Annotated in this window: 39 protein-coding genes; 13 read left to right on the top strand and 26 right to left on the bottom strand. The window is 72.3% G+C overall.

Annotation, left to right across the window (positions count from 1 at the left end):
- Positions 1-104 precede the first annotated feature (104 nt).
- From ACPYOM_RS05170 to ACPYOM_RS05150, 5 genes are all read right to left on the bottom strand, one after another.
- Positions 105-2,228: an ABC transporter ATP-binding protein gene (locus ACPYOM_RS05170; protein ID WP_481345151.1), complete on the bottom strand. Its 2,124-nt coding sequence runs from the start codon at positions 2,226-2,228 to the stop codon at positions 105-107.
- On the bottom strand, positions 2,228-3,961 hold the full coding sequence (locus ACPYOM_RS05165) for an ABC transporter ATP-binding protein (protein WP_481345150.1): 1,734 nt from the start codon (positions 3,959-3,961) through the stop codon (positions 2,228-2,230). The genes ACPYOM_RS05170 and ACPYOM_RS05165 overlap by 1 nt, the downstream gene beginning before the upstream one ends.
- A 193-nt stretch (positions 3,962-4,154) precedes the next feature.
- Entirely contained in the window at positions 4,155-4,892 is a 738-nt protein-coding gene (locus tag ACPYOM_RS05160) for a TetR/AcrR family transcriptional regulator (RefSeq protein WP_481345149.1), read from the bottom strand.
- A 293-nt stretch (positions 4,893-5,185) separates the two neighbouring features.
- Positions 5,186-6,853 (bottom strand): DUF7059 domain-containing protein, encoded by a 1,668-nt coding sequence (locus tag ACPYOM_RS05155; protein ID WP_481345148.1) that lies wholly within the window; start codon positions 6,851-6,853, stop codon positions 5,186-5,188.
- Between the two features lie 17 nt (positions 6,854-6,870).
- Positions 6,871-7,236, bottom strand: coding sequence for an anti-sigma factor antagonist (locus ACPYOM_RS05150; protein ID WP_481342161.1), 366 nt, complete (start codon positions 7,234-7,236; stop codon positions 6,871-6,873).
- 126 nt (positions 7,237-7,362) lie between these two features.
- Here ACPYOM_RS05150 and ACPYOM_RS05145 point away from each other — a divergent pair, with 126 nt between their 5' ends.
- From ACPYOM_RS05145 to ACPYOM_RS05115, 7 genes are all read left to right on the top strand, one after another.
- Positions 7,363-9,726 carry a DEAD/DEAH box helicase gene (locus ACPYOM_RS05145; protein WP_481345147.1) on the top strand — a complete coding sequence of 788 codons (2,364 nt, stop codon included), beginning with the start codon at positions 7,363-7,365 and terminating at the stop codon, positions 9,724-9,726.
- Between the two features lie 104 nt (positions 9,727-9,830).
- Entirely contained in the window at positions 9,831-10,139 is a 309-nt protein-coding gene (locus ACPYOM_RS05140; protein WP_481345146.1) for a hypothetical protein, read from the top strand.
- A gap of 193 nt (positions 10,140-10,332) precedes the next feature.
- Positions 10,333-11,367, top strand: a complete 1,035-nt coding sequence (locus tag ACPYOM_RS05135; protein WP_481345145.1) for a sulfate ABC transporter substrate-binding protein — start codon at positions 10,333-10,335, stop codon at positions 11,365-11,367.
- A complete protein-coding gene (gene cysT, locus ACPYOM_RS05130) occupies positions 11,364-12,278 on the top strand; it encodes a sulfate ABC transporter permease subunit CysT (protein ID WP_481345144.1) in 915 nt (304 codons plus the stop codon). The genes ACPYOM_RS05135 and cysT overlap by 4 nt, the downstream gene beginning before the upstream one ends.
- Positions 12,275-13,081, top strand: coding sequence for a sulfate ABC transporter permease subunit CysW (gene cysW / locus ACPYOM_RS05125; RefSeq protein ID WP_481342375.1), 807 nt, complete (start codon positions 12,275-12,277; stop codon positions 13,079-13,081). The genes cysT and cysW overlap by 4 nt, the downstream gene beginning before the upstream one ends.
- Positions 13,078-14,088, top strand: a complete 1,011-nt coding sequence (locus ACPYOM_RS05120) for a sulfate/molybdate ABC transporter ATP-binding protein (protein ID WP_481345143.1) — start codon at positions 13,078-13,080, stop codon at positions 14,086-14,088. The genes cysW and ACPYOM_RS05120 overlap by 4 nt, the downstream gene beginning before the upstream one ends.
- Positions 14,089-14,245: 157 nt before the next feature.
- Positions 14,246-14,710 (top strand): RrF2 family transcriptional regulator, encoded by a 465-nt coding sequence (locus tag ACPYOM_RS05115; RefSeq protein ID WP_481342373.1) that lies wholly within the window; start codon positions 14,246-14,248, stop codon positions 14,708-14,710.
- A gap of 103 nt (positions 14,711-14,813) precedes the next feature.
- Here the strand turns inward: ACPYOM_RS05115 and ACPYOM_RS05110 are convergent, their stop codons facing one another.
- The 8 genes from ACPYOM_RS05110 to ACPYOM_RS05075 all read right to left on the bottom strand — a co-directional run bounded on the left by ACPYOM_RS05110 (position 14,814) and on the right by ACPYOM_RS05075 (position 21,239).
- Entirely contained in the window at positions 14,814-15,224 is a 411-nt protein-coding gene (locus ACPYOM_RS05110; RefSeq protein WP_481345141.1) for an Rv3654c family TadE-like protein, read from the bottom strand.
- The gene (locus ACPYOM_RS05105; protein ID WP_481345140.1) at positions 15,221-15,556 is read right to left on the bottom strand and encodes a TadE family type IV pilus minor pilin; all 336 of its coding nucleotides are present in this window, start codon (positions 15,554-15,556) and stop codon (positions 15,221-15,223) included. The genes ACPYOM_RS05110 and ACPYOM_RS05105 overlap by 4 nt, the downstream gene beginning before the upstream one ends.
- A 95-nt stretch (positions 15,557-15,651) precedes the next feature.
- Entirely contained in the window at positions 15,652-15,861 is a 210-nt protein-coding gene (locus ACPYOM_RS05100) for a DUF4244 domain-containing protein (protein WP_481342369.1), read from the bottom strand.
- A 49-nt stretch (positions 15,862-15,910) separates the two neighbouring features.
- Positions 15,911-16,606 (bottom strand): type II secretion system F family protein, encoded by a 696-nt coding sequence (locus ACPYOM_RS05095; RefSeq protein ID WP_481345139.1) that lies wholly within the window; start codon positions 16,604-16,606, stop codon positions 15,911-15,913.
- Positions 16,603-17,586 carry a type II secretion system F family protein gene (locus ACPYOM_RS05090; protein WP_481345138.1) on the bottom strand — a complete coding sequence of 328 codons (984 nt, stop codon included), beginning with the start codon at positions 17,584-17,586 and terminating at the stop codon, positions 16,603-16,605. The genes ACPYOM_RS05095 and ACPYOM_RS05090 overlap by 4 nt, the downstream gene beginning before the upstream one ends.
- On the bottom strand, positions 17,583-18,848 hold the full coding sequence (locus ACPYOM_RS05085) for a TadA family conjugal transfer-associated ATPase (RefSeq protein ID WP_481345137.1): 1,266 nt from the start codon (positions 18,846-18,848) through the stop codon (positions 17,583-17,585). Before ACPYOM_RS05085 ends, ACPYOM_RS05090 begins: the two co-directional genes overlap by 4 nt.
- Positions 18,845-19,621: a CpaE-like family protein gene (locus ACPYOM_RS05080; RefSeq protein WP_481345136.1), complete on the bottom strand. Its 777-nt coding sequence runs from the start codon at positions 19,619-19,621 to the stop codon at positions 18,845-18,847. The genes ACPYOM_RS05085 and ACPYOM_RS05080 overlap by 4 nt, the downstream gene beginning before the upstream one ends.
- A gap of 736 nt (positions 19,622-20,357) precedes the next feature.
- A complete protein-coding gene (locus ACPYOM_RS05075) occupies positions 20,358-21,239 on the bottom strand; it encodes a Fic family protein (protein ID WP_481345135.1) in 882 nt (293 codons plus the stop codon).
- A gap of 136 nt (positions 21,240-21,375) precedes the next feature.
- On the opposite strand from ACPYOM_RS05075, the gene ACPYOM_RS05070 reads away from it, so the two are divergent.
- Complete coding sequence (locus ACPYOM_RS05070) at positions 21,376-22,488, top strand: acyltransferase family protein (RefSeq protein ID WP_481345133.1); 1,113 nt, start codon at positions 21,376-21,378, stop codon at positions 22,486-22,488.
- A gap of 113 nt (positions 22,489-22,601) precedes the next feature.
- Positions 22,602-23,732, top strand: a complete 1,131-nt coding sequence (trpS, locus tag ACPYOM_RS05065) for a tryptophan--tRNA ligase (RefSeq protein WP_481345132.1) — start codon at positions 22,602-22,604, stop codon at positions 23,730-23,732.
- 265 nt (positions 23,733-23,997) lie between these two features.
- Here trpS and ACPYOM_RS05060 read toward each other — a convergent pair whose 3' ends face one another.
- On the bottom strand, positions 23,998-24,480 hold the full coding sequence (locus ACPYOM_RS05060; RefSeq protein ID WP_481342361.1) for an N-acetyltransferase family protein: 483 nt from the start codon (positions 24,478-24,480) through the stop codon (positions 23,998-24,000).
- A 233-nt stretch (positions 24,481-24,713) separates the two neighbouring features.
- Here ACPYOM_RS05060 and acs point away from each other — a divergent pair, with 233 nt between their 5' ends.
- The 3 genes from acs to ACPYOM_RS05045 all read left to right on the top strand — a co-directional run bounded on the left by acs (position 24,714) and on the right by ACPYOM_RS05045 (position 27,987).
- Positions 24,714-26,723 (top strand): acetate--CoA ligase, encoded by a 2,010-nt coding sequence (gene acs / locus ACPYOM_RS05055; protein ID WP_481345131.1) that lies wholly within the window; start codon positions 24,714-24,716, stop codon positions 26,721-26,723.
- Positions 26,724-26,891: 168 nt separating this feature from the next.
- Complete coding sequence (locus tag ACPYOM_RS05050) at positions 26,892-27,245, top strand: META domain-containing protein (RefSeq protein WP_481342359.1); 354 nt, start codon at positions 26,892-26,894, stop codon at positions 27,243-27,245.
- A 184-nt stretch (positions 27,246-27,429) separates the two neighbouring features.
- Positions 27,430-27,987, top strand: coding sequence for an NADPH-dependent FMN reductase (locus ACPYOM_RS05045; RefSeq protein ID WP_481345130.1), 558 nt, complete (start codon positions 27,430-27,432; stop codon positions 27,985-27,987).
- A 14-nt stretch (positions 27,988-28,001) separates the two neighbouring features.
- On the opposite strand, the gene ACPYOM_RS05040 is transcribed toward ACPYOM_RS05045, so the two are convergent.
- From ACPYOM_RS05040 to ACPYOM_RS04990, 11 genes are all read right to left on the bottom strand, one after another.
- On the bottom strand, positions 28,002-28,940 hold the full coding sequence (locus ACPYOM_RS05040; protein ID WP_481345129.1) for a glycosyltransferase family 87 protein: 939 nt from the start codon (positions 28,938-28,940) through the stop codon (positions 28,002-28,004).
- Positions 28,937-30,379: a hypothetical protein gene (locus ACPYOM_RS05035; protein ID WP_481345128.1), complete on the bottom strand. Its 1,443-nt coding sequence runs from the start codon at positions 30,377-30,379 to the stop codon at positions 28,937-28,939. Before ACPYOM_RS05035 ends, ACPYOM_RS05040 begins: the two co-directional genes overlap by 4 nt.
- Positions 30,380-30,387: 8 nt before the next feature.
- The gene (locus ACPYOM_RS05030) at positions 30,388-31,299 is read right to left on the bottom strand and encodes a type II secretion system F family protein (protein ID WP_481342355.1); all 912 of its coding nucleotides are present in this window, start codon (positions 31,297-31,299) and stop codon (positions 30,388-30,390) included.
- Between the two features lies 1 nt (position 31,300).
- The gene (locus ACPYOM_RS05025; RefSeq protein ID WP_481345127.1) at positions 31,301-33,289 is read right to left on the bottom strand and encodes a type II secretion system F family protein; all 1,989 of its coding nucleotides are present in this window, start codon (positions 33,287-33,289) and stop codon (positions 31,301-31,303) included.
- A complete protein-coding gene (locus ACPYOM_RS05020; RefSeq protein ID WP_481345126.1) occupies positions 33,286-34,671 on the bottom strand; it encodes a TadA family conjugal transfer-associated ATPase in 1,386 nt (461 codons plus the stop codon). Before ACPYOM_RS05020 ends, ACPYOM_RS05025 begins: the two co-directional genes overlap by 4 nt.
- Complete coding sequence (locus ACPYOM_RS05015; protein ID WP_481342053.1) at positions 34,668-35,843, bottom strand: CpaE/TadZ family protein; 1,176 nt, start codon at positions 35,841-35,843, stop codon at positions 34,668-34,670. Before ACPYOM_RS05015 ends, ACPYOM_RS05020 begins: the two co-directional genes overlap by 4 nt.
- Complete coding sequence (gene cpaB / locus ACPYOM_RS05010) at positions 35,840-36,637, bottom strand: Flp pilus assembly protein CpaB (RefSeq protein WP_481342054.1); 798 nt, start codon at positions 36,635-36,637, stop codon at positions 35,840-35,842. Before cpaB ends, ACPYOM_RS05015 begins: the two co-directional genes overlap by 4 nt.
- Positions 36,638-36,687: 50 nt before the next feature.
- Positions 36,688-37,896 (bottom strand): pilus assembly protein TadG-related protein, encoded by a 1,209-nt coding sequence (locus ACPYOM_RS05005; RefSeq protein WP_481345125.1) that lies wholly within the window; start codon positions 37,894-37,896, stop codon positions 36,688-36,690.
- Positions 37,893-38,300, bottom strand: a complete 408-nt coding sequence (locus tag ACPYOM_RS05000; RefSeq protein ID WP_481342056.1) for a TadE/TadG family type IV pilus assembly protein — start codon at positions 38,298-38,300, stop codon at positions 37,893-37,895. The genes ACPYOM_RS05005 and ACPYOM_RS05000 overlap by 4 nt, the downstream gene beginning before the upstream one ends.
- A 71-nt stretch (positions 38,301-38,371) precedes the next feature.
- Positions 38,372-38,542, bottom strand: coding sequence for a Flp family type IVb pilin (locus ACPYOM_RS04995; RefSeq protein WP_481342057.1), 171 nt, complete (start codon positions 38,540-38,542; stop codon positions 38,372-38,374).
- Between the two features lie 123 nt (positions 38,543-38,665).
- Entirely contained in the window at positions 38,666-38,848 is a 183-nt protein-coding gene (locus tag ACPYOM_RS04990; RefSeq protein WP_481342058.1) for a Flp family type IVb pilin, read from the bottom strand.
- Between the two features lie 213 nt (positions 38,849-39,061).
- On the opposite strand from ACPYOM_RS04990, the gene ACPYOM_RS04985 reads away from it, so the two are divergent.
- On the top strand, positions 39,062-40,501 hold the full coding sequence (locus ACPYOM_RS04985; RefSeq protein ID WP_481345124.1) for a hypothetical protein: 1,440 nt from the start codon (positions 39,062-39,064) through the stop codon (positions 40,499-40,501).
- 63 nt (positions 40,502-40,564) lie between these two features.
- Here the strand turns inward: ACPYOM_RS04985 and ACPYOM_RS04980 are convergent, their stop codons facing one another.
- Entirely contained in the window at positions 40,565-41,815 is a 1,251-nt protein-coding gene (locus ACPYOM_RS04980; RefSeq protein ID WP_481345123.1) for a hypothetical protein, read from the bottom strand.
- Positions 41,816-42,270: the final 455 nt, after the last annotated feature.

The raw sequence follows: 42,270 nt of genomic DNA, 5'->3' as shown, positions 1-42,270 counted from the left end.
GGGGGTAGCGAGGAACTACCTGTTCGGTGGGTCTCCCCCGCCTATTTCCCTCCCCCCCCTCTCTTCCCCCCCCCCCCCGCGCCCGTCGGCTACTCGCCCGTCGGCTACTTGCCCGTCGCGTCCGCCGGGACGGCGTCGTCCGGAGCGGGCACACCCGGGCCCCCGCCCGGACCGGGCACCGCGGCTCCCACCCCGGCCAGCTGGGGCACTCCGGCTGCTCCCGCGACACCGTCGACGTCGAGGTCGGCCGCCGCGCCTGCGAACTGCGCCTGGTAGAGGCGCGCGTACGCGCCGTCGCGGGCAAGCAGCTCGCTGTGCGAACCCTGCTCGACGATGCGCCCCTCCTCCATGACGAGGATGAGGTCGGCATCGCGGATCGTCGAGAGGCGGTGCGCGATGACGAAGCTCGTGCGGTCCGACCGCAGCGCCGCCATGGCCTGCTGCACGAGCAGCTCGGTGCGGGTGTCGACCGAGCTGGTCGCCTCGTCGAGGATGAGCAGCGCCGGGTCGGACAGGAACGCCCGGGCGATGGTGACGAGCTGCTTCTCGCCGGCCGAGATGTTGCTCGCCTCGTCGTCGAGGACCGTGTCGTAGCCGTCCGGCAGGGAGTGCACGAACCGGTCGACGTAGGTGGCCCGAGCGGCCGCGAGGACCTCCTCGTCGGAGGCGCCGGGACGGCCGTAGGCGATGTTGTCGCGGATCGTGCCACCGAAGAGCCAGGTGTCCTGCAGCACCATGCCGATGCGCGAGCGCAGGTCGTGACGCGTCAGGTCGCGGATGTCGACGCCGTCGAGGGTGATGCGGCCACCGTCGAGCTCGTAGAACCGCATGACGAGGTTGACGAGGGTCGTCTTGCCCGCGCCGGTGGGGCCGACGATCGCGACGGTCTGGCCGGGGCGCACCGACAGGTCGAGGTGCTCGATGAGCGGCGCGTCGGGGAGGTACGAGAATGAGACGTCCTCGAAGGCCACCGCACCGTGCGGGTCCGCGATCGTCACCGGGCTGCCGGCGTCGGGCTCCTGCTCCTCGGCGTCGAGCACCTCGAAGACGCGCTCGGCCGACGCGACGCCGGACTGGAGCACGTTGGCCATCGAGGCCACCTGCGTCAGCGGCTGGGTGAACTGGCGGGAGTACTGGATGAACGCCTGGACGTCGCCGAGGCTCATCGAGCCGGACGCGACCCTCAGGCCACCGACGACGGCGACGAGGACGTAGTTGAGGTTCCCGATGAACATCATCGTCGGCATGATGATGCCGCTGATGAACTGCGCACCGAAGGCGGCCCCGAACAGCTCGTCGTTCTTGGTCGTGAAGGCCTCCCGGGCCTCCTTCTGACGGCCGAAGACCTTGACGACGCCGTGACCGGTGAAGGTCTCCTCGATGATGCCGTTGAGCTCGCCGGTGTTGCGCCACTGCTGGATGAACAGCTTCTGCGAGCGCTTGCCGATGGCGGCCGTGACCATGACCGAGACGGGGATCGTCACGAGCGCGATGAGGGCGAGCAGCCACGAGATCCAGAACATCATCGCGAGCACCGCGACGACCGTCAGCAGCGACGTCAGCAGCTGGGAGAGCGTCTGCTGCAGCGACATCCCGATGTTGTCGATGTCGTTGGTGACGCGCGAGAGGACCTCGCCGCGCGGCTGCCGGTCGAAGTAGGGCAGCGGCAGGCGGTTGAGCTTGGCCTCGACGTCCTGGCGCAGCCGGAACATCGTGCGCTGCAGCAGCCCCTGCAGGATCCAGCCCTGGACCCACATGAGCAGCGAGGCCACCGCGAAGAGCCCGACGACGAGCAGCAGCACGCCCCTGAGTGCCTCGAAGTCGATGCCGACGCCCGGGGTGAAGTCGACGTTGGCCAGCAGGTCGGCCTGGGTCGTGTTGCCCGCCGCCCGGGTGGCCGCGACCGCCTCCTCCTTCGTCGTGCCCGGTGGGAGCTTCGAGCCGATCGTCGAACCGATGAACCCGGCGAAGATGATGTCGGTGGCCCGGCCGAGGATCTTCGGGCCGATCGAGCTGAGCACGACGCTGACGACAGCCAGCGTGATGACGACGACGAGCTTCGCCCGCTCCGGTGCGAGCCGCCCGAGCAGGCGCTTGGCCGACGGGCCGAAGTTCAGCGACTTCTCGGTCGGCTGGCCCACCTGCATGTGCGGCGGCCCACCGCGTCGCACCGGTCCCCGACGCGCCTCGGCGGCCTTCTCCTCGGCACTCTTGACTCCCTCGGCCATCAGGCCGCCTCCTCCGCGCTGCGCTGGGACTCGACGATCTCCTGGTAGGTCTCGCAGGAGGCGACGAGCTGGTCGTGGGTGCCCTGGCCGACGACGCGGCCGTCCTCGAGCACGATGATGTGGTCGGCGTCGACGATCGTCGAGACGCGCTGGGCCACGATGACGACCGCGCTCTCGCGGGTCACCGGCCGCAGCGCCTGCCGCAGCCGCGCGTCCGTGGCGAGGTCGAGGGCCGAGAACGAGTCGTCGAACAGGTAGATGTCCGGCCGCTTGACGACGGCCCGGGCGATGGCCAGACGCTGCCGCTGCCCGCCCGAGACGTTGGTGCCGCCCTGGGCGATCGGCGCGTCGAGGCCGCCCTCCATCCGCTCGACGAAGTCGGCGGCCTGCGCGATGCGCAGCGCATCCCACAGCTGCTCGTCGGTGGCGTCGGGGTTGCCGTAGCGCAGGTTCGTGGCCACCGTGCCGGTGAACAGGTACGGCTTCTGCGGCACGAGCCCGATGCGGGCCCACAGGTCGTCGAGGGCGAGGTCGCGCACGTCGACCCCGCCGACCTTGACGCGCCCGCCGGACACGTCGAACAGACGCGGGACGAGGCCGATGAGGGTCGTCTTGCCGGCACCGGTCGAGCCGATGATCGCCGTGGTGCGGCCCGGTTCGGCGGTGAAGGTCACGTCGTGGAGCACGGCGTTCTCGGCGCCCGGGTAGTGGAAGTCGACACCGACGAGCTCGACGCCGGCCGTCGACGCCTTGATCGGCAGCGGCTGGACCGACTCGCCGACCGAGGAGCTCGTGTCGAGGACCTCCATGATCCGACCGGACGACACCGAGGCGCGCGGGATCATCGTGGCCATGAACGTCGCCATCATGACGCCCATGAGGATCTGGATGAGGTAGGACAGGAACGCCGTCAGGGCCCCGACCTGCATGTCTCCCGAGGCGATCCGGTGCGCGCCGAACCACAGCACGGCCACCGACGAGAGGTTGAAGATGAACATGACGATCGGGAAGACGAGCGCCATCAGACGCCCGACACGCAGGCCGGCCTCCGTCAGCGCCGCGTTGGCTCCGGAGAAGCGCTCCTCCTCGTGGTTCTCGCGGACGAACGCCCGCACGACGCGGATGCCGGTGATCTGCTCACGCAGGACCCGGTTGACCCCGTCGAGCGAGGTCTGCATCCGGCCGAACCACGGCACCATCCGCCAGATGACGAGGCCGACGCACAGGCCGAGCAGCGGCACGGCCACGGCGACGAGCCACGACAGGCCGACGTCCTCGCGCAGCGCCATGATGACGCCCCCGACCATGAGGATCGGCGTCGTGGCGAGCAGGGCGAACGCCATGAACGTCACCATCTGCACCTGCGTCACGTCGTTCGTGTTGCGCGAGATGAGCGTCGGGGCGCCGAACCTGGCGACCTCCTGGGCCGAGTAGTCGACGACCCGGCCGAACACGGTGGCGCGCAGGTCGCGACCCATCCCCATGGCGACCTTCGCCGCGAGGTAGGTCGCCCCGACCGCGGCCGCGATCTGCACGAGGCTGACGCCGAGCATGAGGCTGCCGTGGCGCAGGATGAACCCGGTGTCGCCCTTGGCCACGCCCTCGTCGATGATCTCGCCGTTGAGGCTCGGCAGGTAGAGCGAGGCGAGGGTGCTGACGAGCTGGAGCACCACGATGAGCGTGATCTCGCCCCCGTACGGCCGCAGGTGGGTGCGGAGCAGTCGCATCAGCATGCGTGTGCCTTTCGGTCGGTTCCGTCGGTACGGTCGTTTCGGTCGGTGGGGAGGGGACTCGGGTGGCGGAGGCCGCGGAACCCCGGCTCTCGCTGGTGGCGGGGCGTTCGGGCGTCCTTCGCGGTCGGGCCGGTTGGGCCGGTTGAGCCGGGTGGGCCGGTGGGCGACGCTCTGACCTCACGCCGGGTGAGGGTCAACGGCTTTCGCATGCCGCCTTCTCCCCGGTCAGCGCCGTGGCGTCGCCGCCGAGCTCCTGGTACAGCTCGGCGATGCCGAGGCCGCTGCCGGAGGACGGCGGCCGGCTGAGAACGCCGTAGAGCACGGTGTCGACGATCTCCTCGGGTGACAGGGTCCTGCCGTCAGCGATGCCCGGGTGGCTGCCGGAGAAGCAGAGCAGCCGGATGCGGTGCACGACGTCACGGGGCGGCACGACGAACGCGTCGCTCTCGTCCAGGACGAGCTGGTGGATCGCGTCGAGCAGGGGCTGGTGCGGCTCGCAGTCCTCGGCGCCCGCGTCGGTGGCGCCGCGCAGGTGGCGCCCGGCGGCGTAGCAGGCCAGGTGCGGGCCGCGCGTGGGCGGCTCGGTCAGGCCGAGCGCGCCCATGAGGCCGAAGACCTCGGTGAACCGTCGCTGCATGATGGACGTGAACGCCACGAGCCGGTCCCGGACCGGCAGGTCGGTGCCGATCGCCGCGATGGAACGGCGGACCGGGGCGGGGCAGAACGCCGTCTGGACGGCCTCGTCCTGAAGGGCGTCCTTTGTGGCGAAGACGCGGAAGATCGTGCCCTCCGCGACGCCGGCCTCGCGGGCGATCTCGCTCGTCGTCGGCGCCCGGCCCTCGCGGTGGGCCAGGTCGAGGAAGACGCCGATGAGGGCCTCCCGGCGGTCGTCCGGGTGCATGGGCGCGGCGCGCCCCGTTCGCTGTCGCACCGGACCATTGTGAATGAGTGAGCACTCACTCACAACCCTTTTACGCCCCCAGCGTGTCGCCAGATCCGCTCCGGCCATCACCGCGCCATGGCGCACTTTCGTTCGCGTTTGCCGACCGATCCGACCCACAACCGCGCCATGGCGCACTTGTGGGGGCCAGCGCAGCGGATCCCCACCCGCAAACCGCGCCGTGGCGCACTTTCGGTGGCGTGGACGACCGATCCCGGCCCACAACCGCGCCGTGGCGCAGTTTGGGTGGCGGGAGCGGGGGCGGCTCGTGGGCGGTGCGCCGGTCAGACGAGGAGGCCGTCGGCCACGAGGTCGCGGATGGCGGGGACGACCTCGGCGCGCACGGCGTCCGGGTCGGCATCGAGGAGCGAGGCGATCGCCTCGAGCGCGATTCGCGCGGTCAGCTCGCCGTCCGCCACCCCGAGGTAGGCCGCGAGGAGCGTGCCTGCGCGCACCACCCGGCGCAGGCCACCGCCCTGGCGCACGAGGATGACCGCAGGATCTGCCGCCCCGGGGCGCGCGTGCCGCTCCTCGGTGACGTCCGGCGCGCACGACCAGGCGACGTCGAGCACGTCGTCGTCCGTGTGCTCGGCGAGCCAGGTGCGCGCGCGGAGGCCGGCCTCGACGCTCGGGCCCATCGGCGCGGCGACCGGGCCGGTCGCCTCGTCGAGCGAACGCCACGTCGGCCGGTCGGTCGCGGGACGCTGGAGCGTGACGACGCCGAAGCCCACGGCCGCGACGCGTCGAGCGGCGAAGTCCCGGAGCCAGGCCACGTACATCCGCGAGTGCGCCTCGCTACCGGGCACCGCTCCCCCGTCCCGCGACCAGAGCTCGGCGTACTCGGCCGGGTCCTGCAGCTCGCGCTGCACGACCCAGGCGTCGAGCGGGACGCCGTGGCGGGCCTGGTCGTCGAGCCACTCGGCCCACACGTCGCGCCAGGTGTGCCCCTCGGGCACCTCCCAGTTGCCGAGGAGCTGCGCGACGCCGCCGGGCTCCAGCACGCGGCCGACGTCACGGACGAGGCTGCGGACGACCGCGTCCCCGGCCCGGCCGCCGTCGCGGTACTCGTAGAGCGGCACGTCGTCCGAGCGCGGGGTGATGACGAATGGCGGGTTGCTGACGACGAGCGAGAACGACTGTCCCGCAACCGGATCGAGAAGGTCACCCGCCATTGTGTCGAGCCGTGCGCGGGCGAGGTCGGCGTTGAACCGGGCGTAGCCGAGTGCCCGCTCCGAGATGTCGGTTGCCGTGATCGACGACGCGTGCGAGCTCAGGTGCAGCGACTGGACGCCGCAGCCGGTGCCCAGGTCGAGGGCGCGGTCGACCGGTCGGCGGATGGTCCACGAGGCGAGGGTGGTCGAGGCACCACCGATGCCGAGCACGTGGTTGGGTCGCAGCGGTTGACCGGTCGCGATCTCGGACAGGTCGGAGGCCACCCACCAGTCGTGCGCGTCGTCGCCGTACGGCCGCAGGTCACACGTCGCGCGCGCGGTGCGCCCGTCGGCGTCGACCCGGACCAGACCGAGCCCGACGGCCCCCTCGACGCCGAGCGTCGGCAGGGCGTCGCCGAGCACGTCGACCACGACGGGACACCCGAGGGTGAAGAGGCGCACCAGCGTGCCGCACGGGTCCCCCCTGCCCGGTGGCGCAGCCCGCTCGGCCGAGGAGGACGCGGCGGATGACGAGGCGGCGGCGGCGTGGGACGTGGACGACGGCGGGGCGGTCGCCAGGAGGGCGGGCAGCGGTTGCTCACGGTGCAGCGCCGCGGACGCGACGGGACCGAGGCGCTCGGCGATGCCGTCCACCGTGAAGCCGGCGGCGGCGAGGTCGGCGCGCAGGAGCGGCAGGAGCGCCGAGTCGGGACGTGGGACGTCGCTCGGCGCCTCGGGCCGGGAGTCGCGCGACACGTCAGGCGGCGGGTCAGGCGGCACGCTGCCGGGCTGGTCGGACACGGCGCGCGGGCGGACGGTCAGGACTGCTCGCTCGCGGCCGGCCCCCGGTCCGCAGCGAGCGCGGAGTCGAGATCGGGGTGGATCTCGAAGACCTTGTCCAAGCCGGTGATCGAGAAGACCTTGAGCACGCGGTCGTCCTTGCCGACGAGGCGCATCGACCCGCCGCGCGTGCGCGCGAGCTTGAGCCGCCCGACGAGGACGCCGAGCCCCGTCGAGTCGAGGAACGTCACGTCGGACAGGTCGACGACGAGCCGGGTCCGGCCGCCCTGGATCTGCTCGTCCAGCTTCTCGCGCACGAGCGGCGCGGTGTACACGTCGATCTCGCCGCCGAGGTGCACCACGGTCTGGTCACCGTGGTCGGCGCGGGTGATCGAGAGATCCACCGGTGCCCCTTCCTTAGCCCACACTTGGTCCAACAGGGTCAGCCACGTTGCCCCTGCGTGACCGACCGCGGAGTAACATGCCCCGCTCGTCGGTTACCGTACCCCCACCTCCTACCGTTGCTCCACATGAACCGGGACCTGTCGCCCATCTCGACCGCTCCGGCCGCTGCCGGCCGGCGGGCGAGGCGTGACGCCCCGCCGCCGGAGCCCGAAGAGCTGCTGGCCCGCCTCGTCGGGCAGCAGCCGGAGCGTCTCGTCCACGTCCACGAGGTGCCGGCGCGCGTCGCCCGGACCGCCGAGTGGCCGGCGTGGACCGACCCGACACTCCTCGGCGCCCTGACCGGTGCCGGCCTCGTGGCGCCGTGGTCGCACCAGGTGGAGGTGGCCGAGCACGCCCACGCGGGACGGCACGTCGTCGTCAGCACCGGCACGGCGTCGGGCAAGAGCCTGGGCTACCTCCTGCCGATCCTGTCCGACCTCGTGTCGGGCGCGTCGGCCCCGAACGGGCGTGGGGCCACCGCGATCTACCTGTCGCCGACGAAGGCCCTCGCCGCCGACCAGCTGACGCGGGTCTCCGGTCTGGCGCTGCCCGGGGTGCGGCCCGCGACCTACGACGGCGACACCCCGACCGACGAGCGCCGCTGGATCCGCGACCACGCCAACCTCGTGCTGACCAACCCGGACCTCCTGCACCACTCGCTCCTGCCCGGGCACGAGCGGTGGTCCTCGTTCCTGCGGGCGCTGCGCTACGTCGTCGTCGACGAGTGCCACGTGTACAAGGGTGTCTTCGGGGCGCATCTCGCGGCGGTGCTGCGACGCCTCCGGCGCGTCGCGGCGCGGTACCGGGCCGAGCCGACGTTCGTGCTGGCGTCGGCCACCGTGGCCGACCCGCAGGACCACGCATCCCGCCTGCTCGGCCTACCGGTCGAGGCGGTGACGCAGGACGGATCACCCCGTGCCGCAATGACGTTCGCTCTCTGGGAGCCTCCCGTGGTGATCGCGGCGGACGGCACCGCGCAGCGGGTCAGCACGATCACCGAGACCGGCGAGCTGCTGGCCGGCTGCGTCGCGGCCGACGTCCAGACCGTCGCCTTCGCCCGGTCCCGCGCGGGGGTCGAGGTGGTGGCGCGCATCGCCAAGGAGCGCGTGTCCGGCACCGACGAGCACCGCGTCGCCGCCTACCGCGGCGGCTACCTGCCCGAGGAGCGCCGAGAGCTCGAGCGGGCGCTGCGTGGCCGCGCGCTGCTCGGCCTCGCGGCGACGAACGCCCTCGAGCTCGGCGTCGACGTGTCCGGCCTCGACGCCGTCCTGCTGGCCGGCTGGCCCGGGACGCTGTCCTCGCTGTGGCAGCAGGCCGGCCGGGCGGGGCGGACCGGACGCCGGTCGCTCGCCGTGCTGGTCGCGGCCGACGACCCGCTCGACACCTACGTCGTGCACCACCCGGAGTCGATCTTCGGCCGTGGTGTCGAGGCCACCGTCGTCGACCCGGACAACCCGCACGTCCTCGGGCCGCACCTCGCCGCCGCCGCGGCGGAGCTGCCGGTCACCGAGGCCGACGTCGAGGTGTTCGGCCCCCTGACGCGTCCGCTGCTCGACGCACTCGTCGACCGCGGCATCCTGCGCAGGCGACCACGCGGCTGGTTCTGGGCGCGGGAGGACCGGCCGGCCGACCACCTGTCGCTGCGCGGCGCGGGCGAGCCGGTGCGCATCATCGAGAGGCGCACCGGCCGGGTCGTCGGGACCGTCGACGAGGCGTCCGCGCACGCGCAGGTGCACACGGGCGCCGTCCACCTGCACCAGGGCCAGACCTGGGTCGTCACCGAGCTCGACCTCGAGGACCGCGCGGCCTTCGTCGTGCGCGGCGACCCGGGCTGGACGACGCACGCGCGCTCGGTGAGCGAGTTCGACATCGAGCACGAGGTCGAGCACGAGCAGTGGGGGCCGGTGCGCTGCTCCTTCGGGCACGTGACGGTCCGCAACCAGGTGGTCTCGTTCCTGCGCCGGCTGCCGGGCGGCGAGGTGATCGGCGAGCACCCCCTCGACCTGCCCCCTCATGCGCTCGCCACCAAGGCCGTCTGGTGGACGATGCCCGTCGACGACCTGGCCGCTGCCGGCGTCGACGAGCCGGCGATCCCCGGCGCGGCGCACGCCGCCGAGCACGCGGCCATCGGCATGCTCCCGCTCTTCGCGACCGCCGACCGCTGGGACATCGGTGGCGTCTCGACCGCGCTGCACCCGGACACCGGTCTGCCGACCATCCTCGTCTACGACGGCCACCCGGGCGGCGCCGGTTTCGCCGAGCGGGGGTACCGACGCGTGCGGGACTGGCTCGCGGCGACGCGGCACGCCGTGGCGGCGTGCGAGTGCCCCTCGGGCTGCCCGTCGTGCGTCCAGTCGCCCAAGTGCGGCAACGGCAACGAGCCGCTCGACAAGGCCGGTGCCATCGCACTGCTCGACCTGACCCTGCGGCACGCGGGGCCGACGCCGTGACGCGCGGACCGGCACGCCGGCGCCCCTCCCCGCGGCGTGGGCGACCGGGAACGCCTGCCGCGCAAGGCGTCCCGGGCTCACCGGAGCCGACGTCAGGACGGCGCGTGTCGGCCGGCGGGGCGTCCACGACCGTGTCGGGCACGATGCGGACGATCGGCGGCGAGACCCGGCACGTCGTGCTCGACGGCGACGACGGGCTGACGTACGCCCTCGTCCTGCCGTCCGGGTGGAGCATCGCGTCCGAGCCGGGGGCGCGCGTCCTCGTGACGGGCGAGATGGCGGACGCGGCGGACGCGTCTGGCGGCTCAGGTGGCTCGGACGCATCGGAGGGCGCCGACGCGTCGGACGCCGCGGACGTGTCGCACCCGGCGGACGGGCCGACCCTGCGGGTGCGGCGGATCTCGCCCGCGTGACGCGGGGCCACGCGGGAGCGCGTGAGCCTGTCGTGAACCCTCACGGTTCCACACCGTGAGACATAAGTAGACGTTATTTGACCGGTAACGGTTTGCTATTTCAAACTCCCACTCAGCGGATGGGAATCGGCACCGCCCGGCTCGCACCAACCGCGCACCCCTCACCGCCTCTTCAGAGCCCAAGGAGCAACCCGTGCGACGCCCCCAGATCCTCCTCGCCGTCATCGCCGCCAGCGCGACGATCGGCCTGACGGCCTGCGCCGGCGGCGGGGCCAGCGACACGGTCGTGCAGCCGGGTTCCACGGCCGCGGCCGCAACGACGAGCACCATCAGCCTGTACGCCTACGCGGTGCCCAAGGTCGGCTTCGACGCCGTCATCCCGGCGTTCCAGAAGACCGCCGCCGGCAAGGGCGTGCAGTTCCAGCAGAGCTACGGCGCCTCGGGTGACCAGAGCCGCAAGGTCGCCGCCGGCGCGCCCGCCGACTTCGTCAACTTCTCCGTCGAGCCGGACGTCACCAGGCTCGTCGACGCCGGCCTCGTCGACCCGTCGTGGAACGCCGGCGAGCACCACGGCATCCCGTTCGGGTCGGTCGTGACGATCGTCGTGCGCAAGGGCAACCCGAAGCACATCAAGGACTGGGCCGATCTGCTCAAGCCGGGTGTCGAGGTCGTCACGCCGAACCCGTTCTCGTCGGGCTCGGCGAAGTGGAACCTCCTGGCCCCGTACGCCGCCGAGAGCGCCGGCGGGACGAATAAGGCCGCCGGGCTGGCCTACATCCGCAGCCTCGTCACCGACCACGTGAAGATCCAGCCGAAGTCGGGCCGTGAGGCCACCGAGGCCTTCCTGCAGGGCAGCGGTGACGCACTGCTCAGCTACGAGAACGAGGCGCTCTTCATCGAGAAGAACGGCGAGCCCGTCGAGCACGTGACACCGCCGCAGACCTTCAAGATCGAGAACCCGGCCGCCGTGCTGAAGAACAGCCCGAACAAGGCGGCCGCGCAGGCCTTCGACGACTACCTCTACACGCCGGAGGCGCAGAAGCTCCTCGCCGGTGCCGGGTTCCGCCCGGTCGACCCGACCGTCGCGAAGGAGTTCGCCTCGACGTTCCCCGCGCCCGCCAAGCTGTGGACCATCGCCGACCTCGGCGGCTGGAAGAGCGTCGACAGCACCCTGTTCAAGAAGGACGTCGGCGCGATCGCCACCATCTACGACGAGGCGACGAAGTGACGGCCGAGGCGATCGCCCGGTCCGACGGGACCCGCGAGGCGGGAGTCGCTACGGCGGCTCCCGCCCCCGGCGCGTCCGGTGGTCGGTCCCCCGACGCCGGGCCCGCCGCGGGGCTCCGGCGCCGGCTCGGGCGACCGCTCGGCGTCGGCGTCGTGACGCTGTGGCTCAGCCTCATCGTCCTGCTGCCGCTCGCCGCCCTGACCGTCGCCTCGTTCGGTGAGGGCTGGTCCGGTTTCTGGGAGGCCGTGACGGCGCCCGCCGCCCTCGCCTCGCTCTGGGTCACGGTTCTCGTGTCGGCCGGCGTCGCGGTCGTCAACGCCGGGTTCGGCACGCTCGTCGCGTGGGTGCTCGTACGCGACGAGTTCCCCGGCAAGCGCGTCGTCAACGCCCTCATCGACCTGCCGTTCGCGCTGCCCACCATCGTGGCGAGCATCGTGCTGCTGTCGCTGTACGGCCCGAACAGCCCGGTCGGCATCCACCTCAACGCCACCCGCTGGGGCCTGGCCGTCGCGCTGCTGTTCGTGACGCTCCCGTTCGTCGTCCGGTCGGTTCAGCCGGTGCTCATCGAGGCCGACCACGAGGTCGAGGAGGCGGCCGCCTCGCTCGGCGCCTCGAGCTGGACGACGTTCCGACGCGTCGTCCTGCCGACCCTGGCACCGGCCGTGCTGAGCGGCGCCGGGCTCGCGTTCGCCCGGTCCATCGGCGAGTACGGCTCGGTGGTGCTCATCGGCGGCGACATCCCGCGGGAGACCCAGGTGGCCTCCCAGTACATCCAGCAGCAGATCGAGGTCGACCGCCCGCTCAACGCGGCCGCGGTTTCGGTGGCGCTGCTCACCATCGCGTTCCTGACGCTGCTCGTCCTGCGGGTGCTCTCGACGCGCGCCCAGCGACGTGAGGAGCGAGCGGCATGAGGCTGTCCACCCGGTCCCGGATCACGCTGCGCGTCGTCGCGCTGGCCTACCTGTTCGCGCTGCTCGCCGTGCCGGTCGGCGTCATCCTCTGGCGCACGTTCTCCCCCGGCGTCGCCGCGTTCTGGGCGTCGGTGACGACGCCGGCGGCGATCTCGGCGTTCAACCTCTCGGTCCTCATCGTCGCCATCGTCGTGCCGATGAACGTCGTCTTCGGCGTCGCGACCGCGCTGGCGCTCGTGCGCGGCCGCTTCCGCGGTCGCGGCCTGCTCCAGGCGGTCGTCGACCTGCCCTTCGCCGTGTCGCCGATCGTCGTCGGTGTCGCGCTCATCATGCTCTGGGGCGTCGACGGCTGGTTCGGTGCGCTCGACCGTGCGGGTCTGCGCGTCATCTTCGGCCTGCCCGGCATGGTGCTCGCGACGCTCTTCGTGACGCTGCCGTTCGTCGTGCGCGAGGTCGAGCCGGTGCTCCACGAGATCGGCCAGGACCAGGAGCAGGCGGCGGCCACGCTCGGTGCCAACCGCTGGCAGACGTTCTGGCGCATCACGCTGCCGGCCATCCGCTGGGGCCTGACGTACGGGATCGTCCTCACGGTGGCGCGGGCGCTCGGCGAGTTCGGCGCCGTCATCATGGTGTCCTCCGGCTTCGCCGGCGTCTCGCAGACCCTGACGCTGCTCGTCCACGCGCGCTACATCGACGACCACAACACCTACGGCGCCTACGCCGCCGCGACCCTCCTCATGGGCATGGCGCTCGTCGTGCTCCTGCTCATGACCCTGCTCGACCGCAAGAGGAGCACCCGATGATCACCGTGACCGACGCCCGCAAGAGCTACGGCTCGTTCCTCGCGCTCGACGACGTCAGCATCGAGATCCCGAGCGGGTCGCTGACCGCCCTGCTCGGTCCGAGCGGCTCGGGCAAGTCGACGCTGCTGCGCTCGATCGCCGGCCTCGAGGACCTCGACGGCGGGGTCGTGACGATCGCCGGGCGCGACGTGACGCACCAGCCGCCGCAGCGGCGCGGCATCGGGTTCGTCTTCCAGCACTACGCGGCGTTCAAGCACATGACCGTCCGGGACAACGTCGCCTTCGGGCTGTCGATCCGCAAGCGCGCCAAGGCCGACATCGACCGACGCGTCGGCGAGCTGCTCGAGATCGTCGGCCTCGAGGGGTTCCGCGACCGGTACCCGGCCCAGCTGTCCGGAGGGCAGCGGCAGCGGATGGCCCTGGCCCGGGCGCTGGCCGTCGACCCCGAGGTGCTCCTGCTCGACGAGCCGTTCGGCGCCCTCGACGCCAAGGTGCGGGCCGATCTGCGCACGTGGCTGCGGCGGCTGCACGACGAGGTCCACGTGACGACCGTCCTCGTGACGCACGACCAGGAGGAGGCGCTCGACGTCGCCGACCGCATCGCCGTGCTCAACCACGGACGCATCGAGCAGGTGGGCGACCCGGTGACGCTGTACGAACGTCCGGCCAACGACTTCGTCATGGGTTTCCTCGGCTCCGTCGCCCACCTCGGCGGGCAGCTCGTCCGGCCCCACGACATCGCGCTCGAGCGCGACCGTGCCGTGGCCCTCGCCCTCGACGACGCCGTGAACGGGTCGCCCGGCATCGTCGCGGCGGTCGTCGAGCGCGTCGTACCGCTCGGCTTCGAGGTGCGGGTCGACCTGCGTGCCGAGTCCGGCGAGCGGTTCGCCGCGCAGCTGACACGACGCGACGCCGGTGAGCTGGCGCTCGAGCCGGGCGAGCGGGTCTTCGCGCGCGCGGCGCAACGCTCCAGCGTCGTCGAGATCGACCCGGCGCTCGCGATCTGAGGCGGCTCGAGAACCGTCCCGCGGTTCTGCGCGTAGTCGCGCCGGCACGTCGGGACCGCGGGCGCGTGGACGCCGACCGCCGGACGCCGCGGGCATCGCGCGGCCCGTCGCCTCGGGCGTCCGGCGGTCGGCAGCGCCGCTGCGGCACACTGTGCCGGTGGACATCTCTGCCCGGGTCGACTACGCCGTCAGGGCGATGCTCATCCTCAGCGACGCGGAGGCCCAGGGCTCCGGGCCGGTCAGCATCGACTCGCTGGCCACCCGCCAGGACCTGCCGCGCAAGTTCCTCGAAGCCATCTTCGCGGACCTGCGACGGGCCGGTCTCGTCCTGAGCCGGCGAGGTGCCCGCGGGGGCTACGTGCTCGGACGCTCCAGCGACGACATCAGCATCGGCGACGTGTTCCGTGCCGTCGACGGGCCGCTCGCCGAGGTGCGTGGCCTGCGACCGCACGAGACGGAGTACCACGGCGTCGCGACCCACCTGCCGAGCCTGTGGGTCGCCGTCCGGGCCAGCCTGCGCGAGGTCCTCGACGGCACGTCGCTCGAGTCGCTGCGGACCGGGGAGCTGCCCGACCCGGTGCAACGACTGCTCACCGCCCCGGACGCCTGGCGCAACCGCTGAGTGCCTTCGCCCGGCCCGCTGTCGGTCGTCACGACGACCGCCTGGGCGGTGGTCTCGGTCGGTGTGTCGCCGCCTCGCGTCACGCTGGGCGCTGACCCGTCGCTCAGGTGGCTCGTGCCGGACCGGCTCGGGATCGCGCACGGGCGGGATCCGGCCACACCGGCACCGTGACGCTGACGGAGACCTCGAGATCGGGGCCCTCCAGGAGGCAGCGGTCGAGCCGTGCCCCGTTCGCGTGCGCGACCGATGCGGCCAGGGCGCACGCCTGAGCGCCGGTGGTGCGCTGTCGGGTCGCGCCCGCGATGGCCGCAAGGTCGGCCGCGAGCCGAGCACGCTGCCCGGCCACCGCGACGGCGGCGAGGACGAGTGCCGCCACGCCGACGGCAAGCAGGACGCCGACCGCGCCGAGCACGAGGACGCTCGAGGAGCCTCGATCGCGCGAGCCGGGACCAGGACCCGCGAGGGCGCGGTGGCCCAGCCAACGCAGCGGGAGGCGGCGCCGCAGGCGGCTCACGGCGAGGTCCCCGTTGCGGACTCCGTCGGCGTCACGGCGACGGCCTGCAGCGTCCAGCTCGGCAGACCAGCCCAGCCGCCGGCATCGGCCCTCACGGTGACGGCGACACCCAACGGTGCGGCATGGACCGAGACCCTTGCTCCGGCCGGTGCCGCGGAGAGCGCCAGACTCGTGACACGGTCCACGGGGTCACCACGCGCGGCCGCACGGGCAGCGATCCGTGCAGCATCGACGCAGCGCAGCTGGTCGACCCCCGCCCGGACCGCCGCCAGGCAGAGCGCCAGGACGAGGACGACGGCAGGAACGGCGACGGCCAGCTCGGCCGTCACCATCCCAGCGTCCCGACGACCGCACCGCCTGGTGGACGCGGCCGCCGTGGGCTGCGTCGGTCGACCAGCAGCCACCGACGCACGGCCGCCGGGGGCCGTCACCCGGCGATCCCGAGGGCGTTCTGGACGATGCCCGCGAGCGCCGAGCGCACCGCGTCGGACTTGACGACACCGAGCAGGACCAACGCGAAGGTGCAGGCGGCCATGATGCCGACGGCGTACTCGGCGGTCGTCATCCCGACGTCGTGGCGAGCCGACCTTGCGGTCGCCGTCGCGCGTCGAAAGGCCCGGATCAGGCTGTGGGACATGGATGTTCCTTTCTCTGGGCCGCGCTGCTGCGCGGCTGGTAGGTGAGCCTCAGGACGACACCAGGTCGCGCGCGAGCGCGACGACGAGCGGCACGACGGTGGTGAGGCAGAACGCCGGCAGCAGGACGAGGCCGAGTGGGGCCACCAGGCGGACGCCGACCCGGCCCGCTGCCACCTCGACCCGCTCGAGCTCGGCGTCGCGCAGGTCGTCGGCGGCCGCGAGCAGCAACGGCCCTGGCGGAACCCCGGCGAGGTGGGCCACCTGGACGGCCCGGGCTGCCGGCGCCCACGCGGCCCCGACGGACGCCCAGGCCTCGGCGTCCGTCGCTCCCCACCGCAATGCGTTGGCGACCTGTCGGAGATCCGCCGCAGCCCCCTCCGGCAACCCGGCACCGACGGCCTCGAGGACGTCCCAGGTGGGCAGTCCGGAGCGGTACCCGAGGGCGAGGAGGGCCAGCGACGAGGCGACCTGACCGGGCCCGGGATCGCCGCGGCCCACCGTCACGTCGTGGTCGTCGCCGTCGGTGACTGCGGCTCGGTCCGGTCGGTGCGTGGCCTCGATGCGCGGGCGGGGAGGCAGGACGACAACCGCGAGCGCCACGAGGAGGCCCGCGACCAGGGCGCCCCCGCCGGGCCCGCCCACCTGCGGCAGGCCCGACCCCGGCAGCACCGACACCGGCAGCACCGACAACGGCAGCTCTGACACCGTCGGCACCGACGCGGCTAGGGCCGGCGCGGCGGTCACGACCGCACCACCGCGCGCACCATGCGGGTGCACCACCACCGGCCGAGCAGCACGAGGCCGGCACCCGCGACGACGGCCCCGGTCGACAGCGGCGAGCCGAGATAGAGCGTGTGCGGGTCGACGCCGCACGCGAGTCCCAGCAGAGGTCCGGCCAGGGGCAGGGCGGTCAGCACGGTGACGGTCGCCCGAGGCCCCGCCACCGCGGCGCTGACCCGACCCTGTCGACGACGCACGTCGCGCAGTCCACGCGCGGCACGCTCCACTGCTGCCGCCAACGGCGCGCCGGTCCGCTCGGACAGCTGCCAGGCCGCGGCGACGAAGGCAAGCTCGTCCGAGCCCGTCCGCGCGGACCAGTCCGCCCACACCGTGGAGGCGGGCCGCACCGTACGACCGGCCCGGACGAGGTCGGCCGCGAGCCCGGCGACCGCCGGGCGGCGGCCGCGGGTCGCCGTGTCGAGCAGCCGGTGGTCGGACGCGGTCGCGGACGCCACCGGGCGCCTCCCCTGCGGTCGGGCGGTCGGGGCCCCGAGTGCGCCGGCCATCTGGTCCGCACCGACAACCGTCATGGCCGCCACCTCGACGGCTCGGGCGGGCGGCAGTCCCGCCTCCAGCCCGGCTCCGATCGCGGACAGCAGGTCGAGCGCCCCGGAGAGCAGGTCGTCGGGACGACGCCGCAGTCGCCAGGCCCGGAGGACCTCGACCGGGTCGGCGCGCCACAGCTGGGCGATTCGAGCCCGCGCGGAAGTCCCCGAGTCAGCCGAGTCCGCCGAGGCCTCCGAGGCCTCCGAGGCCTCCGACGCGGACGAATCCCCGCCGGCCGCCCTCACGACGTGCGCGAGGACCTGGCGCGATCGCGTCACCCGCACCGACCTGCGACGCGGCCACGCGAGGACGGTCGCGGCGCAGAGGAGTCCGGCCGCCACACCCGCGGCACCGGCACCCGCCAGACCCCAGACCTGCTCGCCCTCCGTGATGGTCACGCCGCACCCACCGCGTCATCGGCAGCACCGCTGCGGCCGGTGGCCGAGACGACCTCGGGTGCTCCGGCAAGCCCCGCTCCGTCCCGCCGGGCGTTCGGGACAGGCGGCGTCCCGACGGTCGGCCCGGGGTCGGCCATCCCCAGCCGGGCGGCGAGCTGCGGCCAGGCCACACCGCGCTCGGGCGCGTGCCCCGGCCCGGCCCAGGCGAGGGCGGTCTCGACGTGGGCGCCACGGGCGTGGCGTCGCAGGAAGGCCACGGACGCGACGTGCCGCACGCCTCCGGACCGGGTGACGTGGACGACGACGTCCAGGGCGGCGGCCACCTGCGACCGCACAGCCGAGGGCGACAGACCGGCGAGTGCCCCGAGCGCCTCGAACCGGGCAAGGACGTCGGCCGGTTCGTTGGCGTGGACGGTGCCGCAGCCGCCCTCGTGACCGGTGTTGAGCGCGGTGAGCAGGTCCCTGACCTCCGCGCCTCTCACCTCCCCCACGACGATCCGGTCAGGCCGCATCCGGAGGGCCTGACGCACGAGCGTCGACAGCGTGACCTCGCCGACGCCCTCGACGTTGGCGGGCCGCGCCTCGAGGCGCACGACGTGCGGGTGGTCGACGCGCAGCTCGCGGACGTCCTCGACGAGGAGCAGCCGTTCGATCGGGTCGCACGCGGAGAGCAGGGCCGCGAGCAAGGTGGTCTTGCCGGCGCCGGTGCCGCCGGAGACGACGAAGGCGAGGCGGCGACGGACCAGCGCCCCCAGGACCCGCTCCCAGGCCGGCGGCACCATGCCGCGCGAGGTGAGCGACCGTAGGGACACGGCCCGTGACGGGGGAACCCGGATGGTCACGTGCGCACCACCCTCGACGAGGGGCGGCAGCATCGCGTGCAAACGCGCACCCGAGGGCAGCTGGCCGTCGACCCACGGACTGGCCTCGTCCAGGCGCCGCCCCGCCAGCCCCGCGAGCCGCACCGCCAGGGTGCGGGCGTCGGCCGGGTCCAGGTGGTCGGTGGTGCGCTCCATCCCGGCGCCTCGGTCGACCCAGACCCACCCGTCGCCGTTGACGGCGACGTCCGTGACCCCGGGCTCGGCCAGCCACGCGTCGAGCGGACCGGCGCCGAGGACGCGGGCGCCCAGCGCGCTGCGCGAGGCCGCCACTCGCTCCGCACCGAGCGCGCCCTGCTCCTGGGCGGCGACGGCCGCGACGGCGTCGGGACCGGGGGCCACGCCGTCCCGGACCCGGTCCCAGACCGCCGGGCTGAGGCTCATGCCGCCTCCGAGGCCGACACGAGCCGCAGCAGGATCTCGTCGGCGGCGCGGACGAGCGCGCCGCGGCCCCGGACGCCGGGCGGGAGGCCGTCGGCCACCTCTGCCACGAGCCGCCGGTCGTCGCCGACGGCGGCCACGACCGGCACGTCGAGCTCGTCGGTGACGAGGTCCTCGAGCTCGGGCTCGACACGGGCACCGCGAAGGACCAGCCATGGCTCGAGCGGCGGCACCACCGGCCCGGACCAGTCGTCCGCCGTGCGACGTGCCGCGTCGACCACCCGCCTGACGCCGGGGACGACGAGCGAGGCCGCAGCGAGCTGGACCACCTGCGTGCCGACCACGACGACGACGGCGTCGGCGAGGGGGGCGACGGTCCCCACGACCGCGGCCGCACGAGGGAGGTCGAGCACGGTCACGGCGTGCGCGTCGGCGAGGCCGGCCACGACGTCCGGCACCGTGTCGAGCCAGTCCTGGGGGTCCTGGTCGGGAGCCCACGGCGGACCGCCCGACAGCACGGCGACTCCCGCGGTGACGGGCAGTCGGTCGGCGAGACCCGCACCGTCGACCACGCCACGAACATCGGCGAGGTCCGGCCAGCGCCAGCCCGGTTCCTGCTCGACGCCGAGCACGACGTCGAGGCGGCCGGAGTTGCGGTCGAGGTCGACGGCCACGGCCGAGCGACCTGCGGCCGCGGCCCGGACGGCGAGCGCTGCGGCGAGGCACGAGGCCCCGACGCCTCCCGAGGCGGACAGGACGGCGATGACGTTTCCCATGCGTCCACCGTCGTCGGTCGCGGTGGGTGGGCCCAGCCCGAAGGCGGCCGCTGTGGACGAGGCCCAGCCGGCCGGACCGGGTGTGGACAACCGCGGCGGGAGGCGCACGAGCAGCGGCTCAGAACAGCCAGAACAGACAGGTGGCCTCCGTCCGGGGGAAGACGGAGGCCACCATCACGAGACTGGCACCGGGGGGGAGGAGCCAGATCGCGCAGCGCTCGACCCCGAAGGGGAGCGCCGCCCACCATCGTGGACCCCGGAACACCCGATTGCAAACCGACTTGTCACGACACGCTGTGATTTCTCGACAATCACGACGGACACGAGCCGACCCCGCATGCTCGCACGTTCTGCGAGTCCGGACAAATCGGGCACGCTGCGGAGGCCGGCACGAGAGGAGGCCCCCGACCGTGACGGTCAGGGGCCTCCGGAGACGTATCGAGCTACCAGGCGTGCAATTTTCCAAGTGTCGCCCCGGTGGTGATCCCGGGGGTGGACGGTTCCAAGCGAACTGCTCTCGCGTGGGTACTCGGTACTTCTCGGAAAAGGGTTCTGCGCGGATCCAGGATCTACGCCTCCCGGCGATGTGGTTCCTGCGTCCGTTCTACCGCACGCTCCCGGCGTGGCGACAGACCCGAGCCGAGGCCGGAGCCCGGAACTGTCCACCATCGTGGACATCACGCACGCACGGGCGTGCGGGCAGCCTCCCGCGCGCCCCGATTGCCCCGGTTCGCCCTCACAGGTCGGGGCTGAGCCGCCCGATGCGGACCGCGTCGCTGATCCGCTCCCCCTCCGCGGCTCCTGCCATGTAGGCCGTGCCGGCCTGGGCCAGCCACAGGCCGACGCCGCGGGCGCCCCCGGAGGCGTAGGCGGCGAGGGAGCCCAGGTAGGCCGGCCCACCCTGGGCGGCGTGGCCGGCCTCGGGCACCGCGACACCGGTCGGGTCGAGCCCGAGCGCCTGGAGGAGCGCGCGCTCCATGGCGCGCGCCACGAGGCCGTTGCCGTGGACGAAGGGGCGGATGGCCGCCACCTCGGCGTGCACGAGGGCGGCGGTGACGGCCGCCGGGATGCGCGTCGACCCGGAGGCCGCGACGATGACGTCGCTCAGGGCGGACAGCCGCGCCGCGACGGCCGACGCCGGGGGGGCCTCGCCGAGGTCGACGAGCTCGGTGCACGACTCGTCACCGACGCGCGGCCGACCCAACGCCTCCGGCGTCACGACCGCCGATGCCGCGGCGACGTGCAGGCGAGCCAGTGCCTGGAGGGGGGCGGTCCTGACGAGCCCGACGACGCGCTCGCTCTCTGCGGTCGCGGCGATCGCGCCCCGGAGCGTCGAGAGGCCGGCGTCCGGGCGCTCCGGCCAGTCGCGCGCACCGCTCATGAACGCGCGCACCACGTCGAGGGGGACGTCGGCGCCGTCGAGCGCCGCGCTGGCCTGTGCGCCCCGGACCCGCGACTCGGCGGCGGCCTCGGGAATGCGTCGACGCAGCGCCTCGTGGAACCGCAGCCGGGTGCTCGCCTCGCGCGCACCCTCGGCGCGCTCCCGCACGTCGGGCAGGTCCACGAGCGCCCCGAGCCGGTCGAGCAGGGCAGCCTGGGCGGCGGTCGGGTCTGGCACCGCCCCAGCCTAGGAGCACGCGTCGCACCGAGCCGGCGACGCGTGAGCGAACCCACGCCCACGCAATTGCCCTTTTCCGCTGGACATTCCGTGCGAAGCGGAGACAGCCGGGCAAACGCCTCGCGACAATCCATTCGTGACGACCGGGAGTGCGACGACGCCGGCCGTGCACCGCGAGCGAGTGCTCGACGGGCTGCGCGGTCTCGCCGCGCTCGCCGTCGTGCACGTCCACCTCGTCTTCTACAGCGGGCTGTCCGCCCTCGACGGCGGCGGTCACGCCGGGGTCGTCGTCTTCTTCGTGCTGTCCGGCTACCTCGTGACGCGCCGCCTGTGGCGCCGTACGGCGGACGCGCCCTTGTGGGCGACCTACACCACCTTCGTCCGGCGCCGCGCCGTGCGGCTCTACCCGGCCCTCGTCGGCATGGTGGTCATCAGCGGAGCCGTCTTCGCCGTTCTCGACGCACCAGCCCTGCCCGGCGTCCTGCGCGTCGCCCCGGTCGTCCTCGTCCAGGCGACGGCCCCGTTCGTCGCGACGGGCCCGATCGCGGTCGAGCCGTGGCAGCACACGTGGAGCCTCACGGTGGAGTGGGTCTTCTACCTCGCGTGGCCCGTGCTCCTCCTCGCCGCCCGCCGTCGTGTCGACGAGTCCCGGCTCCGCGCGCTCGTCCTCGTCACGGCCGCGGTCCTGTACCTCGCCTCGCTCGCGCTGTCGCCCCGCACCTTCTACTTCCTCGCCCCGGCCAACTGGTCGGCCATGCTGTTCGGTGCCGGTCTCGCGCTCCACCACGCCGTGCCCGGACGCCGCGAGGACGCGGGCCGTGAGCCGCTCGTCGTCGCCCTCGGTGTCGCACTCCTCGTCGTGGCGACGCTCCTGCCCAGCTCGCTCAACGGGCACGTCGTCTACCGCTACAGCGTGTTCCCGGCCGCGGTCGTCGTCGCGTTCGTCGTCATCGACCACCGACGTGACCGCGCCGGAGTCGCCATCCGCCTCCTGGGCTCCCGCGCGCTGTCCGGCGTCGGCGTCTCCAGCTACAGCCTCTACCTCTGGCACCTGCCGGTCGTGTGGGCGGTTCGGGTGGCGTGGCCCGACGCGCCCCCGCTGCTCGTGTGCGCGACCGCGCTCCTCGTCCTCGTGCCGGTCGTCGCGGCCAGCTACGTGCTGCTCGAACGGCCGTGGCTCGTCGGCTCCGGCACGCGCTACCCTCTGGTCATGCGTTCGACCAACCGCGCGTGGTGGCTGCCCAGCTGAGGCGGCCTGTCGAACCAACCCACCAAGAGCCGCCCACGGGCGGCTCTTGCCATGTGCCAGAAGGCGCACCGCGTCGGAGTGCGGCTCGTGGGCTCCCACCCCGAGGAGCACCGATGTCCACCACCACGACCAGCACCGGAACCACCACGTCCCCGTCGACGCCCGTCAGCTCGGCTGAGGATGCGACGTACACGACCGCCCGCGAGCGCAGCCGCATCCTCGACGCCCTCATCGACGATCACGCGTCGAGCGACCCGTCGCGCTTCCGCATGCTGACCGGCGACCGGCCCACGGGCCCGTTGCACATCGGCCACTACCTTTCGAGCCTGCGCAACCGGGTCCGCCTGCAGGACAAGGGAGTCGAGACATTCGTCGTCATCGCCGACTACCAGGTCATCACGGACCGGGACTCCGTCGGTGCGATCGGCGACAACGTCCACGGCCTGGTCCTCGACTACCTGGCGGCCGGCCTCGACCCCGAACGGACGACGATCTTCACGCACAGCGCCGTGCCGGCCCTCAACCAGCTGATGCTGCCCTTCCTGTCGCTCGTCACCGACGCCGAGCTGCGGCGCAACCCGACCGTCAAGGACGAGCTGACCCTGTCGGACGGCCGCCCGCTGTCGGGGCTGCTGCTCACCTACCCGGTGCACCAGGCTGCGGACATCCTCTTCTGCCACAGTCGAATCGTGCCGGTCGGCCGCGACCAGCTGCCCCACCTCGAGCAGACCCGCGCCATCGCCCGACGCTTCAACGCCCGATACGCCGGCGGCCAGCCGGTCTTCGCCGATCCGGAGGCGCTGCTGTCCGACGTGCCGCTGCTGCTCGGCACCGATGGCGCGAAGATGAGCAAGAGCAGGGGCAACGTCGTCAACCTGCGGGACTCGGCCGACGAGACCGCCGCGCGGATCCGGGCGGCCCGCACCGACTCCGAACGCCGGATCACCTACGACCCCGACCGACGGCCGGCCGTCGCTAACCTGCTGACCATTGCCGGGCTGTTCCTCGGTCAGTCGCCCGAGTCGGTGGCCGAGGGCATCGGTGACGGCGGGGCGGTGCGGCTCAAGGCGGTCGTCACCGACGCCGTCAACGAGTCGCTCGCGCAGCACCGGGCCCGACGCGTCGAGCTCGAACGGGACCCCGGCCACATCGCTGCCGTGCTGCGGGATGGCAACGCCCGCGCCGATGCCGTGGCCGAACGCACCCTCGCCACGGTGCGTGCCGTCATGGGGATGGCCTACTGACGCGCACCAGCCCACCCACCAGCGCCACGGCGCACTTCTGGACGCTCGGACCCGCGCAGCCCCCGAGCCAACCGCGCCCTGGCGCAGTTTTCCGCCCAGGCCGGCTCAACCGGCCAACCGACGCGACAACCGCGCCGTGGCGCACTTTTCGCGTCCAGGCCGGCCCAACCGACGCGACAACCGCGCCCTGGCGCGCTTCTCGGTGCTCCACCGACGGTGTGCTGCCCGGAGACCGACGATGCCGGCGCGCTCGAGACGCCAGTGGTCAGTCGGAGCCGTGCGGCTCCTCGTGCATCGTGTCGATGGCGATCCGGTCGTCGACCGGCGTCGCGCCTTCCGCGCCGGGGTAGAGCCTGAATCCGGGCTTCTCGCGGTGCTCGAACGAGCGGTAGAACGCCTGCGCGTCGTCGGTGACGAGATCCAGGCGACGGGTGCCCGACGCCGCGAAGACCGCCTCGACGAGCCTGCGCCCCGTGCCACGGCGTCGGTGCGAGGCTGCGACGCCGAGCTGGGCGAGGTAGGACTGCACGACGCCGTCACCGAAGGCCTGTGCGAACCCGACGACCCGCTCCCCGCGCTCGGGCACCCCCTCACCGGCCGGCTCCACCGCGACGAAGGCCACGACCCCGGGCGCGGTGCAGGCACGGACCGCCACGTCCGGGTCGGAGAACGAGGGCCAACCGAGCTCACGGCACAGCCGGGCCACGCCTTCGGCATCGGCCGGTCGGAACGGACGTACGTCGGTCACCGAACCACTCTGCCCCAGCGCGGTCCCACAGGTGTGACCCCGGACGCCACCTCATCCGACGGTGCGACCGCTCGTCGGATGTCGGCAACCGCTCGCCGTGCTACTCGTCGGTAGCGATGAGACCCCCGTCACCTGGGCCTTGCTGGGCGAACTAGCCTGCGTTTGAGTTGTGCTCGACCGTCGATGTCCGCGCGCCAGCGCCCGCAGGAGTCGTCGCGACCGCACCACCGTCGATGCGAAAGGGTGACACCGTGAGCGACAAGCCGCTCGAGAACCTCGTCCACGAGGGACTGACCTTCCCACCCCCGGCCGAGTTCGCCGCGCAGGCCAACGGCACCGCCGACCTCTACGAGAAGGCGGCCGCCGACCACGAGGGGTTCTGGGCCGAGCAGGCCCGCACATACCTCACGTGGAGCAAGCCCTTCACGCAGTCCCTCGACTGGAGCAACCCGCCGTTCGCGAAGTGGTTCGCCGACGGCGAGCTCAACGCCTGCGTCAACGCCGTCGACCGTCACGTCGAGGCCGGGCGCGGCGACAGGGTCGCGATCCACTTCGTCGGCGAGCCGGACGGCGACACACGGGACATCACCTACGCCGACCTCCACGCGGAGGTGCAGCGGGCCGCGAACGCGCTCGCCGACCTCGGCGTCGGCAAGGGCGACACCGTCGCAATCTACCTGCCGATGATCCCCGAGGCCGCGGTCGCGATGCTCGCGTGCGCCCGTCTCGGCGCGCCGCACTCGGTCGTCTTCGGCGGCTTCTCCGCGGAGGCGCTGCACTCGCGCATCGACGACGCCAGGGCCAAGGTCGTCATCACCGCCGACGGTGGCTACCGCCGCGGCGCACCGTCGGCCCTCAAGCCGGCCGTCGACGCCGCGCTCGACCACGGCGACACGTCGGTCCAGAAGGTGCTCGTCGTGCGGCGCACCGGCCAGGACACCGCCTGGACCGAGGGCCGCGACCTGTGGTGGCACGAGGCGCTCGAGCAGGCCGCCCCGACCCACGAGGCACAGGCGTTCGAGGCGGAGCACCCGCTCTTCATCCTCTACACGTCGGGCACCACCGGGAAGCCGAAGGGCATCTTCCACACGACCGGCGGCTACCTGACCCAGACGGCGTACACCAACGCCGTCGTCCACGACGTCCACCCCGACACCGACGTCTACTGGTGCACCGCCGACATCGGCTGGGTCACCGGCCACTCCTACATCGTCTACGGGCCGCTCACGAACGGCGCCACGCAGGTCATGTACGAGGGGACGCCCGACACGCCGCACCAGGGCCGCTGGTGGGAGATCATCCAGAACTACAAGGTGACCGTCCTCTACACGGCCCCGACGGCGGTGCGCACCTTCATGAAGTGGGGCACCGACATCCCGGCGAAGTTCGACATGAGCTCCCTGCGCCTGCTCGGCTCGGTCGGCGAGCCGATCAACCCCGAGGCCTGGCTCTGGTACCACAAGCACATCGGCGGGGGCCGCGCCCCGATCGTCGACACGTGGTGGCAGACCGAGACGGGCGCGATCATGATCAGCCCACTGCCCGGTGTCACGACGCTGGAGCCGGGCTCAGCACAGAAGCCGATCCCGGGCGTCAGCGCCGAGATCCTCGACGACGAGGGCCGGCCGTTCACCACGCCCGAGCAGGTCGGCTACCTCGTGCTCACCAAGCCGTGGCCCTCGATGCTGCGCGGGATCTGGGGGGACCCGGAACGGTACAAGGAGACGTACTGGTCGCGGTTCGGCGAGAAGTACTACTTCGCGGGCGACGGCGCGAAGTACGACGCGGACGGCAACATCTGGCTGCTCGGCCGCGTCGACGACGTCATGAACGTGTCCGGGCACCGCCTGTCCACCGCCGAGATCGAGTCGGCGCTCGTGTCGCACCCCAAGGTCGCCGAGGCGGCCGTCGTCGGGGCCAACGACGACACCACCGGCCAGGCCGTCTGCGCGTTCGTCATCCTGCGCCAGGAGGCCATCGAGGAGGCCGACGAGCCGGGTGAGGGCACCGACCTCGTCAAGGAGCTGCGCAACCACGTGGCCAAGGAGATCGGCCCCATCGCCAAGCCGCGCTCGATCATGATCGTCAGCGAGCTGCCCAAGACGCGGTCCGGCAAGATCATGCGCCGCCTGCTGCGCGACGTCGCCGAGGGGCGCGAGGTCGGCGACGTGACGACGCTCGCCGACAGCTCGGTCATGGATCTCATCAAGACGGGGATGTCCGAGGGAGGCTCCTCCGCCTGACCGCTCCCGCCGCGTCCTCGGCGGCCTTTGGCATCGGCTCGACGCCGCCCGTCCCGCGCACCCGTGGGGCGGGCGGCGTCGTCATCCCCCGCCCCACGGTCGGCAGCGTCGCCGACGACGCTGTGGATGGCCCCCGGCGGCGCAGCCCGTCCGTGGTTGACTCGGGCCATGAGCAGCGTGGAGCAGGAGCCGCACACCTGGGTCGTCGCGTCGATCGCCGGCGTGCCGACGGCCGACCCGAAGCCCCGGCTGTCCCTCAGCGAGGACGGCCTGCTCACCGGGACCACCGGCGTCAACCGCATCGTGGGCACGTACGTCGCGGAGAACGAGCTCATCAAGGTCGAGGGCACCGGCATGACCCGGAAGGCCGGCCCACCCGAGGCGATGGAGCAGGAGCGCCGTTTCCTGCGGGCCCTCGAGGGCTGGCAGGCCTTCCACCTCGGCGGGGGACGCCTCGAGATCGGCCCCGCCGATGGCGGCATCGTCTGCGTCCTCACCGAACCGGGTCCGCCTGCACGGTGACTCGGGCTGCGTTCCCGCCCCCACCTTCGGGCGCGGCGGACGGCCGCCCACCCCATCCAGCCCATGGCGCGGCCCATGGCCCGCATTCACGGACGCCATGCACCTGGAGATGGTGACGGTTGAGGCTGCCCGCGGAGCGAGCGCGATTCGGACCGAGGTCCGGATGCGTGGTATTCGTTGAAGCGTGAAGCAGCTTCGTGTCGTCGTGTCCAGCACCCGTCCCGGCCGCATTGGCCCCGTCGTCGCCGAGTGGGTCGCCGCGCAGGCGCCCGCGGACGAGTGGCAGCCCGAGCTCGTCGACCTGTCGACCCTGCCCTTCTTCGACGAGGAGGACATGCCGAAGAACGGCAACTACGCCAAGCCGCACACCAAGGCCTGGGCCAAGCAGGTCTTCGAGGCCGACGCCGTCCTCATCGTCACTCCGCAGTACAACCGCAGCTTCCCGGCGCCGATCAAGAACGCCGTCGACTACCTGTTCGCCGAGTGGCACGCCAAGCCCGTCGCGCTCGTCGGCTACGGCTGGACCGGTGCGACCGACGCCACCGCCGACCTGACCAAGGTCCTCGGCCACGTCAAGGCCGACGTCGTCGGGTCGACCGGGCTCGTCTTCACCCAGGACGTCTCACCCACGGGCGAGCTCACCGTCACGGACGAGCGCCGCGCCGAGCTCGCCGAGCTCATCGCGACCCTCGCCGCGCGGGTCGATGCCACCACGGACGTGGACGCCTCCCTCAGCGCCTGACGCCGCGGCGTCCCTCACCCGTGGCGAGGCGGCGTGCCGCGCCGCGAGGCCGAGACGCCGCCCCGCGAGGCGGCGTCTCGGCGCAAGCGCGGGATCGCGGCGAGGAGGATGAGCACGCCGCTCGACCACAGCGGCATCGTCACGGCCATCGCGACCGCGAGCCAGGCGGGCCTGGACCGGCGGGCGGCCCACGCCGTGAAGACCACCGCGACGGGCAGCCGCACGAGAAGCGGCGGGTAGAAGGCCTGCGTCGGCGGCGTCGGCGCGTCGGTGAGGAACCGGGCCCATCGCGCCCAGAGGTCGGGGGCGGCCAGGTACGAGGCGAGGACGACCGCCGCGGTCACGCCGACGCTCACGGCGAGCGCGCGCCACTCGCGGCGCACGGCGAACCACACCGGACCCAGGCCCGGCGTCACCTTCGTCAGCAGGGGGAAGGCCCACGCCCACGCGCCCCGACGCCGCAGCCCGAGCACACAGGCCACCGCGAGGAACGCCTCGATGTTGCCGATGACGAGGGCCGGCGGCACGACGTAGAGCAGGGTGAGCCAGCGCCAGCGCCCCGGCAGCGGCCACAGGAGCCACGTCAGCGCCGCGGTGAGCAGACCGGACCAGACGGCGAGGAAGACCGCCCACGGCAGGAGCGTCAGCGGCCAGGCGAGCTGCGCGAAGGCCGGAGAGTAGTTGAACGCGTCCGGCGTGCCCGGCGGGACGCCGTAGGGCGACACCCGCCAGACGACCCAGTAGGCGTGGGCCGAGTCGGTGCCGAAGGTTCCGAGCCGGCTCAGGGCCAGCACCCACAGCGCCGCGGGGAGGCTGACCCACAGGGCCAGCCGGACGACGCGGCCGAGGTCCATCCTTCGCACGTCGGTGCCCGGACCGGTTGCCGGCGCCGTGGACGGGTCGTCCACCGAGTCGGTTCGCTCGGCCGCCGAGCCGGTGCCGGGAGCGGTCATCGTGGCGCCCGCAGGAGCACGTAGCCGTCGGCGCGCGCCGCCTCCGACCAGCCGGCATCGGCGAGGCGTCCGACGACGGGAGCGTCGTCCGCGACCAGCGCTGCGCCGCAGCGCAGCTGGGCCGGGTAGGCGTCCCACCCGTCGGCCGCGGAGACGAAGCGGTGGTAGGCCCGGATGCGCTCGGCGGTGCGCAGCTCGACGCGGGTGTCCATCGTGGGCCGCAGCGTCGGGTGGGCCCACTCGAGCCAGCCACCGAGGGTCTCGTCGCTGCACACGACGGTGCCCGCGGGGAGGGCCGACAGGGGCCTGTCGAGCCCGGGTGCGCCGAGAGCCGGGCGGGCCGCGACGGATGGCGCGAGGACGGCCGTGAGCAGGAGCGCGAGCCCGGGCAGGACCGCCGTCGCGGCGCGCTCGCGCCGGGTCGGCACCGCGTCGGGCAGGGGCAGGAGTGACTGCAGGGCCGCGGCGGCCAGCGGCGCGATGACGACCGCAGCCAGCGCCACGGTGCGCGCGTGCGCGAGGGCAAGGTAGAGGGCCACCGCGACGAGAAGTGCCGCCGTCCAACGCTGCTCGCGCCGACGCAGCATCGTGACGACAACCGGCACCACGAGGGCGATCATCGCCCAGAGCCCCGGGTCGGCCAGGGACGTCGCCTGCCACTCGCTGACGAACGGAGCCACGTCGGCCACCTGGAACGGTGAGGCGAACAGCCGCGGCCCGACCGGCGTGACGGCCGCCGCGGCCACCGACAGCACGGGCACCAGGAGCAGGCGCGCGACCTCCCGACGGCGAGGATGGAGTCGCCCGTCGAGCAGACCGCCGAGCAGGACGAGCAGCCCGAGGCCCGGACCGACGAACCACATCCCGTGCGAGCACGCCCACAGCCAGGTGACGGGGACGAGCCACCAGCGGGCGCGGCCGTCGACCAGCGTGCGCAGCCACGCGTCCACCGTCAGCGCGGCGAGCCCGAACGTCACCAGCTGCGGACGCGGCGACAGGCTGCCGCTCATCGCGACGAACGCGACGGCGAGGACGAGCGCCGTCACCAACGCCGACGACGCGCGCCGGCAGGCGACCCACAGGCACACCCCGACGAGGACCGTGCCGAGGCAGAGCAGCCACGCGACACCCGGGAGCCCGACGGCCGCGTCGGCGCCGTGCAGGAGCACCTCGGGCAACCACTGGTTGAGGATCCACGGCCGCTCCGCGCCGGCGCCGAACGGATCGTCGAGGACGAACTGCCCTGTCTGCAGGAGGTGCTCACCGGCCCGAAGGTGCCAGAACGTGTCCGGGTCGCGGACCGGCCCGAGCGCCTTGACGGCGAACAGCGCCAGCACCGCGCCGGGAAGCAGCCAACCCAGCCGGGCCACCGGCGACACGCGTCGGCGACCGGAGTCGGTGCTCCGCTCCAGCCGTCGGGCCTCCGGCGAGACGACCACGGTCCCGGTCAGCCGAAGGCGCTGGCCATGCGGATCGCACCGGGGCCGATGATGACGATGAACAATGCCGGCAGGATGCACGTCATGAGGGGGAAGAGGATCTTGATGGTGACCTTCTGGGCCTTCTCCTCGGCCTTCTGCCTGCGGACCAGTCGCATGTTCGCGGTCTGCTCGCGCAGCACCCCGGCGATGGGAAGTCCGAGCCGGTCGGCCTGCACGAGGGCCGTCACGAAGTTCTTCACCTCGGGCAGCGTGACGCGGTCGCCCATGGCCGAGAACGCCTCGCCACGCGACTTGCCGATCTGGATCTCGGAGATGACGCGGGCGAACTCCCCCGAGATCGGGCCCTCGACGTTGCGCGCCACTTGGAGGAGCGCCGCGTCGAAGCCCTGACCGGCCTCCACGCAGACGGTCAGCATGTCGAGCGCGTCGGCCAGGCTCTTGCCGGTCTGCTCCTGGCGGCGCATGCCGGCGTTGTAGAGCAGGAGGTCGGGCACGAAGAAGAACACGGCGCCGAGAAGGAGGCCGTACACGACGCTGGTGAGCTGGAAGTTCCCGTACACGACGCCGAGCACGACACCGAGCAGCAGGCAGACGCCCTTGGCACCCATGATCCGCTCGACGGTCCACGGGGACGGGTTGCCGGCGCGGTCGAGCAGCAACGTGTAGCGGTCCTCGGTTCCCTTGGGCGACAAGGCCACCGCCAAGGCCTTGGTGCGGTCGAACACGGGTGTGACGAGGCGGTCCTTGGCTCCCAGGTCGGCCGTGACGACGGACCGGCTCGTGACGCTGCTCTCGATGAGCATGAGGGACTTGGCCACGCCCCGTGGCTCGCTCGTGCCGAAGGACATCGACAGGACGGCGACCATGAGCCCGATGCCGACGAGGGCTGCCGCGATGTAGATGGGGTCCACGTTCATCTCACACCTCGATGTTGACGACGTTGCGCATCCACACGACGCCGACACCGAGGGCGACGAGCCCACCGACGCTCATGAAGAGCCCGAGGGTCGTGGTCCACAGGAGGCTGACGTACTCGTAGTTGACGTTCATCATGTAGAAGAAGATGAGGATCGGCAGCGCGATGAGGATGTAGGCGGACAGGCGCCCCTCCGCGGAGAGCGTCTTCACCTGGCGGTAGAGGGACTCGCGCTCGCGCAGCGTGTTGGCCGTCGTGCGGAGGGTGTCGGCCAAGTTGCCGCCGACCTCGCGCTGGATGCGGATCGCCATGACGGTCCAGTGCATCGAGTCGCTGTCCATGCGGTTGGCCACGCGCTCCAGCGCGTCGGACAGGTCGGTGCCGATGCGCGTCTCGGCGAGGGCTCGGCTGAACTCCTTGCCGCTCGGCTCGGCGGCGTCGCGAGCGACGGCCTCGAGGGCCTGCGGCAGGCCGAAGCCGCTGCGGAGGCTGGTCGAGACGAGGAGCAGGATCCCGGGCAGCTGCGCCTCGAACTTCGTCGCGCGACGACTGGCCGCGAACCGGAGGAAGGCCGGCATCCCGATGAGGCCGAGGACGGCCCCGAGCAGCAGACCGACGAGCTTGGCCTCGCCGGCGAAGAAAATCCCGACGGCGGCTCCGACGATGACCGCCACGATGCGCAGGATGAGCCACTCCCCCGCGCGGAACGGCAGGTCGGCCTTCTCGATGAGCGCCATGGTCTTGCTCGTCGACTTGCGGTCCTTCATGACGCGGTCGCCGATGTCGAGCAGCTGCGCCGCGATGGTGCTCTGGGTGGCCTTCGTCTCCTGCGGCGACAGCGGCAGTCCGGTGCCCACGACGTAGGTCTCGATCGCTGCGACGCGCCTTTCGCGCTTGGTCTGGAACGTCGGCGTCAGGGCGGCACCGACCCCGACGAGCATGGCCAGGGCGAGAAGGGCCGCGGCGATGAGGGGAGTGCGCTCCGCGGTGTTCGCCGGGACGAGGCCGGCGAGCACCCCCGAGGCCGCGGGCGGCGACGCGCCGGCGGTCGGGGTCGGGGTCGGCGTGGCCGGCGCTGCAGCGCTACCGAAGGTCACCTGCTGGGTGAACGAGAACGGCGTCGTACCGGCAGTGCCCTTGACCGTGTAGGCGTGGCGTCCGGTCATGGCGCTCGGTACCCGGACCGACAGCTGCACCTGGCGGTTGAGCGCCTGGGCCGAGGTCTGGAACGCCGAGGTGACGGCGGCGGCGTTGTCCGCCGCTGCGACCGAGCCACCGTTGGTCGAGGCCAGCCGCTGAAGAGCCGCGCTCGCCGTCGCCTCCTGGGTCTTGAAGCGCACGACGTCGACACGGACGCCGGCCTGCCGCAGCTTCGTGATGGTGTTGGCGAGCGCCCTCGCGGGGTCCTTGGCCATGGTGTCGGCGCCGTCGCTGAGCAGGACGATGCTGCGGTCACCGGTGGTGCCGAGGGCCGTCACGGCGTCCTGCACGCCCTCGTACAGGCTGGTGTCGCCACGGGAGTCCAGCCCGTCGACGACCCGGAGAGCCGCGGCCCGGTCGAGGGTCGGCGGCAGGTCGACGCCCGCGGTGTTCGCGAACGACGCGACCCCCACCTTGACGTCCGCGGGAACCGTGCGCAGGTAGACGGCCGAGGCCTTGCGCACGGTCAGCATGCCGGCCACGCCCATCGAACCGCTCGTGTCGATGACGAGCATCGCCTTACGGTCGCGCTTGGGCGCCTGCTTGACGGTCACGGGGTACTCGGTGCCGTCGATGGTCACCTTGAGGCTGGCCGGGTCGACCTGGACGTCGGACTTGCTCCGGATCGTCAGGACCCCGGTCATGGTGGCGGCGCCGGCGGACGTCGTCCCGGTGACGTTGCTCAGCCCGACGGTGACGGGGTCATCGGCGTGCGCGGTCGTGGGCAGGACGAGCAGCCCGGCCGTCGCGGCGGCCAGGACGAGCGCGAGTCGGCGACGGACGCTGCTCACAGCCCGGTCCGTGCGAACAGGGAAATCGGCAGCTCGACACCGACGTCGGCGAGGTCCTGCGCGAACTTCGGGCGGATGCCGGTGGGCTGGAGCGTGCCGAGGAAGCGGCCGTTCTCGTCGCGACCCGCGCCGTAGTTGAAGGTGAAGATGTCCTGCAGCGTGATGACGTCGGACTCCATGCCGACCACCTCGGAGATCGCGGTGATCTTGCGCGAGCCGTCCTTGAGACGGGACTGCTGGACGATGAGGTCGACGGCGCCGGCGACCTGCTCGCGGATGGCGCGAACCGGCAGCTCGACGCCGGCCATGAGCACCATCGTCTCGAGACGGGCCAGGCTGTCGCGCGGGCTGTTGGCGTGGACGGTCGTGATCGAGCCGTCGTGGCCGGTGTTCATGGCCTGCAGCATGTCGAGCGCGGCGCCGTCACGGATCTCACCGACGATGATGCGGTCGGGGCGCATACGCAGGCAGTTCTTGACGAGCTCGCGGATCGAGATCTGGCCGCGGCCCTCGATGTTGGCCGGGCGAGCCTCGAGACGCAGCACGTGGTCCTGCTGCAGCTGGAGCTCGGCGGCGTCCTCGATGGTGACGATGCGCTCGTCGTGCGGCAGGAACGAGCTGATGACGTTGAGCGTCGTCGTCTTTCCGGAGCCGGTACCACCGCTGATGATGATGTTGCGGCGGCCGCGGACACACGCCTCGAGGAAGTCGCGGACCATCGGCGTGAACGTGCCGAACGAGATGAGGTCGCGGTCGTTGAACGGGTCGGCGGCGAACTTGCGGATCGTCAGCATGGAGCCGTCGAGGGCGATCGGCGGCACGACGGCGTTGACACGCGAGCCGTCGGGCAGACGGGCGTCGACCATCGGGCTCGACTCGTCGACGCGGCGGCCGACGCGTCCGACGATCTTGTCGATGGTGCGGCGCAGGTGACCCTCGTCGGAGAACCGGGCCTCGACGGGGAACAGCTTGCCGTCGCGCTCGATGTAGATGTCGTCGGGGCCGTTGACCATGATCTCGCTGACCTCCGCGTCGCGGAGGTAGGGCTCGAGGGGCCCGTGGCCGAGGATGTCGTCGCTGACGTCCTGCGCGATGCGCGTCCGGTCGGAGTGCGACAGCGGCGTCTGCTCCGAGTCGATGACGTCCTGGAGGGTCTGCCGCACCTGCGCGGCGAGCTCGCTCTCGGCCAGGTGCGGGTCGTACAGGCGCGGGCCGAGCGACTCGACGAGCGCCGCGTGGACACGCTCCTTGACCGTCGCGAAGGGGTCGGCGTTGCGACGCCGGCCCGCGGCGTCGCTGCCGCGGTGCTGGCCGTTGATGCCGGGCTCGGCGACCTGGGTCGCCGCGCGCGCCCGGTCGAGGCGGTCTGCCAGGTTGCTCATCGCTTGCTCCTCAGGAGTCCGAAGCTGCTGCGCTTCGCACCGTTCTGCATGTCCTCGCCGAAGCGGCGTCGGATCTCGTTGTCGGCGAGGTCGCGGATCGCCATGGACACCGGGTTGCGCGGCTCGTCGAGGACGAGCGCGACACCGCGGTTGACCGACGCCGGGACCGTGAGGCTGTTCGGCACGTTGGCCGAGATCGGGGTCTTGAGCGCGACCTCGACGTCGTCGGGCTTGAGCCCCACCTTGGCGTCGGAGCGGTTGAGCACGATCGTCCGGGACTCCTTGGAGGCGCCGAGCGTGTCGAGGGTGTTGATCGCGATGCGCAGGTTCTTCACGGCGGGGATGTCGAGCGTCGCGATGAGGACGGTCAGGTCGCTGACGTCGAAGGCGGCCAGCACGTGCTCGGTGAAGGACGGCGGCGTGTCGACGAGGACGTAGTCGTAGAGGCTGCGGGCGTCGCGGAGCAGCTCGACGATGACGTGCGAGGGCACCCGGTCGGCATCGGCCGGGTCCGCGGGGGCCGCGATGACGTCGAGACCGCTCTCGGGGTGCGTGGTGACGACCGACGCGATGCCGGCCTCGTCGAGGTGGCCGGCCATCGCGACGACGTCGCGGACCGAGCCGCGCGGCTGCAGCTGGAGGCTGATCGCGACGTCGCCGAACATGAGGTCGAGGTCGACGAGCAGCGTCTTGGCTCCCGTGGAGGCCAGGTAGGTGGCCAGGTTGGTCGACATCGTCGTCTTGCCGACACCGCCCTTGGCGGAGAAGACGGTGATGACCTTGCCCTCGCGGCCGCCCCCCATCGCGCTGTGACCGGACAGCTGCTGCGTCAGCGCCGTCGAGCGGCGGACCGCGTCGGCCAGCGCCGTCTGGTCGTCGGCCTGGACGACCTCCCGGACGCCGCTGCGCAGGGCCTGCGCGAGGGCCGTCACGTCGAGGCGGTGGCGGAGCAGGATGACGCCGAGCTCGGGTCGGTCGATGCGCTCGCGCTCGGCCAGCTCGCAGGCGAGGTCGAGGTCGATGTCCGGGCCAATGATGACGAGCGCGTGGTTGCGGTCCTCCTCCAGGGCCCGGCTCACGCGAGGTCCCGACGTGAGCAGGAGCGCGTCGGCTCCGATGGCGAACCGGTACGTGTCGACAGCGTTCGGGTCGAAGTCCCAGAGGATCGTCATTGCGAAGTCACCGCATCTCTCAACTGGAGGTCCGTGACCTCCTGCTTCGGGTCGATCTGGACGTCAGAGCCTCGAAGAGCAGCGTAGAGCGTTCGGTTCTGGATTCCGTGGATGAGCAGTGGGGCGTCCGTCGGCTTGACCGCGACCGTCACGAGGAAGCCGCCGGCAGCCCCCTGAGCCGTCGGTGACTGGCCTTCCGGCACGGGCTGGGCCGCCGCGCCCGCGAGGGGCGCGTCACCCATGGCGATCACCTGCACGTCACCCATGAGGAGGCTGGTGCCCTTGACCTGGTTCTCGTTGAGGATCTTGGCCTCGGGCGTGTCACTGAGGTCCTTGATCTGGTAGCTCTGGTAGATCGCGATGTGCGAGCCGGGTGTGACGAACTTGCCGACGCGTGCCGGGTCGGACAGGGACAGCGACACCGCGAGCATCCCGCTCGGCACCTCGATGGCCTTTGTGCCGGCCGGCTGGGTGCTGAACCGGGCCGCGAGCAGGTACTCGCCGGCCTGGATGTCGTTGACGGCGAGGAGCGCGTTGTTGTCGGCGTTGACCTCCTGGAGGGCGCCGACCGGCACGGCCTTGGCCGGGACGCTCGTCTGGGCGATGAGGCCGGTGCGTTGCGCGTCCTTGAGGGTCGTGCCCGCCGGGATGAGCTTCTGCGCGACCCACACCGGGGCCGGCGCCTGCTCGGCGATGGCACGCTCGTCGGCGCTGCGCGCGTACATGATGACCAGCGCGCCGCCACCCACGGCCAGCACGACGGCCACGAGGATGGCGAGAATGCGACGGTTCATGAAGGGCTCCCCCCGACTAGCTGTGATGCGTTGAGACGTTCGTGGTGCCGTCAGCCCGCGGGCAGGACGACGTAGGCTCCGAAGTTGTTGCCCGACGTGGGCGGCACGATGGTGCCGGCCCGGTCGAGAGTCCCGGTGACGTACCACCCGGACAGGCACCGGTCACCGCCGGTGCACGGGACGGTCCCGCTGAGCAGGCTCGCGGCCTCCTGGGAACCACCGACCTTGTAGCCGGTGAGGTAGAACTTCGACCACCCGACGACGTGGTAGTAGGAGTTCGAGCCGCCACCGCTGGCCCCGGTGCAGTCCGGGTAGCCGGAGATGCCGCCCGTCGGCAGCGACCCCGCCTTGACGAGGCAGTCGAAGATCGGCAGCTCGACGACGGTGCCGCGCAGGGCCGCGACGGCGTCGTAGCAGCCGCTCGGCGGCGAGCTGCCGGCGTCGATCTGGGCCCAGTCGTTGATGCTGACGTTCGCCTGGCAGTTGCCGGCGCTGTCGACGACGTAGCCGAAGCCGCCGGCGGTGTCCTTGCCGTTGATCGCGCAGGGGGCCACCGTCGTGCTCTTGAGCATGATGGTGATCTCGGCGCTGCTGGCCGGCCACGGGGTCTGTCCCGCCGACGAGCCGTACCCGGGCCACGGCGAGCCGGGCGGAGTCTGGTAGACCGTGCCGCTGCTCGTGTTCCGCTTCCACTCGCACTCGGACACGACGATGGGCACCTTGGCGGTGTACTGACCGGGCGATCCCCAGGCCGAGCGCGCACAGGCGTAGACGGTGCTGCCCGAGCTGTTCGTCAGGGCGCGGGCGAAGGGGGTGAGGACCGTGGTGCCGCTCGAGGTCTCGGTCCGCGTCTTGGTCTCGACGTACGGGATGCCGGAGACGAGCCAGCCCGGCTTGGGCGTGCACTTGGTCAGGCTCGTGGCGTCCGGGGTCTCGCAAGCCGTCGTGATGCTCGTGACCGCGGAGGCACACACGCTGGACACCGAGGACAACCCGTCCTTGGCGTTCGCGTTGGCCAGCGGCTTGACCGCGGTGGCGGCGTTGGCGTCGCTGCAGGCCGCGTTGTTCGTCGCGCACATCTGCGCCAGAGCCATGGCGGAGGCGTCCGCGCCGTTCTGCAGCTGGCGTCGCTCCGACATGATGGAGCCGATGTCGACGCTGATGGCCAGCGAGCCCATGATGACGCCGGTGGCGACGAGGATGCTGACGATGACCGCCACGGCACCCGCGTCGTGACGCTGACGAAGACGACGGTTCACCCTCCGCATCGCATGACTCCTGTCGCAGCCACGGGGCCGGACAGGCCCCAGTTCCCCCCGACGAGGCGAATCGCCGGACCCATGATGATCCAGTTGAACGTCGCCGTCACCGTCACCGACGCGTTGGCGGTGGAGCCGGCGGAACACGTCACGACGCCCGGGACGGCGAGGCCGGGCACGCCGACCGCCGCAGCGGATGCACGCTGGGTGATGGCCGTCATGTCGGTCGCCGCGGGGTTGGGCAGCACGACCGCTGCGCGCACGCCTTCACGGCTGGCGTTCGTCACCTGGATCTGGGTGAAGAAGTAGCGGCCGAAGTCGACGATCCCGGCGATGACGAGAAACAGCACGGGAAGGACGATCGCGAGCTCCACGGCGGCCGCGCCGCGCTCACCTCTGGCCATGCCAGACCGCCCTCCCCGTGCCGGATTTTGCGCTTTGTGTCGTCCACGGCCCCCCGGCGTGGACGTCGTGCTCAGACTTGCGCCGCGACGTTGTTGAACGTCGTCGACAGGTTGTTGCCCAGCAGCGAGACCGCTGCGATGATCACGACGGCGATCAGGGCAACCATGAGGCCGTACTCGACGGCCGTCGCTCCCCGGTCCCCGTTGAGACGGGCCTGGATCCTGGATGCGAGCTTGGTCATGTAATGCGCTCCTCGAACGTTGCGGATGAGTGCCAGACGTCATGCTGGTGCGTGGCAGCCCGTCTCCCGACGAACGAGCCGTGGTCGGGCGCCGGCCGGGTTCGGTCGGCGCCCATCACCAGGTCAGACCTGGGTCGCGACGTTGTTGAAGGTCGTCGACAGCTTGTTCCCCAGAAGCGACACGGCCGCGATGATCACGACGGCGATGAGGGCGACCATGAGGCCGTACTCGACGGCGGTCGCGCCCTTCTCGCGGTCCATGGCCCGGCTGATACCCGTCTGGAGCTTGGCAGCAAGCTTCGTCATTGTTCATTCCTCCCAGTGGTGCAGGGCCACCCGATGTGCCCCCCGCTGAACAGAGATTAGGTGGGCGTTGACGCCCTGTCCTGAAAATGCTTGAAGTTCCCATCACCAACCCAAAGAGGTGTCAACCGGACGCGCCGGGTGGCAGGGTTTGAGCTGCTGAGCGGGACGCCGGCCGCCAGCGCGCCGTGACGCCGGACGAGGAAGGGAGCACCGATGTCGGGGGACACGCCTCCCACGCACGACCGCTCCCGGCTGCGTGTCAGCGGTGCACCGGCGCCGGCCGTGGACGTCGCGTGCGCGGCCGTCTTCGTCGTGCTCCTCGCGGGAGTCGCGGCGGTGGTGACCACCGGCTCGGACGCCTTCTGGCCCGTGGCGCTCGGGGACCGCATCCGGGCGTCGGGATCGGTGCCCGAGGGCGTGCCCTTCGCGGCCGCGTCGACCTCGGGATGGGTGAACACGACGGCCCTCGGTCAGCTCGTTCTCTCGGTCGCCGGTAGCGCAGGAACGCTGGGTCTCCTTGCGGCACAGGTCGTTTCGGTGGGGGTTACTCTCGGCCTGGTGGCTTGGCACGCGGTGCGCCGCGGTGCGCCCGTGGCCCGCACCGCCCTCGTCCTGACCGTGCTGGCCGTCGGCGCGGCGACCTCCTTGCTCGTGGCACGCGTCCAGCTCCTGTCACTGGTCCCCTTCGCGCTGCTGCTCGTGCTGCTGCGGTCCGAGCACGACCGCCCTTCTCGCAGGATGTGGCTCGTGGTGCCGCTGCTCGCGCTGTGGGGCAACCTGCACGGAGCCGTCCTCGTCGGGGTGGCGGCCACCGGCTGCCATCTGCTGTTCTCGCGGCTGAGGCGCGACCCTGTCGAGGTGGTGCTCGTGGGAGTCGCGTCGCTGGTCGCTGCGTGCGCCAACCCGGGGCTGTGGCGCGCGCCGCAGTACTACCTCGGGGTGCTGGGCGGTGAGGCGACCTCCGACGCGTCGGGCATGTGGGGCCGCCCCGACCTGACCAACCCCTTCGACCTCGCGATGGTCGTCGCGGCCCTCGTGCTCGGCGCCATGGCGTTCCGGCGCCGGCGACCGGCGTGGGAGTTCGTCGCCGTGGCCGGGCTCGCGGCCGGGACGGTCATCGCCTCGCGCAACGCCGTCTGGCTGCTGCTCTTCCTCGCCGGTTCGGCGGCGGCCTCATCCGCCTCGCGGAACGAGCAGGGTCCGGCACCCGAGCCCGGGCAGGGGCCGCTTTCCCGTAGGGCCGGCGCGAGCGGCGTCGGCGTCGGCTCGGCCCTCGTGGTGCTCGTCGGCGTCGTCGCCGCCTCGGCGGTCCTCGCCGGACGGGCACCGGGCCTGCACCGGCACGACCTCGACGTCGCCGCTGCCGCGCGGGCAGCGGGGGGACGCGTCGTCCTGGCCCCCGAACCGCTGTCCGAGGAGCTGGCGGCCGCCGGCGCGACGGTCTGGGTCAGCAACCCCCTCGACGCCTTCGGCTCACGCGACCAGTCGGCCTACCTGGCCTTCCTTCGCGCCGACGCCAACGGCGCCACCCGGGCGCTCGAGCAGGCCGAGGTCGTCATCGCCCAGCGGGGCTCAGGACAGCAGGCCGTTGCCGTGGCCGCGGGCTTCACGGTCCGCAGCGAGGCCGGCGGTCTGCTCGTGCTGGCTCGCTGACCGCCACGGCGACGAACGCCAAGGAGTCGTGGGTCGCACAGCGCCATCTCCCCGGGGCGTCGCTCAGGGCGCCGGGCGCGCCTCCGTGGAGAACACGACGATGATGTGGTTGGCATACCACCACTGACCGGCCACGAGGGCGACGAGGAGCACGCCGACCCAGACGATGGAACGCTTCGAGGCGGTGCGGGGCGTCCCCGCGAGGAGGACCGGCAACGTCGGCAGAAGCAGCAGGTACCGCAGGACGGCAGGGAGCATCGGCGTCATCGCGAACAGGAACGGGGGGTAGCCGATCGACCAGGCGCGCAGCTCCGGGCACCAGGGCCGCCCTCGAGGACCCAGGACGTTCAGGGCGAAGAGGCCGAGGAACAGCGCGAGGAAGACAGGGCCGGGGACTCCGAACAGGTGAGACAGGTCATCGAACCAACCGAGGTACAGGCTTCGCTGACCGGCGCTGCGTTCCATCCCGGCCTCGGTGCCGATGAAGATTGACGCCACTAGCATCCATGCGACGAGGCCGAGGACGCTGGCCCAAGCCGCAGCCATTAGACCGGCAGCCTCCCTCGCCCGGCTCCTCCAGAAAGGCCCTTCGTGACGCCACCGCAGATAGCCGTGGACCAGAACCGCGAGAAGGAGGGGCAGCGTCACGATGCGCGTCATCGACAGCGCCAGGACGGCGGCGGCCGCCAACCAGTACCGTCGGTCGACGAGCAGGTTCAGGGCTCCCATGAGGAACAGCAAGGCAAGGGATTCGCTGTAGCCGATCTGGAGCAGCGGCGCACTGATGAAGAAGCTCGAGAAGAGCACCGTGACCCCGGCCAGGAACCGACCGCCTGACCGCATGACGAGCCGGTACAGCAGAACCATGGCCCCAGCGCCAGCCAGACAGCTGACGATGGTGGCCGCCACCGGGAAAGACAGCGACGTGACCGACATGACGGCGCGGACCAGCATCGGGTACGCGGGCGGGAAGGCCCAGGTCCACAGCGTGTTGGTTGTGTCAGCGGCCGACGATCCTGGCGTCGGCAGCTCGTACCCGTCGGTCGCGATCCGGCGGTACGACTGGGCGTCCCAGTTCGACACGATGCCGAGGTATCCGGGGTTCGCGGGCTCCGGGTCATACACGTAGTAGTCGACCCGGGTGCTGCTGAGCGCCACCTGCTCCCGTGCCGCGATGGCGAGAACCACGGTGTCGACGACCCGTGAGGACGCGAACACGACCAGCGGGACCCAGTAGGTCACGAGGAAGGTGCGAAGCCGCAGGCCAAGACCCGCCCGTGCACCTTCCGGCCGGCCCGTCATGGTGGAAGCCACGGCGACCCGTTCAGACGCGGCTCTCGCTGGCGACATGCCTCGAGCTCCTCCCCTTGCATCCGTGCGACTCGTGGGTGCCGAGAGGAGGCTCGTGCCCCTAAAGTCTCGGCGAGCATAGGCGACCCACCGGGACTGCACGGCTGGTTTGCCCGACTCCGTCCGCTACGGCGGCCCGCGCTTGTGAGCCGGCGCCGCACAACCCGGGCGCGGTGCGCGAGTTGCGCCAATCGCCGGACAGGACCCCACAGCGGCAGGCACCATGGGCGGCAGACCAGACCGGACGAAGTGCGGAAGGCATCAGGGGACCGTGACCGAGAGCATGAGCCGTGACGGCGCCACGCGCGTCGACTCGCGCGTCCTCGTCGTCATGCCCGCCTACAACGAGAGCGCCTCGATCGCCGTCGTGCTGGCCGAGGTGCTCGAGAGTCTCCCTGACGCGGACGTGCTCGTCGTCG

The organism is Monashia sp. HAY1-2A, assembly GCF_056755315.1.
The sequence above is the reverse complement of the archived record's forward strand: the minus strand, read 5'-3'. Positions and strand labels throughout refer to the sequence as shown.

Coding starts and splice junctions, on each gene's coding strand:
- ACPYOM_RS04990 (WP_481342058.1), bottom strand. CDS start 38,848: ATGACGAAGCTTGCTGCCAAGCTCCAGACGGGTATCAGCCGGGCCATG.
- ACPYOM_RS05120 (WP_481345143.1), top strand. CDS start 13,078: ATGATCACCGTGACCGACGCCCGCAAGAGCTACGGCTCGTTCCTCGCG.
- ACPYOM_RS05080 (WP_481345136.1), bottom strand. CDS start 19,621: ATGGGAAACGTCATCGCCGTCCTGTCCGCCTCGGGAGGCGTCGGGGCC.
- ACPYOM_RS05170 (WP_481345151.1), bottom strand. CDS start 2,228: ATGGCCGAGGGAGTCAAGAGTGCCGAGGAGAAGGCCGCCGAGGCGCGT.
- trpS (WP_481345132.1), top strand. CDS start 22,602: ATGTCCACCACCACGACCAGCACCGGAACCACCACGTCCCCGTCGACG.
- ACPYOM_RS05050 (WP_481342359.1), top strand. CDS start 26,892: ATGAGCAGCGTGGAGCAGGAGCCGCACACCTGGGTCGTCGCGTCGATC.
- ACPYOM_RS05040 (WP_481345129.1), bottom strand. CDS start 28,940: ATGACCGCTCCCGGCACCGGCTCGGCGGCCGAGCGAACCGACTCGGTG.
- cpaB (WP_481342054.1), bottom strand. CDS start 36,637: ATGAACCGTCGCATTCTCGCCATCCTCGTGGCCGTCGTGCTGGCCGTG.
- ACPYOM_RS05105 (WP_481345140.1), bottom strand. CDS start 15,556: ATGGTGACGGCCGAGCTGGCCGTCGCCGTTCCTGCCGTCGTCCTCGTC.
- ACPYOM_RS05030 (WP_481342355.1), bottom strand. CDS start 31,299: ATGAACGTGGACCCCATCTACATCGCGGCAGCCCTCGTCGGCATCGGG.
- ACPYOM_RS05020 (WP_481345126.1), bottom strand. CDS start 34,671: ATGAGCAACCTGGCAGACCGCCTCGACCGGGCGCGCGCGGCGACCCAG.
- ACPYOM_RS05145 (WP_481345147.1), top strand. CDS start 7,363: ATGAACCGGGACCTGTCGCCCATCTCGACCGCTCCGGCCGCTGCCGGC.
- ACPYOM_RS05000 (WP_481342056.1), bottom strand. CDS start 38,300: ATGGCCAGAGGTGAGCGCGGCGCGGCCGCCGTGGAGCTCGCGATCGTC.
- ACPYOM_RS05015 (WP_481342053.1), bottom strand. CDS start 35,843: ATGACGATCCTCTGGGACTTCGACCCGAACGCTGTCGACACGTACCGG.
- acs (WP_481345131.1), top strand. CDS start 24,714: ATGCGAAAGGGTGACACCGTGAGCGACAAGCCGCTCGAGAACCTCGTC.
- ACPYOM_RS05085 (WP_481345137.1), bottom strand. CDS start 18,848: ATGAGCCTCAGCCCGGCGGTCTGGGACCGGGTCCGGGACGGCGTGGCC.
- cysW (WP_481342375.1), top strand. CDS start 12,275: ATGAGGCTGTCCACCCGGTCCCGGATCACGCTGCGCGTCGTCGCGCTG.
- ACPYOM_RS04995 (WP_481342057.1), bottom strand. CDS start 38,542: ATGACCAAGCTCGCATCCAGGATCCAGGCCCGTCTCAACGGGGACCGG.
- ACPYOM_RS05165 (WP_481345150.1), bottom strand. CDS start 3,961: ATGCTGATGCGACTGCTCCGCACCCACCTGCGGCCGTACGGGGGCGAG.
- ACPYOM_RS05100 (WP_481342369.1), bottom strand. CDS start 15,861: ATGTCCCACAGCCTGATCCGGGCCTTTCGACGCGCGACGGCGACCGCA.
- ACPYOM_RS04985 (WP_481345124.1), top strand. CDS start 39,062: ATGTCGGGGGACACGCCTCCCACGCACGACCGCTCCCGGCTGCGTGTC.